The 57,671-nt window shown below is 61.4% G+C and carries 47 protein-coding genes and 1 riboswitch (1 of these 48 running past the window's edge); of the genes, 21 read left to right on the top strand and 26 right to left on the bottom strand.

Annotated elements, in window-relative coordinates; genetic code table 11:
* Together leuC and leuD are read left to right on the top strand one after the other, a co-directional pair.
* A protein-coding gene (gene leuC / locus ACF8MC_RS19085; RefSeq protein WP_033649190.1) for a 3-isopropylmalate dehydratase large subunit crosses the window boundary here: on the top strand, positions 1-1,096 show its 3' portion. Its footprint begins 305 nt before the window's first position; the window shows 1,096 of its 1,401 coding nt (coding positions 306-1,401); the start codon falls outside the window, past its left edge; it ends in the stop codon at positions 1,094-1,096.
* Between the two features lie 9 nt (positions 1,097-1,105).
* Positions 1,106-1,708, top strand: a complete 603-nt coding sequence (leuD, locus tag ACF8MC_RS19080; protein WP_025159634.1) for a 3-isopropylmalate dehydratase small subunit — start codon at positions 1,106-1,108, stop codon at positions 1,706-1,708.
* A 38-nt stretch (positions 1,709-1,746) separates the two neighbouring features.
* Here leuD and ACF8MC_RS19075 read toward each other — a convergent pair whose 3' ends face one another.
* From ACF8MC_RS19075 to sgrT, 3 genes are all read right to left on the bottom strand, one after another.
* Positions 1,747-3,219, bottom strand: a complete 1,473-nt coding sequence (locus ACF8MC_RS19075) for a DASS family sodium-coupled anion symporter (protein WP_033649188.1) — start codon at positions 3,217-3,219, stop codon at positions 1,747-1,749.
* Between the two features lie 144 nt (positions 3,220-3,363).
* Positions 3,364-4,560, bottom strand: coding sequence for a sugar efflux transporter (locus ACF8MC_RS19070; protein ID WP_033652907.1), 1,197 nt, complete (start codon positions 4,558-4,560; stop codon positions 3,364-3,366).
* A gap of 154 nt (positions 4,561-4,714) precedes the next feature.
* Entirely contained in the window at positions 4,715-4,891 is a 177-nt protein-coding gene (gene sgrT / locus ACF8MC_RS19065; protein WP_170310358.1) for a glucose uptake inhibitor SgrT, read from the bottom strand.
* An 88-nt stretch (positions 4,892-4,979) separates the two neighbouring features.
* Here sgrT and sgrR point away from each other — a divergent pair, with 88 nt between their 5' ends.
* The 7 genes from sgrR to ilvN all read left to right on the top strand — a co-directional run bounded on the left by sgrR (position 4,980) and on the right by ilvN (position 12,420).
* Positions 4,980-6,641, top strand: coding sequence for an HTH-type transcriptional regulator SgrR (sgrR, locus tag ACF8MC_RS19060; RefSeq protein WP_047569343.1), 1,662 nt, complete (start codon positions 4,980-4,982; stop codon positions 6,639-6,641).
* Positions 6,642-6,678: 37 nt separating this feature from the next.
* Positions 6,679-6,797, top strand: a riboswitch (TPP riboswitch).
* 57 nt (positions 6,798-6,854) lie between these two features.
* Complete coding sequence (gene thiB, locus ACF8MC_RS19055) at positions 6,855-7,841, top strand: thiamine ABC transporter substrate binding subunit (RefSeq protein WP_164105378.1); 987 nt, start codon at positions 6,855-6,857, stop codon at positions 7,839-7,841.
* A complete protein-coding gene (gene thiP, locus ACF8MC_RS19050) occupies positions 7,817-9,424 on the top strand; it encodes a thiamine/thiamine pyrophosphate ABC transporter permease ThiP (RefSeq protein ID WP_047569346.1) in 1,608 nt (535 codons plus the stop codon). Before thiB ends, thiP begins: the two co-directional genes overlap by 25 nt.
* Positions 9,411-10,115: a thiamine ABC transporter ATP-binding protein ThiQ gene (gene thiQ / locus ACF8MC_RS19045; protein WP_025301552.1), complete on the top strand. Its 705-nt coding sequence runs from the start codon at positions 9,411-9,413 to the stop codon at positions 10,113-10,115. The genes thiP and thiQ overlap by 14 nt, the downstream gene beginning before the upstream one ends.
* An 88-nt stretch (positions 10,116-10,203) precedes the next feature.
* On the top strand, positions 10,204-10,317 hold the full coding sequence (gene ivbL / locus ACF8MC_RS19040) for an ilvB operon leader peptide IvbL (RefSeq protein WP_154747116.1): 114 nt from the start codon (positions 10,204-10,206) through the stop codon (positions 10,315-10,317).
* Between the two features lie 111 nt (positions 10,318-10,428).
* Positions 10,429-12,123, top strand: coding sequence for an acetolactate synthase large subunit (ilvB, locus tag ACF8MC_RS19035; protein WP_047569348.1), 1,695 nt, complete (start codon positions 10,429-10,431; stop codon positions 12,121-12,123).
* 3 nt (positions 12,124-12,126) lie between these two features.
* Complete coding sequence (ilvN, locus tag ACF8MC_RS19030; RefSeq protein WP_016929110.1) at positions 12,127-12,420, top strand: acetolactate synthase small subunit; 294 nt, start codon at positions 12,127-12,129, stop codon at positions 12,418-12,420.
* Between the two features lie 26 nt (positions 12,421-12,446).
* On the opposite strand, the gene ACF8MC_RS19025 is transcribed toward ilvN, so the two are convergent.
* Positions 12,447-13,217 (bottom strand): DedA family protein, encoded by a 771-nt coding sequence (locus ACF8MC_RS19025; RefSeq protein ID WP_033637083.1) that lies wholly within the window; start codon positions 13,215-13,217, stop codon positions 12,447-12,449.
* Between the two features lie 214 nt (positions 13,218-13,431).
* Between ACF8MC_RS19025 and ACF8MC_RS19020 the strand changes: the two genes are divergently transcribed.
* From ACF8MC_RS19020 to rluA, 3 genes are all read left to right on the top strand, one after another.
* Complete coding sequence (locus ACF8MC_RS19020; protein WP_164105380.1) at positions 13,432-15,798, top strand: DNA polymerase II; 2,367 nt, start codon at positions 13,432-13,434, stop codon at positions 15,796-15,798.
* Between the two features lie 246 nt (positions 15,799-16,044).
* Positions 16,045-18,951 (top strand): RNA polymerase-associated protein RapA, encoded by a 2,907-nt coding sequence (rapA, locus tag ACF8MC_RS19015; RefSeq protein ID WP_033637081.1) that lies wholly within the window; start codon positions 16,045-16,047, stop codon positions 18,949-18,951.
* 57 nt (positions 18,952-19,008) lie between these two features.
* Positions 19,009-19,659: a bifunctional tRNA pseudouridine(32) synthase/23S rRNA pseudouridine(746) synthase RluA gene (gene rluA, locus ACF8MC_RS19010; RefSeq protein ID WP_063991427.1), complete on the top strand. Its 651-nt coding sequence runs from the start codon at positions 19,009-19,011 to the stop codon at positions 19,657-19,659.
* A gap of 143 nt (positions 19,660-19,802) precedes the next feature.
* Here rluA and djlA read toward each other — a convergent pair whose 3' ends face one another.
* Complete coding sequence (djlA, locus tag ACF8MC_RS19005; protein WP_015376627.1) at positions 19,803-20,624, bottom strand: co-chaperone DjlA; 822 nt, start codon at positions 20,622-20,624, stop codon at positions 19,803-19,805.
* Positions 20,625-20,851: 227 nt separating this feature from the next.
* Between djlA and lptD the strand changes: the two genes are divergently transcribed.
* The 6 genes from lptD (at position 20,852) to apaH (ending at position 27,607) form a co-directional block, all read left to right on the top strand.
* Positions 20,852-23,206, top strand: a complete 2,355-nt coding sequence (gene lptD, locus ACF8MC_RS19000) for an LPS assembly protein LptD (RefSeq protein WP_060426340.1) — start codon at positions 20,852-20,854, stop codon at positions 23,204-23,206.
* A gap of 65 nt (positions 23,207-23,271) precedes the next feature.
* Positions 23,272-24,573 (top strand): peptidylprolyl isomerase SurA, encoded by a 1,302-nt coding sequence (gene surA / locus ACF8MC_RS18995; protein WP_033637077.1) that lies wholly within the window; start codon positions 23,272-23,274, stop codon positions 24,571-24,573.
* Positions 24,560-25,552 (top strand): 4-hydroxythreonine-4-phosphate dehydrogenase PdxA, encoded by a 993-nt coding sequence (gene pdxA / locus ACF8MC_RS18990; RefSeq protein ID WP_033649277.1) that lies wholly within the window; start codon positions 24,560-24,562, stop codon positions 25,550-25,552. Before surA ends, pdxA begins: the two co-directional genes overlap by 14 nt.
* Positions 25,545-26,363 carry a 16S rRNA (adenine(1518)-N(6)/adenine(1519)-N(6))-dimethyltransferase RsmA gene (gene rsmA / locus ACF8MC_RS18985; protein ID WP_033637076.1) on the top strand — a complete coding sequence of 273 codons (819 nt, stop codon included), beginning with the start codon at positions 25,545-25,547 and terminating at the stop codon, positions 26,361-26,363. The genes pdxA and rsmA overlap by 8 nt, the downstream gene beginning before the upstream one ends.
* Positions 26,364-26,375: 12 nt before the next feature.
* On the top strand, positions 26,376-26,753 hold the full coding sequence (gene apaG, locus ACF8MC_RS18980) for a Co2+/Mg2+ efflux protein ApaG (RefSeq protein WP_016929119.1): 378 nt from the start codon (positions 26,376-26,378) through the stop codon (positions 26,751-26,753).
* A gap of 2 nt (positions 26,754-26,755) precedes the next feature.
* Positions 26,756-27,607: a bis(5'-nucleosyl)-tetraphosphatase (symmetrical) ApaH gene (apaH, locus tag ACF8MC_RS18975; RefSeq protein ID WP_060457180.1), complete on the top strand. Its 852-nt coding sequence runs from the start codon at positions 26,756-26,758 to the stop codon at positions 27,605-27,607.
* Positions 27,608-27,651: 44 nt separating this feature from the next.
* Here the strand turns inward: apaH and ACF8MC_RS18970 are convergent, their stop codons facing one another.
* The 4 genes from ACF8MC_RS18970 to ACF8MC_RS18955 form a co-directional block, all read right to left on the bottom strand.
* Positions 27,652-29,541, bottom strand: coding sequence for a PhoX family phosphatase (locus tag ACF8MC_RS18970; RefSeq protein ID WP_103774062.1), 1,890 nt, complete (start codon positions 29,539-29,541; stop codon positions 27,652-27,654).
* 180 nt (positions 29,542-29,721) lie between these two features.
* The gene (folA, locus tag ACF8MC_RS18965; protein ID WP_033637073.1) at positions 29,722-30,204 is read right to left on the bottom strand and encodes a type 3 dihydrofolate reductase; all 483 of its coding nucleotides are present in this window, start codon (positions 30,202-30,204) and stop codon (positions 29,722-29,724) included.
* Positions 30,205-30,347: 143 nt separating this feature from the next.
* Positions 30,348-30,812, bottom strand: a complete 465-nt coding sequence (locus tag ACF8MC_RS18960) for a threonine/serine exporter (protein WP_033637072.1) — start codon at positions 30,810-30,812, stop codon at positions 30,348-30,350.
* On the bottom strand, positions 30,809-31,609 hold the full coding sequence (locus ACF8MC_RS18955) for a threonine/serine exporter ThrE family protein (RefSeq protein ID WP_041033215.1): 801 nt from the start codon (positions 31,607-31,609) through the stop codon (positions 30,809-30,811). The genes ACF8MC_RS18960 and ACF8MC_RS18955 overlap by 4 nt, the downstream gene beginning before the upstream one ends.
* Positions 31,610-31,736: 127 nt before the next feature.
* On the opposite strand from ACF8MC_RS18955, the gene ACF8MC_RS18950 reads away from it, so the two are divergent.
* Positions 31,737-32,351, top strand: a complete 615-nt coding sequence (locus ACF8MC_RS18950) for a LysE family translocator (RefSeq protein ID WP_015376619.1) — start codon at positions 31,737-31,739, stop codon at positions 32,349-32,351.
* A 35-nt stretch (positions 32,352-32,386) separates the two neighbouring features.
* On the opposite strand, the gene kefC is transcribed toward ACF8MC_RS18950, so the two are convergent.
* From kefC to pvcA, 8 genes are all read right to left on the bottom strand, one after another.
* Positions 32,387-34,240, bottom strand: a complete 1,854-nt coding sequence (kefC, locus tag ACF8MC_RS18945; RefSeq protein ID WP_033637070.1) for a glutathione-regulated potassium-efflux system protein KefC — start codon at positions 34,238-34,240, stop codon at positions 32,387-32,389.
* On the bottom strand, positions 34,233-34,790 hold the full coding sequence (gene kefF, locus ACF8MC_RS18940; RefSeq protein WP_033637069.1) for a glutathione-regulated potassium-efflux system oxidoreductase KefF: 558 nt from the start codon (positions 34,788-34,790) through the stop codon (positions 34,233-34,235). Before kefF ends, kefC begins: the two co-directional genes overlap by 8 nt.
* A gap of 176 nt (positions 34,791-34,966) precedes the next feature.
* Positions 34,967-38,191: a carbamoyl-phosphate synthase large subunit gene (gene carB / locus ACF8MC_RS18935; protein WP_038873387.1), complete on the bottom strand. Its 3,225-nt coding sequence runs from the start codon at positions 38,189-38,191 to the stop codon at positions 34,967-34,969.
* A 17-nt stretch (positions 38,192-38,208) separates the two neighbouring features.
* A complete protein-coding gene (carA, locus tag ACF8MC_RS18930) occupies positions 38,209-39,357 on the bottom strand; it encodes a glutamine-hydrolyzing carbamoyl-phosphate synthase small subunit (protein WP_071998166.1) in 1,149 nt (382 codons plus the stop codon).
* Positions 39,358-39,827: 470 nt separating this feature from the next.
* Positions 39,828-40,649 carry a 4-hydroxy-tetrahydrodipicolinate reductase gene (gene dapB / locus ACF8MC_RS18925; RefSeq protein WP_033649157.1) on the bottom strand — a complete coding sequence of 274 codons (822 nt, stop codon included), beginning with the start codon at positions 40,647-40,649 and terminating at the stop codon, positions 39,828-39,830.
* Between the two features lie 263 nt (positions 40,650-40,912).
* Entirely contained in the window at positions 40,913-42,172 is a 1,260-nt protein-coding gene (locus tag ACF8MC_RS18920; RefSeq protein ID WP_060419492.1) for a glycosyltransferase, read from the bottom strand.
* 24 nt (positions 42,173-42,196) lie between these two features.
* Positions 42,197-43,060 carry a TauD/TfdA family dioxygenase gene (locus tag ACF8MC_RS18915; RefSeq protein WP_033649154.1) on the bottom strand — a complete coding sequence of 288 codons (864 nt, stop codon included), beginning with the start codon at positions 43,058-43,060 and terminating at the stop codon, positions 42,197-42,199.
* A 96-nt stretch (positions 43,061-43,156) separates the two neighbouring features.
* The gene (gene pvcA / locus ACF8MC_RS18910) at positions 43,157-44,122 is read right to left on the bottom strand and encodes an L-tyrosine isonitrile synthase (RefSeq protein WP_033649152.1); all 966 of its coding nucleotides are present in this window, start codon (positions 44,120-44,122) and stop codon (positions 43,157-43,159) included.
* A 190-nt stretch (positions 44,123-44,312) separates the two neighbouring features.
* Between pvcA and ACF8MC_RS18905 the strand changes: the two genes are divergently transcribed.
* Entirely contained in the window at positions 44,313-45,239 is a 927-nt protein-coding gene (locus ACF8MC_RS18905; protein ID WP_103772801.1) for a LysR family transcriptional regulator, read from the top strand.
* Between the two features lie 274 nt (positions 45,240-45,513).
* Here the strand turns inward: ACF8MC_RS18905 and ispH are convergent, their stop codons facing one another.
* Genes ispH through ribF form a run of 5 tightly spaced genes read right to left on the bottom strand, consistent with a single transcriptional unit; the run spans position 45,514 to position 51,230 of the window.
* Positions 45,514-46,467: a 4-hydroxy-3-methylbut-2-enyl diphosphate reductase gene (gene ispH, locus ACF8MC_RS18900; protein ID WP_033637058.1), complete on the bottom strand. Its 954-nt coding sequence runs from the start codon at positions 46,465-46,467 to the stop codon at positions 45,514-45,516.
* Positions 46,448-46,918 carry an FKBP-type peptidyl-prolyl cis-trans isomerase gene (gene fkpB / locus ACF8MC_RS18895; RefSeq protein ID WP_033637057.1) on the bottom strand — a complete coding sequence of 157 codons (471 nt, stop codon included), beginning with the start codon at positions 46,916-46,918 and terminating at the stop codon, positions 46,448-46,450. Before fkpB ends, ispH begins: the two co-directional genes overlap by 20 nt.
* A 1-nt stretch (position 46,919) precedes the next feature.
* Positions 46,920-47,429 carry a signal peptidase II gene (gene lspA, locus ACF8MC_RS18890; RefSeq protein WP_033637056.1) on the bottom strand — a complete coding sequence of 170 codons (510 nt, stop codon included), beginning with the start codon at positions 47,427-47,429 and terminating at the stop codon, positions 46,920-46,922.
* Between the two features lie 13 nt (positions 47,430-47,442).
* Entirely contained in the window at positions 47,443-50,259 is a 2,817-nt protein-coding gene (ileS, locus tag ACF8MC_RS18885; RefSeq protein WP_164105382.1) for an isoleucine--tRNA ligase, read from the bottom strand.
* Positions 50,260-50,291: 32 nt separating this feature from the next.
* On the bottom strand, positions 50,292-51,230 hold the full coding sequence (ribF, locus tag ACF8MC_RS18880) for a bifunctional riboflavin kinase/FAD synthetase (RefSeq protein WP_033649147.1): 939 nt from the start codon (positions 51,228-51,230) through the stop codon (positions 50,292-50,294).
* A 390-nt stretch (positions 51,231-51,620) separates the two neighbouring features.
* On the opposite strand from ribF, the gene rpsT reads away from it, so the two are divergent.
* Entirely contained in the window at positions 51,621-51,884 is a 264-nt protein-coding gene (rpsT, locus tag ACF8MC_RS18875) for a 30S ribosomal protein S20 (protein WP_004932960.1), read from the top strand.
* Between the two features lie 71 nt (positions 51,885-51,955).
* On the opposite strand, the gene nhaR is transcribed toward rpsT, so the two are convergent.
* The 4 genes from nhaR to dnaK form a co-directional block, all read right to left on the bottom strand.
* The gene (gene nhaR / locus ACF8MC_RS18870; RefSeq protein WP_004932962.1) at positions 51,956-52,855 is read right to left on the bottom strand and encodes a transcriptional activator NhaR; all 900 of its coding nucleotides are present in this window, start codon (positions 52,853-52,855) and stop codon (positions 51,956-51,958) included.
* 192 nt (positions 52,856-53,047) lie between these two features.
* The gene (nhaA, locus tag ACF8MC_RS18865; RefSeq protein ID WP_033649145.1) at positions 53,048-54,214 is read right to left on the bottom strand and encodes a Na+/H+ antiporter NhaA; all 1,167 of its coding nucleotides are present in this window, start codon (positions 54,212-54,214) and stop codon (positions 53,048-53,050) included.
* A gap of 236 nt (positions 54,215-54,450) precedes the next feature.
* Positions 54,451-55,575, bottom strand: a complete 1,125-nt coding sequence (gene dnaJ, locus ACF8MC_RS18860) for a molecular chaperone DnaJ (protein WP_033637051.1) — start codon at positions 55,573-55,575, stop codon at positions 54,451-54,453.
* A 106-nt stretch (positions 55,576-55,681) separates the two neighbouring features.
* Positions 55,682-57,595 carry a molecular chaperone DnaK gene (dnaK, locus tag ACF8MC_RS18855; RefSeq protein WP_004932972.1) on the bottom strand — a complete coding sequence of 638 codons (1,914 nt, stop codon included), beginning with the start codon at positions 57,593-57,595 and terminating at the stop codon, positions 55,682-55,684.
* Positions 57,596-57,671: the final 76 nt, after the last annotated feature.

The following is a 57,671-nucleotide window of genomic DNA, read 5'->3' as shown; positions in this document are numbered from 1 at the left end:
CCCGTTCCAGGGCATCGTGCACGTGATCGGGCCTGAGCAAGGCATGACGCTGCCGGGCATGACCATCGTCTGCGGCGACTCGCACACCGCCACCCACGGCGCTTTCGGCTCGCTGGCGTTCGGCATCGGCACCTCCGAAGTGGAACACGTGCTGGCGACCCAGACCCTGAAGCAGAGCCGCGCCAAGACCATGAAGATTGAAGTCACCGGCGACGCCGCCGAGGGTATTACCGCCAAAGACATCGTGCTGGCGGTGATCGGCAAAACCGGCAGCGCCGGCGGCACCGGCCACGTGGTGGAGTTCTGCGGCAAGGCGATCGAAGCGTTGAGCATGGAAGGCCGCATGACCCTGTGCAACATGGCGATCGAAATGGGCGCCAAAGCCGGGTTGGTCGCGCCGGACGACACCACCTTCGCCTACCTGAAGGGGCGTCAGTTCGCGCCAACCGGAGAAAACTGGGAGCAGGCGGTCGCCTATTGGCGCACGCTGAAGTCCGATGCCGAAGCCCAATTCGATACCGTGGTGACGCTGCGCGCCGAAGAGATCGCGCCGCAGGTCACCTGGGGCACCAACCCCGGCCAGGTGATCGCCGTCAATCAGGCGATCCCGGCGCCGGAATCGTTCAGCGATCCGGTCGAGCGCGCCTCCGCGGAAAAAGCCTTGGCCTACATGGACTTGAAACCGGGCATCAAATTGACCGACGTGCCGATCGACAAAGTGTTCATCGGCTCCTGCACCAACTCGCGCATCGAAGATCTGCGCGCGGCGGCGGCGATCGCCAAGGGGCGCAAGGTCGCCAGCGGCGTGCAGGCCATCGTGGTGCCGGGCTCCGGCCCGGTGAAGGCCCAGGCGGAAGCCGAAGGGTTGGACAAAATCTTTATCGAAGCCGGTTTCGAATGGCGTTTGCCGGGCTGCTCGATGTGTCTGGCGATGAACAACGATCGCCTGAATCCGGGCGAGCGCTGCGCATCCACCAGCAACCGTAACTTCGAAGGGCGTCAGGGCCGCGGTGGGCGCACCCACCTGGTCAGCCCGGCGATGGCCGCCGCGGCCGCCGTTGCCGGTCACTTCGCCGACATCCGTGATATTCACTAAGGGGCTAACGTGGCTAAATTTACTCAACATACCGGCTTAGTGGTGCCTTTGGATGCGGCCAACGTCGACACCGACGCCATTATTCCCAAGCAGTTTTTACAGAAGGTCACCCGCACCGGCTTCGGCCAGCACCTGTTCAACGACTGGCGCTTCCTCGACGACGCCGGCCAGCAGCCGAACCCGGAATTCGTGCTGAACAAACCGCGCTATAAAGGCGCCAGCATCCTGTTGGCGCGCGAGAACTTCGGCTGCGGCTCCTCGCGCGAACACGCGCCCTGGGCGCTGACCGATTACGGATTCAAAGTGGTGATCGCGCCGAGCTTCGCCGATATCTTTTACGGCAACTCGTTCAACAACCAGCTGTTGCCGGTGACGCTGAGCGAGCAGCAGGTGGATGAGCTGTTCAAGCTGGTGGACGCCAACGAGGGAACGGAGTTCGTGGTGGATCTGGAGAACCAGACGGTCAACGCCGGCGGCAAAAGCTATCCGTTCGAAATCGACAGCTTCCGCCGCCACTGCATGATCAACGGGCTGGACAGCATCGGCCTGACGCTGCAGCACGAAGCGGACATCTCCCGCTACGAAGCGCAGCAGCCGGCGTTTTTGAATTAATCCCCTTCACCCGCCGCCCGGCGGGTGAGTTTTTTTCCTCACCAGTAGCCCAGCAGCTTCCACCATGCTCCGCCGATCACTATCCAGATCAGCAAGTTAACCACGCTCATCACCCATCCCGCTTTCCACCATTCCCCCAGCGTCACGTAGCCGGAGCCGAAGACGATCGGCGCGGTGCCGGTGCCGTAATGCGTCAGCGACATCATCAGCGAGGAAGAGAACGCCAGGATCAGGCCCAGCAGCGCCGGTGGCGCGCCGAGCGCGATGCCGGCGGCGAAGAAAGCGGCGAACATCGCCGTCACGTGCGCGGTGGTGCTGGCGAAGAAATAGTGCGAATACAAATAGATGAGGGTCAGCAAGATCGTGCCGCCCACCCAGCTCATGCCCATATGGTCGATGCCGTTGCCCACGGTTTGCGACAGCCAGCCGATCAGCCCCAGCTTGCCGAGGAAGCTGGCCATCATCACCAGCGCCGAGAACCACACCACGGTGTCCCACGCGCCTTTATGCTTGAGCACATCCTCCCAGCTCAGCACCCCGGTGGCCAGCAGCACCGCCAGGCCGATCAGCGCCGCGGTGGTGGGATTGACCGCCAGCGCCGGGCCGAAGATCATCGCCGGAATGCCGGCCCACAGCACCAGCAACAGCGCGAACACCCCGAGGGTGATTTTCTCCGGCAGCGTTACCGGCCCCAGCGCCTGCAGTTTTTCGCGCGCGAAGCGCGGCGCGTCCGGGGTACTTTTCACCTCCGGCGGATACAGCAGATAGATGACCAGCGGCATCACGATCAGCGAGCACAGCCCCGGCACCAGCGCGGCGACTGCCCACATCGACCAGGACAGCTCGAAGCTGCCGTGTGTGCCTTTGGCGATCAGGCTGACAATCAGCGGGTTAGGCGCGGTAGCGGTGATAAACATCGCCGAGGTGACCGGGTTGATGTTGTAGTTCACCAGCGACAGGTAGCGGCCGATTTTGCCGGAGGTATTGAGCTCGGGTTTGGAGCCGAAGCTGTCGGCGATCGACTTCATGATCGGGTGAATGATACCGCCGCCGCGCGCGGTGTTGCTCGGCGTCACCGGCGCCAGCGTGGTTTCCGCCAGCGTCAGCGCATAGGCGATGCCCAGCGTTTTTTTGCCGAACAGCGAAATAAAGTAATAGCCGATGCGCGCGCCCAGCCCGGTTTTATTCAGGCTGAGGGAGATCATGATCGAAAAGCCGATCAGCCAGATCAGCTGGTTGGAAAAGCCGCTGAGCGCGTCGTCCAGCGCGGCGCCCGGCTTGCCGGGATTGGTGACGCCGGTCACCGCCACCAGGGCGATGGCGATCACCGAGACTGCGCCGATCGGCATCGCCTTGCCGATGATGGCGATGATGGTGCCGATAAACAGCGCCAGCAGCTGCCAGGCATTAGGCGCGACGCCCTCCGGCACGGGAATGAGGAACCAGATAATCAGCGTGGCGGCAAGGGCGCACAGGGAAGGAAGCGGTTTGAGCGGTGTGAGTTTATCCATAACGTTCCCACTGTTCTAAACGACAAGGCGGCATCTCAATAGCGAGATGGGCGTGGGCGCAACGATCGCGCGCCATATGTCTTCAGCTTGGGCGTCCGGTTCAGCCTTCTCAATGACTTGCATCAAGAATGCCGTCGTTTGACCTCACACTTCACGCACTTTGGCGCTCATCCCGAGCGCCGCCAGCGCCAACAGCGCCGCCATCCAATACACCGAGCCATGACCGAAATTCTCCACCAGCGCGCCCTGCAGCACCCCGGCCAGGATCACCCCGGTAGATATGCTGTTGGTGAACAGCGTGGTGGCGGCGCCCGGCCGGCCCGGCATCAAATCCTGAAAATAGAGCATGCCGATACCGGCGACGATGCCGATAAACACCGCGTTGAGCAACTGCAGCGCGATCAGGGCCGGCTTGCTCTCCAACACCGTCAGCCCGAGATAAAACAGCACGCCCGCCGCCACCGCCAGCAGCATCATGTTGCGTTTGCCGAAGCGTTGGACGTAATAACCGGCCAACAGCATCGCCGGGATCTCCAACCCGGCGGCGGTGCCCATCAGCACCCCGGCCAGCCCTTCCGGCAGGCCGAGATCGGCGGTGATATACAGCGGCATATCGATGATGTACAAGGTATTGCAGGTCCACATCAGCATCGAGGCGATGAACAGCAGCCGCACATCGCGATTGCGCCAGGCGCTGGCGGGCGCAATCGGCGCGGAAGCGCCTTCCCGCAACCCTTCGCCATCCGCCGCGCGCGGCACCGAAGGCAGCATGAATCCTACCAGCAGCACGCAGACCGCGAAGGTGGCGGCGGCGATCAGGAACATCACGGTGAACCCGTAGCTGAGCGCCAGCGCAAACGACAGCGGCGGGCCGATCACCCACGCCAGCGAAAGCTGGGCGCGCATCACCGAGCTGAACATCACCACTTCACGCGCCTCGCTGTCGGCGTATTCCCGCGCCAGCGCGAAAATCTGCGGCATGGCGGTGTTGGCAACGGCGGACATCAGCACCCCGGCGGTGATTAGCGTCAGGTAGTCGCGGTTAAAGGCAAACAGCAGACAGTTGCCGACCGCCATCAGGCAGCACAGCAGGATCAGCCTGCGCCGATCGCCGCGGGTATCGGAGCGTTTGGCCAGCAGAAAACTGACGACGATGCCGGCCACCGCGTTGGCGGTGTAAAACAGCCCGACCCACAGCGGCCGCACCTTGACCTCGGTGGTCAGAAACAGGCTGAGCGTCGGCGTCAGCAACGCGCCAGCGATGCCAGAAAGAAAAGCAATCAGCAGGAATGCGGCAAAGATGGGATTGATGCGCTGTGACAACCGGCTCAGGCGTTGCATATCGTCTTCCCTGACCTCAAAGCAGAAAAAAGAACCTTAGGCCACGGCGAGAAAAATGCAAGCGCATTGCCATGACCACGCATAAAAAAACCAGTGGGTCGCCCCACTGGCTGGTGAAACAGCACCATTACTCAGAAATTGGTTGCCGGAGCCCCTACAGGTGCTCGCGATACTGCTTATCGGTCATCTCTTTGATGTCCCATTGCGTCAGGTGCGCCAGCATCGCCAGCCGCGCCTGCTCGGGCACCACGCTCAGCCAGTCTGCGCGCTGGCGGCGCACCGCGCTGAAATAGCGCTGGTAGAACTGTCTGGATAAGAAAGCTTTCATCATTACGCCCTCCCCCTTTCATTGATGAAAATTATCGGCGTAATATAGGGAAAGAAAAATTGACGAGTTGAGGCAGGAGCGTTCCTCTTTTATGTCCACGTCCCGATTGCAGCAGCAGTTCATCCGCCTGTGGCAGCGCTGCCACGGTGAAACCACCGACACCACGCTGCAGGATCTGGCGGAGGTGCTGAGCTGCTCGCGGCGCCACGTGCGCTCCCTGCTGAGCGCCATGCAGCGAGAGGGCTGGCTCACCTGGCAGGCGGAGTCGGGGCGCGGCAAACGTTCGCGGCTAACCTTCCACTACACCGGCCTGGCGCTGCAGCAACAGCGGGCCGAGGAGCTGTTGGAACAGGACCGCATCGATCAGTTGGTGCAGCTGGTGGGCGACAAAAACGTGGTGCGCCAGATGCTGCTGTCGCAGCTGGGGCGCAGTTTCCGCCAGGGGAAACATATCCTGCGGGTGCTCTACTACCGGCAGCTGTACAACCTGCTGCCCGGCTCGGCGCTGCGGCGTTCGGAGACCCATTTGGCGCGCCAGATCTTCAACGGCCTGACGCGCATAAATGAGGAAAACGGGGAACTCGAGTCCGATCTGTCCCACCATTGGCAGGCGCTGACGCCGCTGCACTGGCGGTTTTACCTGCGCCCGGCGATCCATTTTCATCACGGCCGCGAGCTGGAGATGGCGGACGTCATCACTTCCCTCTCGCGTCTGACCTCGCAACCGCTGTTCTCGCATATCGAGAGCGTCACCTCGCCGACGCCGTTCGTGATCGACGTGCAGCTGCGCAGCCCCGACCACTGGCTGCCCTGGCTGCTGGGCAGCGTGCAGGCCATGATCCTGCCGCGCGAATGGCGCGAACTGCCTGATTTCGCCCGCCATCCGGTCGGCACCGGCCCCTACCGCATGGTGCGCAACCATCCCAGCCAGATGAAGATCCACGCCTTCGACGACTATTTCGGCTATCGGGCGCTGATCGACGAGGTGAACATCTGGGTGCTGCCGGAGTTTTCCGAAGAGCTGGTGCACTCCGGCGTACAGCTGCAGGGCGATGAAACCGGCAACAGCGAGCTGGAAAGCCGGCTGGAAGAGGGCTGCTATTTCCTGCTGTTCGATCAGCGCTCCCCGCTGGCCGCCGATCCCGCCATTCGCAGTTGGCTGTGCGAATTGATCAACCCCATTTCGCTGCTGAGCCACGCCGGGCCGCTCTACCAGCGCTATTGGTCGCCGGCGTACGGCCTGCTGCCGCGCTGGCACCACAACCGCACGCTGGCGCAGCAGCCCAAGCCCGCGGGCCTGACCGAACTGACGATGACCCACTTCAATGAGCATTCGGAGTTTCACGCCATTCGCCAGGCGATCGAACCGCTGCTGGCGCAGCACGGCATCCGCCTGATTGTGCAAAGCGTGGATTACGCCACCTGGCACCAGGGCGACGCGCGCAGCGATCTGTGGCTCGGCAGCGCCAACTTCTATCTGCCGCTGGAGTTTTCGCTGTTCGCCACGCTGTACGAACTGCCGCTGGTGCAGCACTGCATGAACGAAGATCTGGCGCAGGACGCGGCGCTGTGGCGCGCCAACCGCTTGCCGCTGGCGGAGTTCTGCCAGCGTCTGGTCAGCAACCACCAGCTGCATCCGCTGTTCCATCACTGGCTGCAGTTGCACGGCCAGCGCAGCATGCGCGGCGTGCGGATGAACACCCTCGGCTGGTTCGACTTCAAGTCCGCCTGGTTTGCCCCGCCGGAGGCATAAGCGCCTTTCGCCCGGGTCGGTTAATCTTTACAATAGCGCCGTCTCAACGGGGTGCGGTAAGTCGGGCCGCATGATAAGCCCGATTTTCCGCTGAGAGCACACCCGTCGAACCTGATCCGGTCAATACCGGCGGAGGGATTTGAGCCCAGCGAACCGGCGACGCCGCCTCGCCCCCTCAGATGCCCTTGCCCCCTTATTTTTCAGGAGTGCAACGTGGTCAAAACATATCTGCCCTGCTTATTGCTGCTGTGCGCCGCGCCGGTGTTCGCCAAGCCGACGCTGACGGTTTACACCTACGATTCCTTCGCCGCCGACTGGGGCCCCGGCCCGGCGGTGAAAAAAGCCTTCGAAGCCGAGTGCGACTGTGAATTGAAGTTCGTCGCGCTGGAAGACGGCGTCTCGCTGCTGAACCGCCTGCGCATGGAAGGCAAGAACAGCGCCGCCGACGTGGTGCTGGGGCTGGACAACAACCTGTTGCAGGCGGCGCAGCAAACCGGCCTGTTCGCGCCGAGCGGCGTCGACACCGCCAAACTGACGGTGCCGGGCGGCTGGCAGGACGCGACCTTCGTGCCTTACGACTACGGTTACTTCGCCTTCGTCTACAACAAAGAAAAGCTGAAGAACCAGCCGAAAAGCCTGCAGGAGCTGGTCAGCAGCGATCGCAACTGGAAAGTGATCTACGAAGATCCGCGTACCAGCACGCCGGGCCTCGGCCTGCTGCTGTGGATGCAAAAAGTGTATGGCGACAAGGCGCCGGCCGCCTGGCAGCAGTTGGCGAAGAAGACCGTCACCGTCACCAAAGGCTGGAGCGAAGCCTACGGCCTGTTCCTGAAAGGCGAAGGCGATCTGGTGCTCAGCTACACCACCTCTCCCGCCTATCACCTGATCGAAGAGAAAAAAGATCTCTACGCCGCCGCCACGTTCAGCGAAGGCCACTACCTGCAGGTGGAAGTGGCGGGCAAGCTGAAGGCCGCCAAACAGCCTGAGCTGGCGGAGCGCTTCATGCAGTTCATGGTGACGCCGGCGTTCCAGAACACCATCCCGACCGGCAACTGGATGTACCCGGTGATCAACACCCCACTGCCCGTCGGCTTTGAGCAGATGAACGTGCCGCAGACCGCACTGCAATACAGCGCCGAAGAGGTGGCCAAACAACGCGGCGGCTGGATCCGGGCATGGCAAACCGCCGTCAGCCGCTGATCCCCCGCTGGCTCTGGCCGGGGCTGCTGGCCGCCGGCGTGATCCTGCTGGTCGCCGCGCTGGCGATGGGCTCGCTGTGGCGTCACGCGCCGGGCAGCGACTGGCGCGGCCTGTGGCAGGACAGCTACCTGTGGCACGTGGTGCGCTTCACCTTTTGGCAGGCGCTGCTGTCGGCGCTGATTTCGGTGCTGCCCGCCGTTCTGCTGGCACGCGCGCTCTATCGCCGCCGTTTCCCCGGCCGGCAGCTGCTGCTGCGGCTGTGCGCCATGACGCTGGTGCTGCCGGTGCTGGTGGCGGTGTTCGGCCTGCTCAGCGTCTATGGGCGTCAGGGCTGGCTGGCAGCGCTGTGCGGCTGGCTGGGCGTCGAGTATGGCTTCTCGCCCTACGGCCTGCAGGGCATTCTGCTGGCGCACCTGTTCTTTAACCTGCCGCTGGCCACCCGCCTGTTGCTGCAGGCGCTGGAGAACATTCCGGTGGAGCAGCGCCAGCTGGCCGCCCAGTTGGGCATGAACGGCTGGCAGCAGTTCCGTTTCGTCGAATGGCCGGCGCTGCGTCGCCAGATCCTGCCGAGCGGCGCGTTGATCTTCATGCTGTGCTTCGCCAGCTTCGCCACCGTGCTGTCGCTGGGCGGCGGGCCGCAGGCCACCACCATCGAACTGGCGATCTACCAGGCGCTGAGTTACGACTACGATCTGGGCCGCGCCGCCATGCTGGCGCTGATCCAGTTAAGCTGTTGTCTGGGGCTGGTGTTGATCAGCCAGCGGCTGAGCCAGGCGCTGCCGGTGGGCCATACCCACGCCCAGCGCTGGCGCAACCCGGAAGACAGCCTGTGGCGGCGCGTCGGCGATTTTCTGCTGATCGCCGCCGCGCTGTTGCTGTTATTGCCGCCTCTGCTGGCGGTGATCGCCGACGGCGCCAATCAGGCTATCGTCAGCGTGCTGCGCCAGCCGGTGCTGTGGCAGGCGCTGTTCACGTCGCTGCGCATCGCCCTCGGCGCCGGGCTGCTGTGCGTGGCGCTCACGATGATGCTGCTGTGGAGCAGCCGCGAGCTGAAGCTGCGGCAGCATCTGCGCGGCGGCCAGGCGCTGGAGCTGAGCGGCATGGTGATCCTGGCGATGCCGGGTATCGTGCTGGCCACCGGCTTCTTCCTGCTGCTGAGCGATACGATCGGGCTGCCGCAGTCGCCCTATGCGCTGGTGATCCTCACCAATGCGCTGATGGCGGTGCCCTATGCGCTGAAGGTGTTGGAGAACCCGATGCGCGACCTCGCCGAACGCTACAACCCACTGTGCCTGTCGCTGGATATCCACGGCTGGCAACGGCTGCGGCTGATCGAACTGCGCGCGCTGCGCCGCCCGCTGGCGCAGGCGCTGGCCTTCGCCTGCGTGCTGTCGATCGGCGATTTCGGCGTAGTCGCCTTGTTTGGCAACGAGCATTTCCGTACCCTGCCTTTTTACCTGTATCAGCAGATTGGCGCCTACCGCAGCAACGACGGGGCGGTGACCGCGCTGCTGTTGCTGCTGTTGTGCTTCCTGTTGTTTACCCTGATCGAACGCTTACCGGGGCGCCATGCTGACGCTTGAAAAACTGACCTATCTGTATGAACACCTGCCGATGCGCTTTGATCTGCGCATCCAGCCGGGCGAGCGCGTCGCGGTGCTCGGCCCCAGCGGCGCCGGTAAAAGCACCCTGCTGAGCCTGATCGCCGGTTTTCTGCCGGCGGCCAGCGGCCGGCTGCTGCTGAACGGCGAAGACCACACCGCCACACCGCCGGCCAAACGGCCGGTGTCGATGCTGTTTCAGGAGAACAACCTGTTCGCGCACCTGACGGTAGCGCAGAACATCGGGCTGGGGTTGGATCCCGGTCTGCGCTTGACTGAGCAGCAGCGCCAACAGCGGGCGCATATCGCTCGTCAGGTCGGCCTGGAAGAGCACCTGGAGCGCCTGCCGTCGCAGCTTTCCGGCGGCCAGCGTCAGCGCGCCGCGCTGGCGCGCTGTTTGATTCGCCAACGGCCGATCCTGCTGCTCGACGAGCCCTTCTCGGCGCTCGATCCGGCGCTGCGCAACGAGATGCTGCAGCTGCTGCAGACGGTGTGCGAACAGCGCAACCTGACGCTGCTGATGGTGTCGCACAACCTCGACGACGCCGCGCGCATCGCCCCGCGCACGCTGCTGGTGGTAGACGGCCGCATCTATTACGACGGCCCGACGCAGGCGCTGCTGGACGGCAGCGCGCCCGAAGCGCGCGTGCTGGGCATTTCGGGTAAAGCGTGATCTGACGCGCGTTTTTTATGCTGCGCCAATAAACCTGTTGTGCGAATTTTGCGCCTGTGTTTTTATAAAAACCTGACTCTTTTTACTGATGATAAGGTTCCCTGTGATCGCATCCTCGCTGACTTCGACCCTACTAGTTACCGCGCTACCAGCCGCGGTGGTCGTCGTGCGTGTGGTGGTGGTCGTCGGCAATGCGCCGTAGGGTCCGAATCAACGCATCGATTCCCAAACCCCGCCGGCGCAAACCGGGCGGGGTTTCTTGTTTTAGCACCCTGCCCAGCAAAGCTCACCGGCCTTGAGAAAGGACAGGAACATGGCAACTTCGGGCACGCCTCAACCGGGCACCAGCTTCACCGGCGCACAATTGATCGTTCATCTGCTGGAGCGGCAGGGTATCACCACCGTCGCCGGCATCCCCGGCGGCGCCGCGCTGCCGCTGTATGACGCGCTGAGCCAAAGCACCCGCATTCACCACGTGCTGGCGCGCCACGAACAGGGCGCGGGCTTTATGGCGCAGGGCATGGCGCGCGCCAACGGCAAAGCGGCGGTGTGCATCGCCTCCAGCGGGCCGGGCGCCACCAACCTGGTCACCGCCATCGCCGACGCCAAGCTCGACTCCATTCCGCTGGTGTGCATCACCGGTCAGGTGCCCTCCTCAATGATCGGCACCGACGCCTTCCAGGAGGTGGACACCTACGGCATTTCCATTCCGATCACTAAGCACAACCATCTGGTGCGCGATATCCGCGAGCTGCCGCAGGTGATCGGCGACGCGTTCCGCATCGCCGAATCCGGCCGCCCCGGCCCAGTCTGGATCGATGTGCCGAAAGATGTGCAAACCGCCACCATCACCCTGGAAGAGCTGCCGCCGATCGCCGTGCCGGACGCCGCCCCAACCTTCGATCCGGCGCTAGTTGCGCAGGCCGCCGCGATGATCAACCAGGCGAAACGCCCGATCCTCTACCTGGGCGGCGGTATCATCTGCGCCGACGCTCACCGGCAGGCGCTGGAACTGGCCGAGCGCGCCGGTCTGCCCACCACCATGACGCTGATGGCGCTGGGGGCGATGCCGGTGGAACACCCGCTGTCGCTGGGCATGTTGGGCATGCACGCGGCGCGCAGCACCAACTTCATTCTGCAGGAGGCCGATCTGCTGATCGTGCTGGGCGCGCGCTTCGACGATCGGGCAATCGGCAAAACCGAGCAGTTCTGCCCTAACGCCGCCATCATTCACGTGGATATCGATCGCGCCGAGCTGGGCAAGGTCAAACAGGCCAACGTGGCGATCCATGCCGACGTCGGCCAGGTACTGCAACAGCTGCTGCCGCAGATCGACACGCAGCCGCGCAGCGCGTGGCTGAGCACCGTCAACGACCTGAAGCGCGAGTTCCCGTTCAACATGCCGAACGCCGACGATCCGCTGAGCCATTACGGCCTGGTGCTGGCCGCCGCGCGCTGCGTGGACGACAGCGCCATTATCACCACCGACGTGGGCCAGCATCAGATGTGGGTGGCGCAGGCCTATCCGCTGAGTCGGCCGCGCCAGTGGCTGACGTCGGGCGGCCTGGGCACCATGGGCTTCGGTCTGCCGGCGGCGATCGGCGCGGCGCTGGCGGAGCCCGAGCGTAAAGTGCTGTGCTTCTCCGGCGACGGCAGCCTGATGATGAACATTCAGGAAATGGCCACCGCCGTCGAACACGATCTGGACGTGAAAATCATTTTGATGAACAACCAGGCGCTGGGGCTGGTGCACCAGCAGCAAACCCTGTTCTACCAGCAGCGCATCTTCGCCGCCGCCTATCCGAAGCGCACCGACTTCCTGAAGATCGCCGCCGGATTCGGGCTGGATACCTGCGATTTGAACGCCGCGGAAGATCCGCAGGCGGCGCTGGCCGAAGCGATCCAACGCCCGGGGCCCTGCCTGATTCACGCGCTGATCGATATCAACGAAAAAGTGTTCCCGATGGTGCCGCCAGGCGCCGCCAACATCGACATGATTGGAGAATAAGCCATGCTGCAACCACAAGATAAACCCCAGGTGATCCTGGAGCTGGCCGTGCGCAACCATCCCGGCGTCATGTCGCACGTTTGCGGGCTGTTCGCTCGCCGCGCGTTCAACGTCGAAGGCATTCTGTGTCTGCCGCTGAAGGACGGCCAGCAGAGCCGCATTTGGCTATTGGTCGCCGACGATCAGCGGCTGGAGCAAATGATCAGCCAGGTGGAAAAGCTGGAAGACGTGCTGCAGGTGAAGCGCCACAGCGAAGACGTGCGGGTATTTGAACAGCTGGAAGCGTTCTTTCAGTAATACGAAGGGGGCTTACGCCCCCGCAATCATTGCCCGGACAGCACCTGCCACAGCAGGTGCCGATACACCGGCATCAAGGGCTGCTGGCTCAGCAGATAACCGACCGCCAGCGCCGCCAGCCAGCTCAATCCGCAAACCACGCGCAGCCGCAGCGGCGTCAGCCAACGGCTCAGCCGATCGGCGCTGCGCTTATCCTCACGCCACCAGCGCCAGCTCAGCCACACAGCCAGCCAGATCGTGAGTGCCGCGGCGAGCAGCAGCCACTTGAACATCGCGCTGTTGGCGCCGGCGGGAATGTCGATCGCCACGCCCGCCAGGATGCCAGGGAAGAAATAGACCGGCGGCCAGGTCAGGCAACCGATGATGTTCGGCAAGGCAAACTTGTACGGCGGCAGATCGAGCATGCCGGCCACCATCGGCACCAGCGGGCGCGTCGGGCCAACGAAGCGGCCGATCAGAATGGTCGCCATGCTGTGCTGGTGCAAGGCGTGCTCGGTTTTGTCGAGCAGCGCTTTGTTCTTCTTCAGGAACGACCAGCGGTGCAAGGGCCCCTTGAAGGCGCGGCCGACGAAATAAGAGATCCAGTCGCCGAGCAGGCAGCCGACGATCCCCGCCGCCCAGGCGTAGTAGAAGTCCACCTTGCCGCTGCCGATCAGCGCGCCGATGCTGGCCATCATCACCGTGCCGGGCAGCAGCAGCCCCACCAGCGCCAGCGACTCGAGAAAAGCGACCAGCAGGACGACCATCAGGGTGAAAGCCAGCGACTGGGTGATCAAATCTTGTAAATAGGCTTCCATTACACCTCTGCGGATTATTCGGCCAAACGGGGCCGAGGATTTTCCAGCGCCGCCGCTGGCGAGTCAATCGATGAATTGTATGCGTATTTGGCAGCGCCGAACGCCGATGGACAATGACTGTATAAAAACACATACTATAATTTATCTATATTAGCGCCAAAACCGACATCTCGCTGAATGTCGCGCACGCCGCCCGGCGGAAGACGAAGGGGTTATGACAGCACTGCAACAGGGTTTCCTGCTCACTCGCCACTGGCGCGACACGCCCGCCGGCACCGAGGTCGAATTTTGGCTGGCGACCGACGCGGGCCCGCGTCAGCTGCGCTTGCCGCCGCAAATCTCGGTGGCGTTTATCCCCGCCGAACAAAAGCCGCGCGCGGAACTGCTGTTGCGCGAAGAACGGCAGGTGGAACTGAAACCGCTGGCACTGACGGATTTTCATCACCGCCCGATGCTGGGGCTGTACTGCCGCCAGCACCGTCAGCTCATCAAGCTGGAAAAACTGCTGCGGGAAGGCGGCGTTACGGTCTACGAGGCCGACATTCGCCCGCCCGAACGCTATCTGATGGAGCGCTTCATCACCGCGCCGGTGTGGTTCAACGGCCAGGCCAACGGCGGCGGGCCGCTGCTCAATGGCCAGATGAAGCCGGCGCCGGACTACCGCCCGACGCTCAGGCTGGTGTCGCTGGATATCGAAACCACCGCCCACGGCGAGCTTTACTCCATCGCGCTGGAAGGCTGCGGCCAGCGGCAGGTGTACATGCTGGGGCCGGCCAACGGCGGCGATGCGCCGCTGGATTTCGATCTGGAATACTGCGCCAGCCGCCCCCAACTGCTGGAACGACTCAACGCGTGGCTGGAGCGCCACGATCCCGACGCCATCATCGGCTGGAACCTGGTGCAGTTCGATCTGCGGGTGCTGCAAAAGCACGCCGAACGCTACCAAATCCCGCTGCGGCTGGGGCGCGGCGGCAACCTGCTGGAGTGGCGCGAGCACGGCTTCAAGCAGAACCACTTTTTCGCCGCCGCCGCCGGCCGCCTGATCATCGACGGCATCGAAGCGCTGAAGTCCGCCACCTGGAATTTTCCCTCCTTCAGCCTGGAATACGTTTCGCAGGAACTGCTGGGTGAAGGCAAGGCGATCGACAACCCTTATCAACGCATGGCGGAGATCGACCGGCGCTTCGCCGAAGACAAGCCGGCGCTGGCCCGCTACAACCTGAAGGACTGCGAGCTGGTGACGCGCATCTTCGCCAAGGCCGATCTGCTCAACTTCCTGCTGGAACGCGCCACCGTCACCGGGCTGGCGGCCGATCGCAGCGGCGGATCGGTGGCGGCCTTCAGCCACCTTTATATGCCGCGCATGCACCGCCTGGGCTTTGTCGCCCCCAACCTCGGCGAACAGCCGGAGGAACACAGCCCCGGCGGCTTCGTGATGGACTCCCGGCCCGGCCTGTACGATTCGGTGCTGGTGCTGGACTATAAAAGCCTGTACCCGTCGATCATCCGCACCTTCCTGATCGATCCGGTCGGACTGGTGGAAGGCATGCGCCACCCAAACGACGCCGATTCCGTGCCCGGCTTTCGCAACGCCCGCTTCTCGCGCAGCAAACACTGCCTGCCGGCGATCGTCGAGCAGATCTGGCAGGGGCGCGAGGCCGCCAAGCGCCAACACAACAAGCCCCTGTCGCAGGCGCTGAAGATCATCATGAACGCGCTGTACGGCGTGCTGGGATCGAGCGGCTGCCGCTTCTTCGATCCGCGGCTGGCGTCGTCGATCACCCTGCGCGGCCACGAGATCATGCGTCAAACCCGCGAGCTGATCGAAGCCGAAGGTTATCAGGTGATTTACGGCGATACCGACTCCACCTTCGTGTGGCTGAAACAGCCGCATAACGAGCAGCAGGCGGCGCAGATCGGCCGGGCGCTGGTGCTGCGGGTCAATGCCTGGTGGCAGCAGCATCTGCAGCAGCGGTTCGGGCTGGAGAACGCGCTGGAGCTGGAGTTCGAAACCCACTATTCCCGCTTCCTGATGCCGACCATTCGCGGCGCCGAACAGGGCAGCAAGAAGCGCTACGCCGGCCTGATCGCACGCGGCGGCGGCGAGGAAGAGATGGTGTACAAAGGCCTGGAAACGGTGCGCACCGACTGGACGCCGCTGGCGCAGCAGTTCCAGCAGCAGCTCTATCAGCGCATCTTCAAACGGCAGCCCTACCAGGACTATGTGCGCGACTACGTCGGCAAAACCCTGAACGGCGACTTCGACGATCAGCTGGTGTACCGCAAGCGCCTGCGCAGGAAACTCGACGACTATCAGCGCAACGTGCCGCCGCACGCCCGCGCCGCGCGCATCGCCGACGACTACAACCGCAGCCAGGGGCGGCCGCTGCAGTATCAGAACGGCGGCTGGATCAGCTACGTGATGACCGTCGCCGGGCCGGAACCGCTGGAAACGCGCCATTCGCCCATCGACTATCAGCATTACCTCGAACGCCAGCTGCAACCGGTGGCAGACGCTATACTCCCTTTCTTGCACGACGATTTCACCACGTTGGTCACCGGGCAGATGGGGCTGTTTTGAGATTGCGCCAGGTTAAGAAAAATCATCCGGTTTTGCAGGTGACGAACGCGCCGCCTTCCATTACCATAGCGCCCTTCCCAAAACTGAACCACGCTTAGCCCTGCCGTCTCGCGACGTCTGCATGGCGTGAACGGCTATTGCCCGTCAAATTTAAAACAAACCGGGATAGCAGACGTTCAGTACAGGTGCCGCGGCCCTTCCCGCCCGGTAACAAGACTTACTTACAAAGAATCGAGCCGACAATATATGCCTTTTACTCTTGGTCAACGCTGGATCAGCGACACGGAAAGCGAATTAGGACTGGGCACCGTCGTGGCGCTGGACGCGCGCATGATTACCCTGCTTTTCCCCGCCACCGGTGAAAACCGCCTCTATGCCAGAAACGATTCGCCGATCACCCGCGTGATGTTCAACCCGGGCGATACCGTCAGCAGCCACGAAGGATGGCAGCTGCAGGTGGAAGAGGTGAAAGAGGAAAACGGTCTGTTGACCTATATCGGCACCCGCCAGGACACCCAGGAGAGCGGCGTGGCGATGCGCGAAGTCCTGCTGGACAGTAAGCTGACCTTCAGCAAGCCGCAGGATCGCCTGTTCGCCGGCCAAATTGACCGCATGGACCGCTTCGCGCTGCGTTTTCGCGCGCGCAAGTACCAGAGCGAGCAGTATCGCCTGCCGTTCGCCGGCCTGCGCGGCATGCGCGCCAGCCTGATCCCGCACCAGCTGCACATCGCCCATGAAGTCGGCCAGCGCCATGCGCCGCGCGTGCTGCTGGCGGACGAAGTCGGCCTCGGCAAAACCATCGAAGCCGGCATGATCATCCACCAGCAGCTGCTGGCGGGCCGCGCCGAGCGCGTGCTGATCGTGGTGCCGGAAACGTTGCAGCACCAGTGGCTGGTGGAGATGATGCGCCGCTTCAACCTCTACTTCTCGCTGTTCGACGACAGCCGCTACGCCGAAGCCAAGCTCGACAGCAGCAACCCGTTCGAAACCGAACAGCTGGTGATCTGCTCGCTGGACTTCGTGCGCCGCAACAAGCAGCGCCTGGAAGAGCTGGCGGACGCCCAGTGGGATCTGCTGGTGGTCGACGAAGCGCACCACCTGGCCTGGAGCGAAGAAGCGCCGAGCCGCGAATATCAGGTGATCGAGCAGTTGGCCGAGCATATCCCCGGCGTGCTGCTGCTGACCGCCACCCCGGAACAGCTGGGCCAACAGAGCCACTTCGCGCGCCTGCGCCTGCTCGATCCAAACCGTTTCCACGACTACGGCGAGTTCGTCGCCGAGCAGCAGAAATACCGCCCGGTGGCCGACGCCGTCACCCTGCTGCTGAGCGGTAAACGCCTGGCCGACGACAAATTGAATCTGCTGGGCGAGCTGATCGACGAGCAGGACATCGAACCGCTGCTCAAAGCCGCCAACAGCGAAGGCGACAACGCCGAGCAGGCGCGCCAGGAGCTGGTTTCCATGCTGATGGATCGCCACGGCACCAGCCGCGTGCTGTTCCGCAACACCCGTAACGGCGTGAAGGGCTTCCCGCACCGCAACCTGCACCAGATCAAGCTGCCGTTGCCGACCCAGTATCAGACCGCGATCAAAGTGTCCGGTATCATGGGCGCCAAGAAGTCCGTCGAAGCGCGCGCGCGCGACATGCTGTACCCGGAGCAGATCTACCAGGAATTCGAGGGCGAAAACGCCACCTGGTGGAACTTCGACCCACGCGTCGAGTGGCTGCTGGACTACCTGCTGGCCAACCGCAACGAAAAAGTGCTGGTGATCTGCGCCAAGGCCGACACCGCGCTGCAGCTGGAGCAGGTGCTGCGCGAGCGTGAAGCGATCCGCGCCGCAGTGTTCCACGAAGGGCTGTCGATTATCGAGCGCGACCGCGCCGCCGCCTACTTCGCCTCCGAAGAGGAAGGCGCGCAGGTGCTGCTGTGTTCCGAGATCGGCTCCGAAGGCCGCAACTTCCAGTTCGCCAGCCAGCTGGTGATGTTCGATCTGCCGTTCAACCCGGACCTGCTGGAACAGCGTATCGGCCGTCTGGACCGTATCGGCCAGATGCACGATATCCAAATCATGGTGCCTTACCTGGAGCACACCGCGCAGGCGGTGCTGGGCCGCTGGTTCCACGAGGGGCTGGACGCCTTCGAACACACCTGCCCGACCGGCCGCACCATCTACGACAGCTGCTACGAGCAGTTGATCGGTTATCTGGCCGCGCCGACCGAACAGGAAGGCTTCGACGAATTCATCCACGCCTGCCGCCAGCAGCACGATCAGTTGAAAGCGCAGCTGGAACAGGGCCGCGACCGCCTGCTGGAGATGCACTCCAACGGCGGCGACAAAGCCCAGGCGCTGGCTGCCGCCATCGCCGAGCAGGATAACGACGTCAATCTGGTGGGCTTCGCGCTCAACCTGTTCGACATCGTCGGCATCAATCAGGAAGACCGCAGCGACAACTTGATCGTGCTGACGCCGTCCGATCATATGCTGGTGCCGGACTTCCCGGGCCTGCCGCAGGACGGCTGCACCGTCACCTTCGACCGCGATCGGGCGCTGTCGCGCGAAGACGCGCAGTTCGTCAGCTGGGAGCACCCGATCATCCGCAACGGCCTGGATCTGATCCTGTCCGGCGATACCGGCAGCTGCGCGGTGTCCCTGTTGAAAAACAAAGCGTTGCCGGTCGGCACCCTGTTGGTTGAGCTGGTGTACGTGGTGGAGGCTCAGGCGCCGAAGCACCTGCAGCTGACCCGCTTCCTGCCGCCGACGCCGATCCGCATGCTGATGGATCGCAAGGGCACCAATCTGGCGGCGCAGGTCGAGTTCGAAAGCTTCAACCGCCAGCTGAACGCGGTCAACCGCCACACCTCCAGCAAGCTGGTCAACGCCGTGCAGCAAGACGTGCACGCCATGCTGCAGCAGGCGGAAAGCCTGGTGGAAGCGCAGGCGCGCACGCTTATCGAACAGGCGAAGCAAGAGGCGGACGACAAGCTGAGCGCCGAGCTGGCGCGTCTGGAAGCGCTGAAGGCGGTCAACCCGAACATCCGCGACGACGAAGTCGAAGCGCTGGAGTTCAACCGCCGTCAGGTGCTGGCCAACCTTAATGAAGCCGGCTGGCGTCTCGACGCCATTCGTCTGGTGGTGGTCACCCACCAGTAACCGGCGCGACGCGGGGCGGCAACCGCCTCCCCGTTCGGCCCTTTTCGCGGAGCCAAGATGGAACCCTACAATCCCCCGCAGGACCCGCTGCACATCCTGTATCAGGATGAACACATCATGGTGGTCAACAAGCCCAGCGGCTTGCTGTCGGTGCCCGGCCGCGCGCCGGAAAACAAAGACAGCCTGATGACCCGCATTCAGGCCGATCATCCGGCCGCCGAATCGGTGCACCGGCTGGACATGGCCACCAGCGGGGTGATCGTGGTGGCGCTCAACAAGGCCGCCGAGCGCGAGCTGAAGCGTCAGTTCCGCGAACGCGAACCGAAGAAATCCTATATCGCCCGCGTTTGGGGGCATATGGCGCATGACGAAGGGTTGGTGGATTTGCCGCTGATCTGCGACTGGCCGAACCGGCCGCTGCAAAAGGTGTGTTTTGACACCGGCAAAGCGGCGCAAACGGAGTATCGGGTGCTGTCGCGCGACGCCGACGGCAGCACCCGCGTGATGCTGACGCCGATCACCGGCCGCTCGCACCAGCTGCGGGTGCACATGCTGGCGCTGGGGCACCCAATCCTCGGCGACGGTTTCTACGCCCCGCCGGAGGCTAAGGCGATGGCGCCGCGGCTGCAGCTGCATGCGCAAGAGCTGCGCATCACCCATCCCGCCTTCCAGACGCCGATGCACTTTCGCGCCGAGCCGGATTTCTAAGCGCATCACCCAGGGATACCCTAAATAATTCGAGTTGCAGGAAGGCGGCAACTAAGCGCAGCCCCGGGAGCGTACAAAAAGTACGTGACCGGGGTAAGCGCGGGCAGCCAACACACCTGCAGCTCGAAGTATGACGGGTATCGTTATTTGAAGCCTTTCTCGCGTTTGATCAGGTCGTACGCCGCCTGAATCTCCTGCGCTTTCTGCTTGGCCATTTCCATCATCTGCGGCGGCAAGCCTTTCGCCACCAGCTTATCCGGATGATGTTCGCTCATCAGCTTACGGTAGGCGCGTTTGATGGTGGCGGCATCGTCGCTGCTGCGCACGCCGAGCACCTTGCACGCATCGTCGAGCGTCGGGCCGCGCTGAGCCTGCTGATAACCGCCCTGCGAATACCCACCCTGCTGACCACCGCCGAACTGACGCCCGCCCTCCATCATGCTGAGGAACTGGTCGAACTGCGCGCGCGAAATGCCCAGCTCTTCGGCGATGACGTACAGCACCTGACGTTCGTTCGGGTGCAACGAGCCGTCGGCGAACGCCGCCTGAATCTGAATTTCCAGAAACATCCGAATCAGATCGAAGCGGCCAAAACAGATGCTGCGGAACTGCTGCAGCGTCTCACGCAGCGGGAACTGGCTCTGTTTGCCCTCGCGAAACGCCTGCTGCGCCGCGGTGCGCGCTTCGCCGTGCAGCTGCAGACGATCCATGAACAGGCTGGCGATCTGGATATCCGCCTCGGTAACGCGTCCTTTGGATTTGGTCAGGTGGCCCATCACCTGAAAAGTGGTGCGGAAAAACAGCGTTTGCCGCGTTTGCTGGTCGGTGAAGAACCCCCGGCTGCGCTTGTTGCTGCGCGCCGTATCGATCATATGACCGATAATCAGCCCCAGAACTACACCCCAGAATCCCGCGCCAGACCAAATGGCGACGATGACGCCGAGCAGTTTTCCCCAATACTGCATATACTCCTCAATTATCATGCCGAAAGCCGCCCGCCCCCTTCGCTTCAGGAAAGGGCGCAGGCGATTTTTCCCAGAATTTGGATTATCATACCTGTCATTTATCTTTGCGCCTAACGACGACGCAAGTAAACGGCTGGATTTAGCACTAGCGCAACGCAGATGAGTAATATAGTCTCTGACCGTTTGCCGGACATGACGCCTCTGATGACGGAACACCAAAACCGCGTATGAAAAAAAGTTTCCCAACACTGCTGGCCACGATGATTTGGACGGCACTCTACAGTCAGCACGCGCTGGCTGATCTGGCCGAGCAATGCATGCTTGGCGTTCCCGTTTACGACAAACCTTTGGTCAGCGGCGATCCAAACAGCCTGCCGGTCACCATCAATGCCGATGACTCGCGCGCCGACTATCCGAAAAGCGCCCTGTTCAGCGGCAACGTGCATATCGAGCAGGGCAACAGCACCCTGACCGCCAAAGAAGTCGAGCTGAACCAGACGCAAGACCCTGGCCAGGCGGAGCCGGTGCGCACCGTCACCGCCACCGGCGACGTGCACTACAGCGACAATCAGATCAAACTGAAAGGCCCGAAGGCCTGGTCGAACCTGAACACCAAAGATACCGACGTCTATGAAGGCGACTACCAAATGGTAGGCCGTCAGGGGCGTGGCGACGCCGACAAGATGAAAATGCGCGGCGCCAACCGTTACACCATTCTGGAAAACGGCACCTTTACCTCCTGTCTGCCGGGCGACGACAGCTGGAGCGTGGTCGGCTCCGAAGTGATCCACGATCGCGAAGAGCAGGTGGCGGAAGTGTGGAACGCCCGCTTCCGCATCGGCGGCGTGCCGGTGTTCTACAGCCCGTACCTGCAATTGCCGGTCGGCGACAAGCGCCGTTCCGGCTTCCTGATCCCGAACGCCAAGTACGGCAGCAACAACGGCTTCGAGTTCATGTTGCCGTACTACTGGAACATCGCGCCGAACTACGACGCCACCATCACGCCGCACTATATGTCCAAGCGCGGCCTGCAGTGGCAGACCGAGTTCCGCTATCTGGTGCAGCCGGGCCTCGGCCTGATGGAATTCGACTGGCTGCCGGACGACAAGGAATACGGCAAAGATCATGACGACAGCAAGCGCTGGCTGTTCTACTGGAACCACAACGGCGTCATGGATCAGGTGTGGCGCTTCAACGTCGACTACACCAAGGTCAGCGATTCCAAATACTTCACCGATCTGGACTCCAAGTACGGTTCCACCACCGACGGCTACGCCACGCAGAAATTCAGCCTCGGCTACGCCAATGAGAACTGGAACGCCACGCTGAGCTCCAAGCAGTTCCAGATTTACGACGATACCGATCGCTCACAGTCGGAATCGTATAAAGTTCAGCCGCAGCTGGATCTGAACTACTACAAAAACGACCTCGGCCCGTTCGATTTCCATATTTACGGCCAGGCGGCCAAGTTCACCAGCGTCAACCCGTACAGCCCGGACGCCACCCGTCTGCATATGGAGCCGACGCTCAACCTGCCGCTGACCAACGGCTGGGCCAGCCTGAACACCGAAGCCAAGGTGATGGCGACCCACTACCAGCAGGATATTCCTGACGGTTTCGCCGCCAACTACCAGAGCCGCAAAGGCGCCGTTGCACCGGAGCTTGATGATTCGGTCAACCGCGTATTGCCGCAGTTCAAGGTCGACGGCAAGCTGGTGTTCGAACGCCCGATGATCTGGGCCGAAGGCGCCACCCAGACGCTGGAGCCGCGCGTACAGTACCTGTACGTGCCCTACCGCGACCAGAGCAACATCTACACCTACGACACCACGCTGCTGCAGACCGACTACTCCGGCCTGTTCCGCGACCGCACCTACAGCGGCCTGGATCGCATCGCTTCGCAGAACCGCGTCTCCACCGGTTTGACCACCCGCATTTATGATGACGCGCTGGTTGAACGTTTTAACGCTTCCGTGGGTCAAATCTACTACTTCAGCCGTTCGCGCACCGGCGATCAGGTAACCGGGTACGACAACAACGACGATACCGGCAGCGTGGCCTGGGCCGGCGATACCTATTGGAAAATCGACGATCGTTGGGGCCTGCGCGGCGGCCTGCAGTACGACACCCGCCTGAACAGCGTCTCGCTGGGCAACGGCGTGGTGGAATACCGCCAGGATGCCGAGCGCGTGGTGCAGTTGAACTACCGTTACGCCACGCCGGAATACATCCAGACGGCGTTGAACACCAAAACGGTTCCGGCCTTCCAGGACGGCATATCGCAGGTGGGCATCACCGGCAGCTGGCCGATCGCCGATCGTTGGGCGGTGGTCGGGGCGTATTACTACGACACCCGCGCCAAACAATCCGCCGATCAGCTGGTGGGGCTGAAGTACAACACCTGCTGCTGGGCAGTGACCCTGGGCTATGAGCGCAAGATCACCGACTGGAACAACAGCAACAGCGTTTACGACAACAGAGTTTCGTTCAACGTCGAACTGCGCGGCCTGAGCAGCGATCATAGTCTCGGCTCCGCAGAAATGCTGCGCTCCGGCATTCTGCCGTATCAGCGCGCATTCTGACGCTTTGCAACACTTTGAAAACGAGAACTTTCACCCGCATTTGCGGATTACATAATGGGAAATGTATGAAGAACTGGAGAACGCTTATTCTCGGATTGGTGGTTTGCGCCAATGCCGCGTTCGCAGCACCCCAAGAAGTGGATAAAGTCGCCGCCGTCGTGGATAACGGCGTGGTACTCGAAAGCGACGTCAACGGTCTGTTGCAGTCAGTGAAGCTCAACGCCCAGCAGGCCGGCCAGCAATTGCCGGACGACAAGACGCTGCGCCATCAGATCATCGAACGCCTGATCATGGATAACATCCAGCTGCAGATGGCCAAGAAAATGGGCATCACCGTGTCCGACGCCGATCTGGACAAGGCGATCGCCAACATCGCCGCGCAAAACAAGATGAGCGTCGATCAGCTGCGCAGCCGCCTGTCGTACGAAGGGTTGAACTACAACACCTACCGTTCGCAGATCCGCAAAGAGATGCTGATCTCCGAAGTGCGTAACAACGAAGTGCGCCGTCGCGTCACCATCCTGCCGCAGGAAGTGGACGCGCTGGCGAAACAGGTGGGCGCGCAGAACGGCAGCGACACCGAAATGAACATCAGCCACATCCTGATCCCGCTGCCGGAGAATCCGTCGCAGCAGCAGGTCGACAAAGCCGAAGAGCTGGCCAAACGCCTGGTGGGTGAGATCAACAGCGGCGCCGACTTCGGCAAGCTGGCGATCACCTACTCCGCCGATTCTCAGGCGCTGAAAGGCGGCAACATGGGCTGGGGCAAGCTGCAAGAGATCCCGACCCTGTTCGCGGAACGTCTGGTGAGCGCCAAGAAAGGCGACGTCGTCGGCCCAATCCGTTCCGGCGTCGGCTTCCACATCCTGAAAGTGAACGACATCCGCGGCGCGAGCCAGTCGGTGTCGGTTACCGAAGTGCACGCCCGTCACATCCTGCTGAAACCTTCGGTGGTGCTGACCGACGATCAGGCGCGCGCCAAGCTGCAATCCGTGGCGGAAGCGATCAAGAGCGGCCGCGCCAAGTTTGCCGACGAAGCCAAACAGCTGTCGCAGGATCCGGGTTCTGCCATGCAGGGCGGCGATCTGGGCTGGGCTTCCCCGGACATCTACGATCCGGCCTTCCGCGATGCGTTACTGAAGCTGAGCAAGGGTGAAATCAGCGCGCCGGTCCACTCTTCCTTCGGCTGGCACCTGATTCAGCTGCTGGACACTCGTCAGGTGGATAAGACCGACGCCGCGCAGAAAGATCGCGCTTACCGCATGCTGTTCAACCGTAAATTCGCCGAAGAAGCGCAGACCTGGATGCAGGAACAGCGCGCCCAGGCTTACGTGAAGATCCTCGATGGCAGCGATGCACAGCAATAAACGCGTCGTCATTACCCCCGGCGAACCCGCCGGGGTAGGGCCGGATTTGGTAGCAGCGCTGGCGCAACAGGATTGGCCTGTTGAGCTGGTGGTGTGCGCCGATCCGGCCCTGCTGCTTGAACGCGCCAAGCGTTTGGGCCTGCCGCTGACGCTGCGCGACTACCAGCCGCAGCAACCGGCCGAAGCGCAACGCGCCGGCACGCTGACCGTGCTGCCGGTGCCGCTCGCTCACCCGGTCACCGCCGGGGAGCTGAACGTCGGCAACAGTGCCTACGTGGTGGAAACCCTGGCGCGCGCCTGCGACGGCTGCCTCAACGGCGAATTCGCTGCGCTGATCACCGGCCCGGTGAACAAGGGCGTGATCAACGACGCCGGCGTGCCGTTTATCGGCCATACCGAATTCTTTGCCGATCGCAGCCGCTGCGATCGCGTGGTGATGATGCTCGCGACCGAAGAGCTGCGCGTGGCGCTGGCGACCACCCACCTGCCGCTGCTGGCGGTGCCGGGCGCCATCACGCAACAGAGCCTGTTCGAAGTCATCCGCATCCTCGACCACGATCTGAAAACCAAATTTGGCATCGCCCGGCCGCACATTTACGTCTGCGGCCTGAACCCCCACGCCGGGGAAGGCGGCCATATGGGGCACGAAGAGATAGACACCATCATCCCTGCGCTCGACGCGCTGCGCGCTGAGGGCATCCATCTTGTCGGCCCGCTGCCGGCGGACACCCTGTTCCAGCCCAAATATCTGCAAGATGCCGATGCGGTGCTGGCGATGTATCACGATCAGGGGCTGCCGGTGCTAAAATACCAAGGGTTCGGCCGCGCGGTGAATATCACCCTCGGTTTGCCTTTCATACGCACCTCGGTCGACCACGGTACCGCTCTGGAACTGGCCGGCACCGGCACCGCCGATGTCGGCAGTTTCCAAACGGCCCTGAATCTCGCCATTAAAATGATAATTAATTGTAATGAATAACAGAGTCCACCAAGGGCACTTTGCCCGCAAACGCTTTGGACAAAACTTTTTAACCGATCAGTTTGTCATCGATAGCATTGTCTCCGCCATTCACCCGCAGCCGGGCGAAGCGGTGGTCGAGATCGGCCCCGGCCTCGGCGCCTTGACCGAGCCGGTCGGCGCGCGCATGGACCGCATGACGGTGATCGAACTGGACCGCGATCTGGCCACCCGGCTGGAAAACCACCCGCGGCTGAAAGACAAGCTGACCATCCACCAGCAGGACGCCATGACGGTGAATTTCGCCGAACTGGCCGAGGAAGCTGGCCAACCGCTGCGCGTATTTGGTAACCTGCCGTACAATATTTCGACGCCGCTGATGTTCCACCTTTTCAGCTATACTCAGGCAATCCGCGACATGCACTTTATGTTGCAAAAAGAGGTGGTCAACCGTCTGGTGGCCGGCCCGAACAGCAAGGCCTACGGGCGTTTGACCGTGATGGCGCAGTACTACTGCAACGTCATTCCGGTGCTGGAAGTGCCGCCGACCGCGTTCGCGCCGCCGCCGAAGGTCGATTCCGCCGTGGTGCGTCTGGTGCCGCACAGCGTGCTGCCGAATCCGGTGGGCGACGTGCGCATGCTGAGCCGCATCACCACGCAGGCGTTCAACCAGCGGCGGAAAACCATCCGCAACAGCCTGGGCGACCTGTTCACGCCGGAGCAGCTGACGGAGCTGGGCGTCGATCCTTCGCTCAGAGCAGAAAATATTTCTGTGGCGCAGTACTGCAAGCTGGCGAACTGGCTGTCAGCCAATCCGGCGCCGCAGCAATAAGGAGTTGTTGTCATGATTGATTCGCCCCGCGTGTGTATTCAGGTTCAGAGCATCTATGTGGAATCACAGTCGATCCCTGAAGAAGAGCGTTACGTCTTCGCCTATACCATCACCATCCGCAATCTGGGGCGGACCGACGTGCAACTGCTGGGCCGTTACTGGCTGATCACCAACAGCAACGGCCGCCAAACCGAAGTTCAGGGCGAAGGCGTGATCGGCGAACAGCCCGTCATTCCGCCCGGCGGAGAGTTTCAGTACACCAGCGGCGCCATTCTGGAAACGCCGCTGGGCACCATGGAAGGCCATTACGAAATGGTTGACCACCAGGGTCAGCCGTTCCGCACCGCTATTCCCGTGTTTCGCTTAGCCATTCCAACGCTGATCCATTAATTATGTCGACATACCTTATCGGCGACGTTCACGGCTGTTTCGATGAACTGAAGTCGCTGCTGGCTCAGGTTGCGTTCGATCCCGAGCGCGATCAACTGTGGCTGACCGGCGATCTGGTGGCGCGCGGCCCCGCCTCGCTGGACGTGCTGCGCTTTGTGCGCTCGCTCGGCCCGGCGGTGCGCATGGTGCTGGGCAACCACGATCTGCACCTGCTGGCGGTTTACGCCGGCATCAGCCGCAACAAACCCAAAGATCGCATCACCCCGCTGCTGGAGGCCCCGGACGCCGACGAGCTGATCAACTGGCTGCGCCGCCAACCGGTGCTGCAGGTGGATGATGAGCAAAAACTGGTGATGGCGCACGCCGGCATCACCCCGCAGTGGGATATCGACACCGCGAAAATGTGCGCGCGCGAAGTGGAAGCGGTATTAAGCAGCGACAGCTACCCGCTGTTCCTCGACGCCATGTACGGCGATATGCCGAACAACTGGACGCCGGAGCTGAGCGGCCTGGCGCGTCTGCGTTTCAGCACCAATGCGCTGACGCGCATGCGTTATTGCTTCCCCAACGGCCAGCTCGACATGATCTGCAAAGATGCGCCGGGCACCGCGCCCGCGCCGCTGAAACCGTGGTTCGATCTGCCACGCCTGGTGGATCCGGAATACACCATCGTCTTCGGCCACTGGGCCTCGCTGGAAGGCAAGGGCACGCCGGAAGGCGTGATCGGGCTGGACACAGGCTGCTGCTGGGGCGGCGATCTGACGATGCTGCGCTGGGAAGACCACCGTTACTTCACGCAGCCCGCTAATCGCGGCGAGGCGCCCGACCACGCCGGCAGGCTGGCCGCGTTCTGAAAACATCAAGGCGGCCCCAGGCCGCCTTTGCTCTCTTTAGCGCCTTACGCCCCAATCACCCCGCCATCTTCACGCGTGATCATCAACACCGATGAACGCGGGCGCGGGCTGTTGTTTGGGAAGTGCGAATCGCCCTCTTCTCCCGGATGCTGCACGTTGACGAACATCGTCTTGTAGTCCGGGGTGAAGGTGATGCCAGTCAGTTCGCAGGACTTCGGCCCCACCATGAAACGGCGAATTTCGCCGCTGATCGGATCGCCCACCAGCATCTGGTTGTTGCCCTGCCCGGCGTAATCGCCCTTGTTGCTGTACTTGCCGTCGGTGAGGATCCACAGGCGGCCGGCGCGATCGAAGCCCAGCCCATCAGGGCTGTTGAAGGTATTTTCCGACGTGATGTTCGGCGTGCCGCGGTTGACGCCTTCCGGGTGGGCGATCGGGTTGCCGCACAGCGCATAGATGTCCCAGGCGAAGGTGCCGGCGGTGGCGTCGCCGCCCTCGTCCCAGCGAATGATCTGGCCATAGATATTGTTCGGCCGCGGGTTGGCGGCGTTCAGCGGCATCCCTTCCTCGCCGCGCTTGCTGTTGTTGGTCAACGTGCAGTACGCGCGGCCGTCATGCGGGTTCACCGCGATCCACTCCGGGCGATCCATTTTGGTGGCGCCGACCTGCTGCGCCGCCTTGCGGGCGAAGATCAGCACTTCAGCCTCGTCGCGGAAACCGTTCTCCGGCGTCAGGCCGTTCTTGCCGAACTCGAGCGCAATCCAGCGCCCTTTGCCCTTCAGCGGCGTGCCGGCCTCATCGCCGTCGAACTGCGCCACGTACAGCGTCCCTTCGTCCAGCAGCGTGCGATTGTTGGCCGGATTGGCGGCGTCGACCACGCCTTTGGAAACGTACTTATAGATATGTTCGCCGCGTTCATCGTCACCCATGTACACCACCAAACGGCCATCTTTGGCCACGGTCACCGCCGCGTTCTCGTGCTTGAAGCGGCCCAGCGCGGTGTGCTTGATGGGCGTCGAGGTCGGATTCAGCGGGTCAATCTCGACGATCCAGCCGTGGCGGTTGAATTCGTTGGGGTTCTTCGCCACGTCGAAGCGCTCGTCATAGTCCGGCCAGTTGCGCTCCGGTTCGCTGGCCTTCAGCGTGTAGCGCTTCTGTTCCGGCGTGGTTTTGTAATCAGCCTGATGAGTGCCAAAGTAGGTATCGAAGTTTTCTTCGCAGGTCAGGTAGGTGCCCCACGGCGTCTTGCCGTTGGCGCAGTTGCCGAAAGTGCCCAGCACCTTGCGCCCGCTCGGATCGGCGGCGGTCTGAAGCAGCGGGTGCCCGGCGGCCGGGCCGCTGAACTGCATTTCGGTATTGGCGGTGATGCGGCGGTTATAGCGCGACGGGCGCTCCACCTCCCAGCGCTGGCCGTCGCCGACGCGCTTTACCGCCACGATGGAGACGCCGTGCGCCGCCTGCGATTTACGCACCTCTTCCAGGCTGGTGGCCTTGGCGCCGCCGTGAGCGAACAGGTACTGCTCGTTAACGTATTCGTTATTGATGGCCATCACGCCATGATTGTCATCGATCGGGAAGAAGCTCATGCCGTCGTTATTGTCGCCGAACTGTTTTTCCTGATCGGCGGCGCTGTTGTTGCCCTGCGGATCGAAGGCCGGCGCGCCGTCTACCAGCGGCTCGCCCCAGGAGATCAGTACCTCGGCGCGGTAGCCCGGCGCGATGGTCACCTCATCGGCGGTAGACGCGGCGATGCCCTGAAAGCCCAACAGCTTGTTCGGCGGCAGATCCTCGGCCAACGCCTCACTGGAGACCGACCAGATGCCGCCGCCGAGAAAACCGGCCAGGCCGACGGCGCCGGCGCTGCCGAGCAGCAGTTTGCGGCGAGTGGGATCGATCAGGCGGTCGGCGTCTAATTGCTCAATTTGCTTGGTCATAGCGTGGTTACCTTTTTAGTTATGGCGCCGCAGTCAAGATTCACCAGAGTTGCCGTGGCGCTCGGAGTTGGACTTCATACTAATCAGGTAATGTGACGGAAAGGTTACAAACGACGGGCGCAAAAAGGCCGGGGGCGCAATTGCTTGCGCCCCCGGGGAGAGTTGGCTAACACGCTTAAATCAGCGGCGCTGCAGGATTTCGAAGCAGTAGCTGTGCGAGTTCAGATCGTCGGCGTCGTGGAATTCGCTGAACGTGGTTTCCCACTCGTCCGGCTCGTAATCCGGGAAGTGGGTATCGCCACCGACTTCGGCGTCGATGTGCGTCAGGTACAGGCGATCGGCGCGCGGCAGCAGCTGGGTATAGATGCGCCCACCGCCGATCACCATCACTTCTTCCACCTCGCCCGCGGCGGCCAGCGCTTCATCCAGCGAGGTCACCCAGGTCACCCCGGCGGCATTGCCCGGGCGGCTGCTCAAAACGATATTGTGGCGGCCCGGCAGCGGGCGGCCGATGGACTCGAAGGTCTTGCGGCCCATAATAACCGGCTTATTCAACGTGTTGCGTTTAAACCACGCAAGGTCCGCCGGCAGGTGCCACGGCATGGCGTTTTCCATGCCAATAACGCGATCCGCCGCCAAGGCAGCGATCAGGCTGATAATCATTGTTTAACCCTGTGTAGGCAGCAAAATTGGTGACACTATACGTAAAGGCCTGAGTGCCGTCGATAGGCTAATCAAGCAAGATGAATATATAAGATAGCTCTTATCAGTATATCTAATAACCAACGATCTCCCGCCAGGTCATTTCACACGCCGGGGCGTTTACGGTACAGCCACAGGCCCGGCAACGACAGGCCGATCGACAATGCGCCAACGATAAAACTGGCCTTGAGGAAGTTGGTGATCATGGTCTCCATCAGGGCTTCGCTGTAGCCCAGATGCGAGATCTCCACCACCGTTATCATCGCGGTATAGGCGGAAATGCCGGGGAACATCGGGATCACCGCCGCCACGGTGAACACCTTCGGATGCGCCAGCAGCCAGCGCGACCAGTAGATACCGATGATACCGATCAGGATCGCCGCCAGCAGCGAGGCCCACTCAATGTTCATGCCGCCATGCATCATCAGCATGCGCGAGCCGCGCCCGATAGCCCCGAGCAACGCGCAATAGCGCAGCGCGCGCAGCGGCACGTTGAACACCATGGCGAAGCCCAGCGCCGGCACCGCCGCCAACAGCATCTCCTGCAACAAGGCCCACAGCAGACTCATGACCACCCCCGCAGATCCCACAGCGACATCGCCATCACCACCCCGATGCAGGTCGCCAGCGTCAGCAGGCTGGCCATCGCCCAACGCGCCAGCCCGGTATTGACGTGCCCCTTGAACATGTCTGCCACCGCGTTGATCAGCGGGAAGCCCGGCACCAGCAACAGCACGCTGGCGGCCATCGCCACGCTCGAGGTGTCTTTAAAAGCCGGCAGGCGCAGCAGCAGTCCGGAGATCGACGTAGCGACAAACGCCGTCAGGCAAAAATTGATCAGCGGATTCATATGGCGGGCGGTGAGGATTTGGCGCACCAGCATCGCCGCGCCGCTGGCGATAAAGGTCACCAGGAAAGCATCGCCGCCGCCGCCGTTGAGCATGCTGAAACACCCGCAGGACAACCCCACCATCAGCACCACCAGCCAGCGCGGGTAACGCAGCGGCCGGATCCTGTCAAAGCGGCGCGCCACGTCGTGCGCATCCGCCAGGTGGTGCTCGGCGAGGATCACGATATGCTGCACTTCGGTCACCACCTGCATATTGATGCCGCGATCGACGTTCTTGCGGGTGGTGGTCAGGCAGGCGCCGTGGCTGAGGGTGGTCAACACCACCGCATTGGCGGAGATCGAGCTTTCCACGCTGTCCATCCCCAGCGCCAGCCCCAGGCGGGTCGACAGCTGTTCCACCACCGTGCTCTCGGCGCCGTGCTGCAACAGCAGCAGCGCGCATTGAATGCACAGGCGGGTAATTTCACGCTGTTGCCGGTGCGGCTCCGGCCGGTCTGTGGCGTTAGTCTGCTGCATGGTGCTCCGTTGCTGGCGGTAGATGAATTATTATCATAGAGCCTAACAATACCTCATTGGGTTGATGCGCATCAGAGGAAGCGGCGTTATTATCGCCAGAACTCTGTCTTTTGCGCGAGACGCTCCCATGCTTGAAACTTCGCTGTTCGTCGCCGGCATTGCCGCCCTCGGCATGCTCTCCCCCGGCCCGGATTTTTTCCTGGTGATCAAAAACGCCGCCCGCTATCCGCGGCTGGCAGCCATGATGACCGCCTTCGGCGTGATCTGCGGCGTCGCCACCCACATGTCCTACTGCGTCGCCGGGCTGGCGGTGGTGATCACCACCACGCCGTGGCTGTTTAACCTGCTGAAATACGCCGGGGCGGTCTATCTGGTGTGGATCGGCATCCAGGCGCTGCTTTCGCGCGGCGGCGGCAAGATGAACGTCAGCAATCTGCCGCAGCAGCAGGTCAGCCTGAAGAGCGCCTTTGCGCAAGGCTACCTGTGCAACCTGCTGAACCCGAAGGCCACCCTGTTCTTCCTGGCGGTGTTCACCCAGGTGCTGCAGATCGATTCCGGTCTGGGCGACAAGCTGTGGTACGCGGGGATTATTCTCGGCCTGTCGGTTATCTGGTGGCCGCTGCTGGTGTTCCTGATCCAGAGCGGGCCGGTACGCCGCGGGTTGGAAAAGACCCAGAAGATCGTCGACAAGCTGCTGGGCGGCATGCTGATCGCCTTGGGCATCAAGGTCGCGCTGAGCTAAGCAAAAGAAGGGGCGCCAATCTGGCGCCCCTACTCTTATCCTTTGGCTTCCACCACCTCGTCCTCCGGCGCCTTGCCATCGATACTGCCGCGCCAGCCGGTCTGCTGCACCCGCGCCAGCCGATTCTGATCCTGCTCGATGGCCGCGCTGAGCATCTCCTTGGCCCGCTGCAGGCTGGCGATGCGGAACTCGGTGTCCTGATAATTCTCCAGCGTGTCTTCCAGCATCTTCAGGTTATAGCGGCGGAACGTGTCCGCCTTCTCGCGCGCCTCATAGGCGTCCAGCCCCAGCAGCTCCAGCGTTTCACGGCCGACGCGCAGCGAGCTTTCGAAGGTTTCGCGCTCCGGTTTTTCCACCCCCAACTGCCGCAGCTGATACCAGTGATCGACGTCGCGCGCCCGCGCCACCACCTTCAGATGCGGGAAGTGCTGCCTGGCCAGCTCGGTTAGCGCCAGACTGTCTTCCACGTCATCGATGGCGTTGATCAGCACCTTGGCGTGGGCGGCGCCAGCGGCCTCCAGCAGATCGGCGCGCGTGGCGTCGCCGTAGAACACCTTGGTGTCGAATTTGCGCAGCGTTTCGATATGGTCCGGATCGTGATCCAGCACCACGGTGTGTACGCCGTTGGCCAGCAGCAAGCGGCCGGCGATCTGGCCGAAACGGCCGAAGCCGGCGATGATCACGCTGGCATTTTCGTCGTCGATGACGTCCGCCGGGCGCTCCTCTTTCGGCGCATTTTTCTCCAGCTGCGCGGCGATCACCAACAGCAGCGGCGTGGCCGCCATCGACAGCGCCACCGCCAGCGTCAGCGATTTGGCCCATTCGACCGGCAGTACGCCGGCCAGCTGCGCGGCGCTGAAGATCACGAAGGCGAATTCACTGCCCTGCCCCAGCAGAATGGCAAACAGGCCGCGCTGGCGCTTCGGCACGCCGAGCAGCGGCCCAATCAGCCACAGCAGCGCCGCCTTGATCAGCATAAAGCCCAGCAACAGCGAGGCGATCAGCAGCGGGTGATGGAACAGCGTGCCGAAGTCGATCGACATGCCGACGCCGATAAAGAACAGCCCCAGCAGCAGCCCTTTGAACGGCTGAATATCGCTCTCCAGCGCGTGGCGGTATTCCGAGCTCGCCAGCAGCACCCCGGCGAGGAACGCCCCCATCGCCATCGACAGCCCGGCCATCTCCAGCAGGATGCCGAAACCGAACACCAGGAACAGCGCCACGGCGCTGAACACTTCGCGCATGCCCGAACGGGCGACGAAGTGCAGCAGCGGGCGGGTGACGTAGCGGCCGAGCAGCACCACCATCGTCAACGCGCCCACCACCTTGGCCGCCGACAGCACGAAAGCGCCCAGCGTGGTGGTGGCGCCGCTGCTGGCCAGCAGCGGGATCATCGCCACCAGCGGGATCGCCGCGATATCCTGGAACAGCAGCACCGCAAACGCGCTGCGGCCGATCGGCGACGGCGTCAAATTGCGTTCGCTCATCGCCTGCATGGCAATGGCGGTGGATGAGAGGGCCAGCGTCAGGCCGATCAGCAGCGCCACCTTCCAGTTGAGGCCGAGGAAGTAACAGAAGGCGCTCAACGCCAGGCCGCAGCCCACCATCTGAATGCTGCCGCCGCCGAACACCGAGGCGCGCAGCGTCCACAGCCGCTTGGGATCCAGCTCCAGGCCGATGATAAACAGCATCAGCACCACGCCGATCTCGGCGAAGGTCAGGATCGACTCGGCGTCCGACACCAGCTTCAGCCCCCAGGGGCCAATGATGCAGCCGGCGATCAGGTAGCCGAGCACCGAGCCCAGCCCCAGACGCACCGCGATCGGCACGAACAGCGCGGCGGAGCCGAGGTAGATCAGCCCCTCGATCATCATGTGGTGATTATCCATGGCTGGCCTCCCGAGTTTCCGCTTCGGCATGTTCCATCAGATAGTCGACCAACCGCTGCCGGTAGGCTTCGCCGGCGGCGAGCAGCGCCGGTTCGTTGCAGGTAAAAGTATTATGTACGGCAAAATAGGGTTGCCAGTTCATGCCGCAGTAGATCGCCGTGGCCTGCAGCGGCTGCGCCAGCGCAGCGAAGTTGGGAAAGTCGCCCAGCTCGAAGTGGTGCTCGTCGCCGCCGCTGGTCACCGCCCACAGGCAGTCTTTACCCACCAGCGCGTTGCCGTCGTGGCCGTAGGCCCAGCCGTGCTCCAGCACTTTGTCGATCCACAGCTTCAACAGCGGCGGGAAGCTGTACCACTGCATCGGATGCTGCAGCACCACCAGGTCGGCGCGCTCCAGCGCCCGCTGCTCGGCGTTGATATCGATATTGAAATCGGGGTACAGCTCATACAGCGAGCGCACCTCTACCTCGGGGAGATCCCTCACCGCCTGCAGCAGGCGCTGATTGGCATGCGAATGCCGGGGATACGGGTGAGCGTAAATTATCAGAATCATTGTTATCGTCGTTCCTTCGTTCCTTGCCAATACACCAAGCATATACCAATCACACAGGGTGACAGTTTGGCCACTGATTGATAGCGGAAATTTTTAACGCCTGCCGACAAATTCGCTGAATAAAAAAAGGGCGCTGCATTGAACTGCAGCGCCCCTGGCGTAGCGTTATCGCGCGGTTACTTGCCGATGCGCGCGTGCATTTCCTGCACCGACGTCACCTGCTCGGTCGGATCCGCTTTCAGCGCCATCGCAGTGGCGAAGCCGCCGTTCAACGTGGTGTCGTAGTGCACCTTGTACTGCAGGGCGCTGCGGCGAATCAGCTTGGAGTCCTCAATCGCCTGACGGCCGGCCGTGGTGTTGACGATGTAGGTGTACTCACCGTTCTTGATACGATCCTGAATGTGTGGACGCCCTTCGTGCACCTTGTTGACCAGGCGCGGGTTGATGCCCGCTTCGCCCAGCACCACCGCGGTGCCGTGGGTAGCGTCCAGCTCAAAGCCTTGCTTCAGTAGGCTGGCAGCCAAATCGACCACGCGAGCCTTGTCGCCTTCACGCACCGACAGCAGCGCGCGGCCCTGTTTCTTCATGCCCGAGTTGCTGCCCAGCATCGCTTTGGAGAAGGCTTCCGCAAAGGTGCGGCCCACGCCCATCACTTCCCCGGTAGAGCGCATTTCCGGCCCCAGAATCGGGTCGACGCCCGGGAATTTGTTGAACGGCAGCACCACTTCTTTCACCGAGTAGTACGGAGGGATAATTTCTTCGGTCACGCCCTGCTCGACCAGCGTTTTGCCCGCCATCACGCGCGCGGCCACCTTGGCCAACGGCACGCCGGTCGCTTTGGAGACGAACGGCACGGTGCGCGCGGCACGCGGGTTGACTTCAATCAGATAGACTTCGTTGTCTTTCACCGCGAACTGCACGTTCATCAGGCCGCGTACCTGCAGCTCGAACGCCAGTTTTTCCACCTGACGACGCATCACGTCCTGAATTTCCTGGCTCAGGGTGTATGCCGGCAGCGAACACGCGGAGTCGCCGGAGTGCACGCCCGCCTGCTCGATGTGCTCCATGATGCCGCCAATCAGCACGCGCTCGCCGTCGCAGATGGCGTCGACGTCCACTTCCACCGCGTCGTCCAGGAAGCGGTCCAGCAGCACCGGCGCATCGTTGGACACGCTGACCGCAGTCTGGAAGTAACGGCGCAGGTCGGTTTCGTCATAGACGATTTCCATCGCCCGGCCGCCCAGCACGTAGGAAGGGCGCACCACCAGCGGATAGCCGATGCCCGCCGCCTTCTCCACCGCCTGCTCGATGGCGGTGACGGTGGCGTTGGCCGGCTGCTTCAGGCCCAGACGGTTAACCGCCTGCTGGAAGCGCTCGCGGTCTTCGGCGCGGTCGATGGCGTCCGGGCTGGTGCCGATGATCGGCACGCCCGCGGCTTCCAGCTCACGCGCCAGCTTCAGCGGGGTCTGGCCGCCGTACTGCACGATCACGCCCTTCGGCTTCTCGATGCGCACGATTTCCAGCACGTCTTCCAGCGTTACCGGCTCGAAATACAGACGGTCGGAGGTGTCGTAGTCGGTGGAGACGGTTTCCGGGTTGCAGTTGACCATGATGGTCTCGTAGCCGTCTTCGCGCAGCGCCAGCGAGGCGTGCACGCAGCAGTAGTCGAACTCGATGCCCTGGCCGATACGGTTCGGCCCGCCGCCCAGCACCATCACTTTCGGCCGGTCGTTGGTCGGGTTGGACTCGCACTCTTCTTCATAGGTGGAGTACATGTAGGCGGTGTCGGTGGCGAATTCCGCCGCGCAGGTATCCACGCGCTTGTACACCGGATGCAGGCCGTGGCTGTGGCGCAGCTTGCGAATTTCGCTTTCGGCGACGCCGGCCAGCTTGGCCAGACGCGCATCGGCGAAGCCCTTGCGCTTCAGGGTGCGCAGGAACGCTTTGTTCAGGCCGTTGATGCCCGCTTCGGCCACCTGCTCTTCCAGGCGCACCAGCTCTTCAATCTGCACCAGGAACCAGCGGTCGACGTTGGTCAGGTTGAAGACGCCGTCAACCGACAGACCGGCGCGGAAGGCGTCGGCGATGTACCAGATGCGGTCAGAGCCGGCGTCTTTCAGCTCGCGGCGGATTTTGGTCAGCGCTTCCGGATCGTCCAGGCTCACTTTCGGGTCGAAGCCGGTGGCGCCCACTTCCAGGCCGCGCAGCGCTTTTTGCAGCGACTCCTGCTGGGTGCGGCCGATGGCCATCACTTCGCCGACCGATTTCATCTGGGTGGTCAGGCGGTCGTTGGCGCCGGCGAATTTCTCGAAGTTGAAGCGCGGGATCTTGGTCACGACGTAGTCGATGGACGGTTCGAACGATGCCGGGGTGCGGCCGCCGGTGATGTCGTTCATCAGCTCATCGAGGGTGTAGCCCACCGCCAGCTTGGCGGCGATCTTGGCGATAGGGAAGCCGGTGGCTTTCGACGCCAGCGCCGAAGAGCGCGACACGCGCGGGTTCATTTCGATAACGATCAGGCGGCCGGTTTTCGGGTTGACCGAGAACTGCACGTTGGAGCCGCCGGTTTCCACGCCGATCTCACGCAGCACCGCCATCGAGGCGTTGCGCATGATTTGGTATTCCTTGTCGGTCAGGGTCTGGGCCGGTGCGACGGTGATCGAGTCGCCGGTGTGGATGCCCATGGCGTCGAAGTTTTCGATGGAGCAGACGATGATGCAGTTGTCGTTCTTATCGCGCACTACCTCCATCTCGTACTCTTTCCAACCGATCAGCGATTCATCGATCAGCAGCTCGTTGGTCGGCGACAGATCCAGGCCACGTTCGCAGATCTCTTCGAACTCTTCGCGGTTGTAGGCGATGCCGCCGCCGGTGCCGCCCATGGTAAAGGAAGGGCGGATGATGCACGGGAAGCCGACGTCAGCGGCGACCGCCAGCGCTTCTTCCATGGTGTGCGCAATGCCGGAACGCGCGGTATCCAGACCGATTTTCTTCATCGCCACGTCGAAACGGCGACGGTCTTCGGCCTTGTCGATCGCATCGGCGGTGGCGCCGATCATGGTCACGCCGAACTCGGCCAGCACGCCCTGACGCTCCAGCTCCAGCGCGCAGTTCAGCGCCGTCTGGCCGCCCATGGTCGGCAGCACCGCATCCGGGCGCTCTTTTTCGATGATCTTGCGCACCACTTCCCAGTGGATCGGCTCGATGTAGGTCGCGTCGGCCATTTCCGGGTCGGTCATGATGGTCGCCGGGTTGGAGTTGACCAGAATGACGCGGTAACCCTCTTCGCGCAGCGCTTTACACGCCTGGGCACCCGAGTAGTCGAACTCACACGCCTGGCCGATAACGATCGGGCCAGCGCCGAGGATCAGGATGCTTTTTATGTCTGTACGTTTTGGCATTTTTTTACTGCTCCTGATTATTTGGCGTTAGAACGGTAAGTCTCAATCAGTTCGATAAAGTGATCGAACAGCGGCGCGGCATCGTGCGGGCCTGGGCTGGCTTCCGGGTGACCCTGGAAGCTGAACGCCGCCTTGTCGGTGCGGTGAATGCCCTGCACCGTGTGGTCGAACAGCGATTTGTGCGTGACGCGCAGGTTCGCCGGCAGGTTGTTTTCATCGACGGCGAAGCCGTGGTTCTGCGCGGTGATCATCACGGTGTTGTTGTCCAGATCCTTCACCGGGTGGTTGCCGCCGTGGTGGCCGAGCTTCATCTTCATGGTTTTCGCCCCGCTGGCCAGCGCCAGCAGCTGGTGGCCCAGGCAGATGCCGAACACCGGGATGTCGGTTTCCAGGAACTGTTTGATGGCGGCGATGGCGTAGTCGCACGGCTCCGGGTCGCCCGGGCCGTTGGACAGGAAGATGCCGTCCGGATTCATTTTCAGCACGTCCTCGGCCGGGGTCTGCGCCGGCACCACGGTCAGGCGGCAGCCGCGATCCACCAGCATGCGCAGGATGTTGCGCTTGGCGCCGTAGTCGTAAGCCACCACGTGGAACGGCAGCTCCGCGGCGGTTTTGGCTTCGGGCAGGTCGCCTTCAAGCGTCCAGCTACCTTGCTGCCAGCTGTAAGCCTCTTGGGTGGTGACCTCTTTCGCCAGATCCATGCCCTTCAACCCCGGGAAACCTTGCGCCTTGGCCAGGGCCAGCGCGGCGTCCGGCGAGTCGGCGGCGATGATGCAGCCGTTCTGGGCGCCCTTCTCGCGCAGCAGGCGGGTTAATTTACGGGTATCGATATCGGCGATCGCCACGATGTTGTGACGCTTGAGGTAGTCGGACAGGCTTTCTTCGTTGCGGTAGTTGCTGGCGATCAGCGGGAGGTCACGAATGACGAGGCCTTGGGCGTGTACTGCGGAGGATTCTTCGTCGGAAGCATTGGTGCCGACATTGCCGATATGAGGATAAGTAAGAGTAACGATCTGGCGGGAATAGGAAGGATCAGTGAGGATTTCTTGATAACCGGTCATCGACGTATTGAAGACCACTTCCCCCACTGCCGTTCCCTCTGCCCCGATGGCCCGACCGTGGAATTGGGTTCCGTCTTCCAGAACCAATAGCGCTGACTTTATCAAAACATCCTCCGAGGAATAATCAATCACAATATTTGCATATTAATTCAGATATCGCGATCTAAATCAATGCAAAAACCGTCCGCGAGGCCAATTTTTGGCAAATTGGGCGCATTTTAATGATGAGTGCCCGGCTTGTCTACCCAAACTGCCGTTTTTTGTTTTATTTTTGCAGTCCTCGGCGCTCATGCGGCTTGAGCGTCGATAAAAACACAGAAAACCGAGGCTGGAAAACGGTTGCGAAGCTGAATGACGGAAAATGGCGCCAGAATGGGCTTAAAAAGACGCTGAAATGGGATCTGGTGGATGAAAACGGGGTGATTAGCGAGATAATCATCGATAAATAACAATCACGACAACAAAATCAAACCAACACTTTATTTTTCATGTTAAAAAAAAGGACAATAAATTTATTGTCCTATTATCATAGTGTTATGATCAATACAACCACATCACGATGGTATGCAAATCAATTATAATTGGTCCAAATTCAACACGTCGCGCATATCAAACAGACCTTTATCACGGTTATGTAACCAGGAAGCCGCGCGCACCGCGCCGCTGGCAAAAGTCATACGGCTAGAGGCTTTATGGGTGATTTCCACCCGTTCACCGATGTCGGCGAACATCGCGGTGTGCTCGCCGACGATGTCGCCGGCGCGAATGGTGGCAAAGCCGATGCTTTTCGGATCGCGCTCGCCGGTATGGCCTTCGCGCGCATAGACCGCGCAGCTTTTCAGATCGCGCCCCAGCGCGCCGGCGATCGCTTCGCCCATGGCCAACGCCGTGCCCGACGGCGCATCCACTTTGTGGCGGTGGTGTGCCTCAACGATTTCGATATCGGTATAGTCGCCCATCACCTGCGCGGCCTTCTCCAGCAGTTTCAGCACCAGGTTGACGCCGACGCTGAAGTTGGCGGCGAACACGATGCCGATATGCTGCGCCGCATCGCGGATCGCCTGCTTGCCGGCGTCATCGAAGCCGGTAGTGCCAATCACCATCGCCTTGTGGTGCGCCACGCAAAAATCCAGGTAGCCCCGGGTGCTTTCCGGGCGGGTGAAGTCGATCAAAATATCGAACTCGTTCGCCACCTTCTCCAGACTGTCGCTCACCTTGACGCCCAGCGCGCCAATGCCCGCCAGCTCACCGGCGTCGACGCCGATCAGGCTGGAACCCGGGCGCGACAGCGCCGCCCCCAATACCACGCCTTCCGCCTGCTGCACCGCCTGGATCAACTGACGGCCCATCCGGCCGCCGGCGCCCGCAATCGCAATGCGGATTTGTGTATCACTCATGCTTGCTCTCTTCTTGATTTGACGCCTATCCCATTAGGCTATCGATTCAGGGTAACCGCCCCGCTTCAGCGTCGCCAGAGGATTCATTTCATAATTAGAAAATTATGATATTCCCCCGCTTTCATCAGCGGCGCTGTCGTGAGATTAACATTCAACCGATTTGGCGGCCTGCGACGATTGTACATAATCATGCAGTTTCCATCGCAAAAGAATGCAGAAAAAAGGCGCCGAAAACGGCGCCTGGGGAAGGAAGAACGGCGAGGTCAGGCGGTAATGGCGGCCACTTCGTTGGCGATCGCCGTCAGCGCGTCGTGGCGGGCATAGTCCTCACGCACCAGCGCCGCACGTTGCCGATAGATCGGCTGCTGCAGAATGCGCGTCGCCGCCGCCAGGATCTGTTCGGCGCTTGGCGTGCTGGTGTGCAGGCTGATGCCGCAGCCAGCGGCCACCACGCGCGCGGCCGCCTCCAGCTTGTCCTCGCCGGTGCCGGCGACGATCAGCGGCACGCCGCTGTCCAGCGCATAGTTGATCGAGCCGTAACCGCCGTTGGTGATCAGCAGCGCCGTCTCCGGCAGCCAGCGTTCGAAGGAGATAAACTCCCGCACTCTGGCATTGCCCGGCAGCGCGTCCATCAGCCCTTCCGTCGCCCGTCCGCCGGTGGTGGCCAGCACCCGCACCGGCAGATGCGCCAGCGCTTGCAGCGTCGGCACGATCAGCTGATGCAGATCGACATTGGCCAGCGTGCCCTGAGACACGATCACCAGCGGCCGACGATCGTCCGCCTCCCACAGCGTCTCTTCCGCCGCTGGCTGGCCGCCGCTGCGCAGCGGGCCGACGAATCGCACGCCGCTCGGCAGATCGTCACGCTCATATTCCAGCGCCGTGGTAGCCAGCTGCAGGAAACGCTCGCAGCCGCCGATCAGCGCGTCGGTGAACGGGCGATCCAGCGCCCGCCCGCCCGCCTGCAGCAGCGCCGCATCGAAGCTCTGCTGCACGTCATCGATCAGCACGCGCGTTTCCTCATCCACCAGTTGCTCACGGGTCAACGCCTGCGGCAGCAGCGCCGGCGGGATACGCGGGCCATAAAAAATAGCGTCGCGCGAAGAATACGACAGCGGCGTAACGCCGATACCGAAGACCGGCGGCCGCTCGGCGGACTGCAGCAGCGGCAGCACGCCGTAGAAGCAGTTCTCCACCATCAGCAGATCGGTCTTTTCGGCGGCGATGGCCGCACGCAGCTGCCGATCCAGCAACGGGATCGGCGCGGCGAAGAAGTCCTTCAGCGCCAGCGCCATCTGCGCATTGCCCGGCGGCAGCGCGGCGCGCTCGGGGAAGTGCTCTTCCAGGTGGCGGTAATCGAAATCCACCTGCGCGTCGAACGGCACGAAGCTCGCGCCCGCCGCCTCGGCGCGTTCGCGAAACAGCGCGCCGGTCATCACCCGCACCTGATGCCCTTGGGCAATCAGGTGGCGAGCGATGGCTAACATCGGGTAGACGTGCCCCGGAGTGGCGACCGCCGCCATCAGTATCCTTGCCATAATGCTCCTTTACGCTTCTGCGTTGGCCGGCTTCAGCGCCAGATTGGCGCACACCGGGTTGCTCTGAATATGCACGCGCTGCAAATGACGCGCGGAACGGGCGGTAAAGCCCTCACGGCCGTGCAGCAGCGAGAAGTTGTCCGCCACCACCACGTCGCCCTGTTGCCATTGGTGGGCATAATAGTGACGCGGATCGTACAGGTGCTGCTGCAGAGTGTGGTGGAACTGTTCCTGCTGGTGTTCCGGCACGCCGTGGTATTCCAGCGCATGTTGATTGAGGAATTTTTTTCCTTCCGTCGGCGGTTCATTGTAGCGCATGATCAAGCCCCTGCCGTTCGGGTGCTGCACCACCAGCGGCGAACAGACTTCGCCGCCGTAATGCACCACCTGCTTGATGCGGTAGGTGATCGAGACCGACAGCCACTGATCCAGCAGCGCTTCGTCCGCATTGGCCAACAGCCGCGTAGTGTCGACGAAGGTGGTGCATCCGCCTTCGTCCGGCGACGGCGCCGCCACGCAGTGGAACAGCTGGAACTCGGGGATGGTCGGCTTATACATGCCATCCCAGTGCAGCGGGACGTAGCTGCTGTCGAAGATATGATCCTTGGCGTCCGGATGCTCCTTCACGTCCAGCACCGCGCCGAACGGCCACATCATGATCTCGCCCCACTGCTCAGCGTAGCGAGTCAGAACTTCCGCCTCGCTGAAACCCGAGTCGAATCCGCGCAGCACCAGCAAGTGGTGTTCCTGCGCCAGCGCCCGCAGCGCCGCCACCGGCAGCTCGCCGATCTTTTGCCCCGGATGCTGCGGCGTCAGGATCGCGCCAAACGGGGTATTCGGTTGAATATGACAATTAAGCGGTTGGTTGTTCATCGGTGATTCTCCTTGCATCGAATGTGCTGCTCACACGGCAACGTGCCGTCAAAAACGCGCCCGCCAGGATTTCGGGCGCAAAAGCCCGCCACGGCCTCAGGCCATCTGCGGTTGTTCGATCAGGTAATGGCTCGGCGTGCCGCGGATCTCCACCAGTTCGCCGTCCAGGCTCTGCGCGTCTTTACGCTTCATCAGCACGAACTGGCCGTTCACGTTGGCCGCCACGCCGTGCCACGGCGTCAGCCAGTCGTCTTTGGTCGGCATCATGTGGATGCCCATTTTCAGGCTGTCGGCCGGCTGCGGGTGAATCGACAGGCGGATCGCCGCCGGGAAATGCTGCGCCAGCAGGTTGCCCCAGGCCCAGCTGCGCTGGATCACGCCGCAGGCGCGCTGTTTGGCATCTTTCTGCAGCGCGGCGTTGGAACCGCTGTAGCCCGGCAGCTGGCTGTCTTCATACAGGAAGCGCGTGATGGCGCGGTACAGCAAGAGGCCCTGTTCGTCCTGCATCAGCTGTTGCTTGATCGCCTCTTCCGTTTCGGCATAGCCCTCCACCAACAGCCGGCGCAGCAGATCGTAATCATCGGTATGCTCCGCCAGGCCTTTGACGTCGCCGAGGTTGAACACGCTCAGGTGCGTCGCACCCACTTCATGCAGCAGACTTTCAATCTCACGCTGATAGTGGTTGATCGCTTCATCGCTGACGCGGATCAGATCGCCGAACACGTGGCCGTCGGAGCAGATAACGATATGCGCCCCCGGCGGGTAATAGAGTTGAATGCGCTGGCACAGCGAGTTGAGGAAGATCAGCGACAGCCGCTCCGCCATGTCCGGCACCGCGCCGATCACCTTGTTGGTGTTGGGCGACTTGGTGGGAAAGGCCGGCAGTACGAATTCGATACGTTGCTCGTTTTCAATGAATGCCCGAATGCGCGGCAATTGCACCTGAGTGACCCGCCGTTCTTCTTCGGCAATCGAGGTATCGTCGCCGGGGAAGCGGCGGCGGTATTGCAATAATTCACGTAGGATTTTTAACGATATTTCTTCTTTCTGAGCGCTGTCCACAATGAGCTCCTGTTGCGATGTGGCGCGGGTGCATTATTGATAAGCGCAATAAGATTTATCAAAAAGAGAAAAAACTCTGCGAAATAATAATCAGCCCGGCGTTTATATGCTTCAGGCAATATAGAAGAGATAGTGCTATATTATTAGCCCGTATAATTCACAATCTTGGTTAAGTTGTGCTTAACAAACTATGAGCAATATTTTAAAACGCATGGCCATTTTCTCAAAAGTGGTCGATTGCGGCGCATTCAGCATGGCGGCAAAAGAATTGGGCATGACGACCTCCGCCGTCAGCCAGCATATTCGCCAGTTGGAAGAACATCTGGGCATTCAATTACTGCTGCGCTCGACGCGCTCATTGAGTCTGACCGAAGCCGGACTGTGCTTTTATGAAGATTGCCTGCTGATGATCCACGCCGCCGAACGTGGCCAACAACGGATCGCCGCGCTGCGCGGCGAACTGGTCGGTGAGCTGCGCGTCGCCACCTCCACCGAATTCGCCACCCACTATCTGGTGCCGGCGCTGCAAAGTTTTCTCGACGAACATCCCCGTCTCACGCTGCGGCTGGAAATCCACGATGAGAAGATAGATCTCATCACGCAGCGCATCGATCTGGCGATACGCGGCGGCGTGCTGGCCGACTCCAGCTACGTTTCCACGCGGCTGGCGCGCTGCCGCGAAGTGCTGTGCGCCTCGCCGGCTTACCTGGCGCATCACGGCGTGCCGGATTCGCCACAGGCGCTGACGCACCACCAATGGGTCACCTTTACGCCGCTCGGCAACCCGCAGTTTGTCCGTCTGATCCATCGTAACGGCGGTGAACACCGCATGCGTATGACCGGGCGCTTGTTCACCAACAGCGGTATGGCGATGAAGGAGTTGGCGCTGACCGGCAAGGGTATCATTCGCAATTTCTTCGCCAACGTTGAACGTGAATTGCGCAGCGGCGAGCTGATTGAAATATTGCCCGATTGGCGGTTACCGGAAATTAATTGCTACGCCATTATGCCGCGCAGGGAGAGCCAGCCATTAAAAGTCAGACGATTGCTGGAGCATATGAAACTCTATTTGCAGGAGAAGGGATTAAGCGCCGTAGAACATATCCGTCAGGAATAAAATAAGAAACATCTGCAATATCTATTATTGTAATTATTGTAATCACCTTACCAACACCGGGTCCTATTTAGATTGCAGCCTAATGATATCTTTATTAATAACTTTTCACCAGCCTATATAATTAATCACACCGACGTTATTTCAAATACTCAGAATAAATTTGGCTTTAGTTAGCAGAAAATTTGAATATGCATGGAATATTATTTTTTACGCGGCGCGCTTTCCAAAAAAAAACGGGAAGCCTAAGCTCCCCGTTGTCACCCGCCGGCGCATGTCAATCGATCTGACGAACGTCCACGCGCAGCTCTTTAGGCACTTCAAACACGATGTTCTCTTCACGCCCGCTGATTTCATGCACGTCCAGGCCACCCAGCGCTTTCAGGCGAGAGATCACCTCCTGCACCAGCACGTCCGGTGCCGAGGCGCCGGCGGTAACGCCGATATTGCGCGCTTCGCTCAGCCAGCTTTCCTGAATATCCGCCGCCGAGTCGATCAGATAAGCCGGTTTGCCGACGCGCTGCGCCAGTTCCGCCAGACGGTTGGAGTTGGAGGAGTTCTTCGACCCCACCACCAGCACCACGTCCGCATCGCCGGCCAGGTTGCGCACCGCTTCCTGACGGTTGGTAGTGGCGTAGCAGATATCATCCTTACGTGGCCCGATAATTTTCGGGAAACGCTGACGCAAGGCGTCGATCACGTCCGAGGTATCATCCACCGACAGCGTGGTCTGCGTCATGAAGCACAGGTTGTTTTCGTCTTTCACCTGCAGCTTCCACACGTCTTCCGGCGATTCGACCAGGTACATGCCACCCTGCGGGTTGCTGTACTGGCCCATGGTGCCTTCCACCTCCGGGTGCCCGGCGTGGCCGATCAGGATCGCTTCGGTGCCGCGGCGGCTGGCGCGCGCTACTTCCATATGCACCTTGGTCACCAGCGGGCAAGTGGCGTCGAACAGCATGGTCAGATCGCGCGCCTTGGCTTCGGCGCGCACCGCCTGAGAAACGCCGTGCGCCGAGAAGATCAGGATAGAGCCGTCCGGCACTTCCGCGATCTCTTCGATAAACACCGCGCCGCGCTCACGCAGGCTGTCGACCACGTAGCGGTTGTGCACCACTTCATGCCGCACGTAGATCGGCGCGCCATACAGTTCCAGCGCGCGTTCCACGATGCTGATCGCACGATCAACCCCGGCGCAGAAGCCGCGCGGGTTAGCCAGCAATATTTGCATGCATCTCCTCCTGCTGCGGATCGATCTCCAGCACTTCGATATCAAAGGTCACCGGATGGCCCGCCAGCGGATGGTTGAAATCGACGGTGATTGAATCCTCCGCCACCGCGCGCACCACGCCCGGCATTTCACTGCCGTCGATGGCGGTAAACAGCATGATGGTGCCCACGTCCGGCACGCCGGTTTCCGCGAAGTCGCGGCGCGAGAAGAACTGAACCAGATCCGGGTTCTCCGCGCCGAACGCCGCTTCCGGCTGCAGGGTAAAGGCGCATTTGTCGCCCGCGCGCAGGCCGAGCAGCTGCGCCTCCAGCGGCGCCGACAGGCTGCCGTCACCCAGGCGGAACAGCGCCGGCTTGCCGCTGCTGCGGGTGGATTCGGCGGTCGAACCGTCTTCCAGTTTCAGCGTAAAGTGAACCAGCACCGCGCTGTCACTGATAACCTGAGCCGTCATATTACTCACCTTTACTCTTTGCGCTTTTGTTCGCCGGCGACAGGAAACCTTCCAGCACGATCATCGCCGCGCCCACGCAGATAAAGCTGTCCGCCAGATTGAAGGTCGGGTAGTGCCAGTCACCGACGTAGAAGTCGATGAAATCGACCACGAAACCGTGCCACAGGCGGTCGAACAGATTGCCCAACGCCCCGCCGATGATAAAGGCGTAGGCGATGTTGTTCAGCTTCTGCTGCGCGGTGCTGCGGTACATCATCACCAGCAGCACCGCAACGATGGCGATGGCGATGCCGGCGAAGAACCAGCGCTGCCAGCCGCCATGGTCGGCCAAGAAGCTAAACGCAGCGCCGTAGTTGCGCGCGTAAAACAGGTTGAACGACGGGATCAACGGCTGGGACTGGCCCAGCGTAAAGTTAGCGAGGATCCACTGCTTGCTGCCGAAATCCAGCGCCAGCACCGCCACCACAACCCACAGCCAACGCAGGCCGGTCGAACAAATTGATTTACTCATCAGGCGCGAGTTCTCAGGCAAAGTTACGCTTCTCGCCGTCACCGGCGACGTTGCTTACACAGCGGCCGCAGATGTCTGCATGCTCCGCCACCAGGCCGATATCGGTGGTGTAATGCCAGCAGCGCGGGCACTTCTTACCCGGTGCCGTGCTGAAGGCGATCTTCAGCCCTTTCAGCAGCTCGGAAGCCTGCGCGTCGGCCGGCGCCTCCGCCAATGGCGCAACGCTTGCCGCAGAGGTCAGCAGCACGAAGCGCAGCTCATCCTGCAGGCTGTTCAGGCGCGCCGCCAGCTCGCTGTCGGCATACAGCGTCACCGCCGCTTCCAGCGAACCGCCGAGGCGTTTGTCGGCGCGCGCCTGCTCCAGCACCTTGTTCACTTCGCCGCGCACTTTCAGCAGCTCGGCCCAGAAAGCGTCGTTCATCGGCTCGCCTTCCGCCAGCCCGAACAGGCCGTCGTACCACTCTTCGGTGAACACGTACTGCGCGCGTTTGCCCGGCATGAAGCCCCAGATCTCGTCCGCAGTGAACGACATGATCGGCGCCATCCAGCGCACCAGCGCTTCCACGATGTGATACAGCGCGGTCTGGCAGCTGCGGCGGGCGACGCTGTCGCTCTTCGCGGTGTACTGACGATCCTTGATGATATCCAGGTAGAAGGAGCCCATCTCGACCGAGCAGAACTGCATCAGACGCTGCACCACTTCATGGAAATCGTAGTTGGCGTAAGCCTGCTCGATATCCTGCTGCGCCGCCAGCGCACGGCCGACCGCCCAGCGATCCAGCACCACCATGTCTTCCGGCGCCACGCAATCGGTGCTCGGCTCGAACCCGTTCAGGTTGGCCAGCAGGAAGCGCGCGGTGTTGCGGATGCGGCGATAAGAGTCGGCGGAACGCTTGAGGATCTCATCGGACACCGCGATTTCGCCGGTGTAATCGGTCGACGCCACCCACAGGCGCAGAATGTCGCCGCCCAGCTTGTTCATCACGTCCTGCGGGCTGACGGTGTTGCCGATCGACTTGGACATCTTGCGGCCCTGGCCGTCGACGGTGAAGCCGTGGGTCAGCACTTCTTTATAAGGCGCCTTGCCTTTCATCGCGGTGGAGATCATCAGCGATGACATAAACCAGCCGCGGTGTTGGTCGGAGCCTTCCAGATACATGTCGGCGCTGTGGCCGTGGAACTCAGGACGCACGTCGACCACCGAAGCGTGGGTGGAACCGGAGTCGAACCACACGTCCAGCGTATCCGGCACTTTCACGTAGTCGGCGGCGTCCGCGCCGAGGATGTCGGCGGCGTCCAGATCCCACCAGGCCTGAATGCCGTCTTGCTCGACGCGCTTGGCCACTTCTTCCATCAGCTCAACGCTGCGCGGGTGCAGCTGCTCGGTTTCTTTATGCACGAACAGCGACATCGGCACGCCCCAGGTGCGCTGACGCGAGATGCACCAGTCCGGGCGGTTGGCCACCATCATTTCGATGCGCGCCTGGCCCCAATCCGGGATCCACTGCACGCCTTTGATCTCTTCCAGCGACTGCTGACGCAGGCCTTTCTGATCCATGCTGATGAACCATTGCGGCGTGGCGCGGAAGATGATCGGCGTCTTGTGGCGCCAGCAGCACGGGTAGCTGTGCAGGAACTTCTCGACGTGCAGCAGCGCGCCTTTCTCACGCAGCAGATCGACGATCAGATCGTTGGCCTTGAAGACGAACTTGCCGTCCAGCAGCGGATGGGTACCGGTCAGGTAGCAGCCGTTCGGCCCTACCGGGTTGGCGATCTCCAGACCGTATTTTTGGCTGATGACGAAGTCATCCGGACCGTGGCCACCTGCGGTATGCACCGCACCGGTACCGGCGTCCAGCGTCACGTGCTCGCCCATAATGGCCGGCACGTCGAAGCCCATAAACGGGTGTTTGAAGCGCAGCAGCTCCAGATCGGCGCCTTTGCAGCTGCCCAGCACCGCCCATTCGGTGATGCCGGCGCGTTTCATCACGCTTTCCACCAGCTCGGCCGCCAGGATCAGGCACTGGCCGTCAACCTGCACCAGCTGATAGGTGAAGTCCGGGTGCAGCGAGATCGCGCGGTTGGCCGGCAGGGTCCACGGGGTGGTGGTCCAGATAACCAGGGAGATGGCGCCGCTGAAGTTGCTCACGCCGAACTTGGCCGCCACGGCAGCCGCGTCGGCCGCATGGAAAGTCACGTCGATCGACGGCGAAGTCTTGTCGTAATACTCCACTTCCGCTTCCGCCAGCGACGATCCGCAGTCGGTGCACCAGTGAACCGGCTTGGCACCTTTCAGCAGGTGGCCGTTGCTGATGATCTTGCCCAGCGCGCGGATGATGTTGGCTTCGGTTTTGAAGTCCATGGTCAGGTACGGACGATCCCAGTCGCCCAGCACGCCCAGGCGGATGAAGTCCTTTTTCTGGCCTTCAACCTGCTCGGCCGCGTACTCGCGGCACTTCTGGCGGAACTCGGCCGCCGTCAGCTTCTCGCCCGGTTTGCCGTACAGCTGTTCAACCTTCAGTTCGATAGGCAGGCCGTGGCAGTCCCAACCCGGCACATAAGGCGAGTCGAAGCCGGCCATCCCTTTCGACTTGATGATAATGTCTTTGAGAATCTTGTTAACCGAGTGACCAATGTGAATGCTGCCGTTCGCATACGGAGGGCCGTCATGCAAAATGAAGGTTTTTTTGCCCTTTTTGGCAGTACGAATAATCCCGTACAGATCCTGTTCATACCAACGTTGCAGCATGCCAGGTTCGCGCTTGGCGAGATCGCCGCGCATCGGGAACCCTGTTTCCGGCAAGTTCAGGGTATTCTTGTAGTCACTCATTAGATTCTCGGTTCCGTTTTCGGCTATAGAGATTAAACCGGTGTCTGTAGCCCGAAGAACTTCCGGGCCGTCACCACATCATTGGCGATTTGCTGCTTCAGGGCATCGAGCGAAGCAAACCGCTGTTCATTGCGCAATTTTGCGCGGAGCACCACCTCAATATGGCGCCCGTAAAGATCCATTGTGACATCCAGCAGATGCACTTCCAGCTGCTGGCGCACGCCGGCGACGGTCGGGCGCGTACCGATATTGGCCACGCCCGGCAGCGGCTGCGGCCCCAGGCCGTACACTTCCACCGCATACACCCCTTTCACCGGCGCCACCAGGCGCTTGAGCGGCAGGTTGGCGGTCGGGAAGCCGATGGTGCGGCCCAGCTCGTCGCCATGCACCACGCGCCCGGAGATGCTGTACGGGTGGCCCAGCAGGGTCTCCGCCAGCGGCAGATCGTCCTCACTCAGCGCGGTGCGGATCGCGGTGCTGCTGATGCGCCGATCGCCTTCGCGGAAGGTCGGGGTGCTGACCACCTCGAAGCCGTACTCTTTTCCGGCCTGCTGCAATAGCGGAAAATCGCCCTGGCGCCCGGCGCCAAAGCGAAAATCATCCCCCACCATCAGGAATTTGACGCCCAGTTTTTCCACCAGCAGCTCGGCGACGAACGCCTGCGCGGTGTTGGCGGCAAAACGCGGATCGAACTTGACGCAGAGCAGGTAGTCGACGCCCGCCTGCGCCAGGTAGTTGGCCTTGTCGCGCAGGCGCGTCAAGCGGGCCGGCGCCTTGTCTGCGGCGAACATCTCCAGCGGCTGCGGCTCAAAGATCATGACCATCACCGGCAGCCCGAGGCGTTGCCCTTGTTGCTTCAACTGCTCCAGCAACGCCTGATGACCGCGATGCACGCCGTCAAAGTTGCCGATGGTGAGCACGCAACCATGGTGGCGCGCCCGGATATTGTGAATGCCGCGAATTAGCTCCATAGCTGGCTCAAAACAGTGGAAATCGGCGGATTATACCTTGTACAGCCGGTAAGGTTAACCCGCGATTGGTGCCTTTATGTAATAGACACACCATACCGGAGATAATCTGCGCGTGAAACGGCTTCGCCGCAGTTTATCCGGCGCCGCCGGGCCGATTCTCGACCGCAGCCAACGGCTTGCGCCCGCCGCGGCAAAACATTGGCGAATTTTCTCGCGAAACACTGTATTCCCAAGAGCGAAGCTGGTAAAATCCTGCGCCATCACAACGTAGCGAGTGCCGCCTGTACAAACGGCGCTTATTTGCACAAATCCATTGACAAACGAAGGCTAAAAGGGCATATTCCTCGGCCTTTGAATTGTCCTCAATAGAATATATTTGGGAGTTGGACCTTGGCTAATATCAAATCAGCTAAGAAACGCGCCGTACAGTCTGAGAAACGCCGCAAGCATAACGCAAGCCGTCGCTCAATGGTGCGTACCTTCATCAAGAAGGTAGACGCAGCTATCGCAGCTGGCGACAAAGAAGCAGCACAAAATGCATTCCTGGTAATGCAGCCACTGGTGGACCGTCAGGCAGCTAAAGGCCTGATCCACAAAAACAAAGCAGCGCGTCATAAGTCAAACCTGACTGCACGCATCAACGCAATGCAATAAGCATTTCGTTATCTGCTTGATAAAAAAACCGGCTCAGGCCGGTTTTTTTACGTCCTGCGTTCAGTGAACCGCTAGCAGGAAAACAGCGCAGAAAAATCTTTGTTGCACACGCGCTGCACCGCCGGATGCTGGATCATGCGCTCGGCGAAGATGATGTAATACTCCTCCTGCACGCTGTCGATGCGCCCAATCTCCACCACGTTGTCATCGTTGTAGGTATCCTGCGCATACAGCGTCGGCGCCACGAAAATCGCATTGTGATACATGCCGAAGGCCTTCATCAGCGCCGCATCGTCGAACTCGCCCAGGATCTCCACCTGAATGCCCTGCGTATTGAACCAGTTGAGCAGCTTGCGCCCCAGCATCGAGCGGCGGCCGGGGATCAGCAGTTTGCGCTGCTCCAGACAAGCCGGGAACGGCAGCTCCGGCGCCGGCTGGCGGCAGAAGAAACTGATGCCGCACTCGCCCAGCTTCAGCGAGAACAGCCCTTCCTGCTGGCTGGAGTCCACCGGACAATCCGACAGGATCATATCCAGCTTGTGCTGGCTGAGCTGCTCCAGCAGCATCTCGTGCGTCGATTCAAAGCAACGCAGGTGGATCTGTTCGTTGTCTACCACCACCGCCGTTTCCAATACCTGGCTGACCAGGCGCTTCGACAGCGCATCGGCCACGCCGACGTCGAACAGCAGATTCGACTCTTTTCGGTAGTTGACGATATCCAGCATTTCCTGGCTGAGCATAAACATCTTGTCGGCATAACGAAACACCAGTTGCCCCAGCTCCGAAGGCACCAACCCGCGCCCCTGACGTTTGAACAGCTTGCCGTCCAACCGCTCTTCCAGCGCTTTGATCTGGCCGGTGATGGTCTGCGGCGTCAGAAACAACGCTTCGGCGGCACCGACCACGGAACCGGCCTTGCAGACCTGCCAGAAATAGTAAAGGTGATTAAAGTTGATATGCGACATCCTCACGAGCGGCTCTCCTTAACAACGTTTCGCAGCGGCAAACGGTGTGCCGTGACGAGCGACAAACTTCCTTTCCCTGCTTCAGACAACGTATAGCCCCATTAGTCCCAACGAACAACGGCCGAAGCTGCACATATTTTATACCGTGCAGCTCCGACCAGCCATTTTATTATGTGCCCTTACCGGGCACATTCAGGATTAACGTACGCGCGGCAACGCCAGACGCAGCAATCCATACCCTACCACCGCCGCAGCGGTGGAGCCCAACAAGATCCCCAGGCGGGAATAGGTGCTGAGCGCCGCATCCGCATCGCCGAACGCCAGCGAGGCGATAAAAATCGACATGGTGAAACCAATGCCGCAGAGCACCGAAACGGCAAACACCTGTTTGAAGCCGATGCCTTCAGGCAAACGGGCGATGCCCATTTTCACCGCCAGCAGGCTGAAGAGGAAAATCCCCAGCGGCTTACCGATAAACAGGCCGGCCGCAATCCCAACCGGCAGCAGCGACGTCAATCCTTCCAGCGATACGCCCTGCAAAGAAACCCCGGCGTTGGCGAAAGCGAACAGCGGCAGGATCATAAACGCAACCCAGGGGTGCAGCTCATGTTCCAGCGTTTCCGACGGCGACGGCCCCTTCTTGACGTTCAGCGGGATCATAAAGCCGACGATCACCCCGGCCAGCGTCGCGTGCACCCCGGACTTGAGGATCGCGACCCACAACACCAGGCCGACCATCATATACAGCGAGGTTTTACCCACGCCGCGCCAGTTCATCACCGCCAGCAGCACCGTCGCCGCCGCCGCCACGCCCAGCGCCACCATCGACACTTCGTGGGTGTAGAACAGCGCGATGATGATAATCACGCCCAGGTCATCGATGATCGCCAACGCCAACAGGAACACTTTCAGGCTGGTCGGCACGCGGTTGCCCAGCAGCGCCATTACGCCCAGCGCGAAGGCGATATCGGTCGCGGCCGGGATCGCCCAGCCCTGGCGGGTGACTTCATCCGCGCCGTTGAACAGCAGGTAAATCAGCGCCGGCGCCAGCATGCCCCCCAGCGCGGCGATCGCCGGAAACACCGCCTTGTCGCGCCCGGACAGCGAGCCTTGCATCAACTCGCGCTTGACCTCCAGCCCCACCACCAGGAAGAAGATGGCCATCAGGCCGTCGTTGATCCACAGCAGCAGCGGTTTGGCGATCTCCAGCGAAGCAATCTTCACCATCACCGGCAGGTTAAGGAATGCCTGATAGATCCCCTGCGCCGGGGTGTTGGCCATGATCAGGGCGACGATTGCCGCCGCGATCAGAATGATGCCGCCCGCAGCTTCCTGACGTAAAAATTGACGAATGATATTGGTCACAGTACGTCTCTCCAAATCTGTGCAGGGCGTAACGCCCTGCAAACCACAGTCATGAAGTGAGTATAGAGGGCGTTTTAGTTCGAAAAAATAAGTTTATAAATGCTAAATAACTCGATAAAACCGATCGAAAGCACGAATAAGTCACATTATTTATAGGGGATTAGGGGTATGGCGTGCAAATAAAAACCCCGGGACAAACGCCCGGGGTTAGAACATAAACCAACAGAAACAGCAGGTTAGCGAGTCAGATCGTCAAAGAACTTTTTCACCCCGTCGAAGAAGCTCTTCGAACGCGGGCTGTTCTTGTCACCGGACGGGCCACCCAGGCTCTCTTCCAGCTCACGCAGCAGCTGCTTCTGCTTGTCGTTCAGATTGACCGGGGTTTCCACCACCACGCGGCACAGCAGGTCGCCCTGGCTGCCGCCACGCACCGATTTCACACCCTTGCCGCGCATGCGGAACAGCTTGCCGGTTTGGGTCTCCGAAGGCACCTTCAGTTTCACCCGGCCGTCCAGCGTCGGCACTTCAATCTCGCCGCCCAGCGCCGCCATGGCGAAGTTGATCGGCACTTCACAGTACAGGTTATTGCCTTCACGCTCGAAGATCGGGTGCGCCTTCACCTGCACCTGAACGTACAGATCGCCCGCCGGTGCGCCGTGCTCGCCGGCTTCGCCTTCACCCGCCAGGCGGATGCGGTCGCCGGTATCGACGCCGGCCGGAATTTTCACCGACAGCGTTTTGGATTTCTCTACCCGGCCGTGGCCGTGGCACTTGTTGCATGGATCTTTGATGATCTGACCGCGGCCATGGCAGTGCGGACACGCCTGCTGCACGGTGAAGAAGCCCTGGCGCATCTGCACCTGGCCCTGGCCGTGACAGGTTGGGCAGGTCACCGGCGAGCTGCCCGGCTTGGCGCCGCTGCCGTGGCAGACGTCGCACTCTTCCAGCGTCGGGATGCGGATCTCTTTGGTGACGCCACGTACCGCTTCCTCGAGGGTCAGCTCCATGTTATAGCGCAGATCGGAACCGCGGCTGGCGCGCTGACGGCGGCCTCCGCCGAAGATGTCGCCAAACACGTCGCCAAAGATATCGCTGAAGTCGGCACCGCCGCCAAAGCCGCCGCCGCCCATGCCGCCCTGTTCAAAGGCCGCGTGCCCATACTGGTCGTAGGCCGCGCGTTTCTGGTCGTCGGTCAGGACTTCGTAAGCTTCTTTAACTTCTTTAAACTTGATTTCGGCGTCTTGTTCCTGGTTGCGGTCAGGATGGTATTTCATCGCCAGGCGTTTGTACGCCTTTTTGATCTCACGTTCATCCGCCGTCTTGCTGACGCCGAGAATCTCGTAATAGTCTTTCTTCGCCATTCTTTTGCTTACCCTTAACATGCGTGCACGGGCGCAGAGTTGCCTCGACGCCCGTGCTGGTTTCCGGGAACGGCACCTCGGCCGCCCCGTGCCCGCTTAAGGGCGATTATTTTTTGTCTTTAACTTCTTCGAACTCAGCGTCAACCACGTCGTCGTCTTTCTGCGCCGCGTTGTCCGCGCCGGCGTCAGCACCCTGCTGAGCCTGCTGCGCCTGAGCCATTTCCAGCAGTTTGCCGGAAACCTGCACCAGAGCCTGAGTCTTCGCTTCGATCTCGGCTTTGTCTTCGCCTTTCACCGCCGCTTCCAGATCTTTCAGCGCCGCTTCGATCGCCGTTTTGTCTTCCGCCGGCAGTTTGTCGCCCGCTTCTTCCAGCTGCTTGCGCGTGCCGTGGATCAGGTGATCCGCCTGGTTACGCGTCTGCACCAGCTCTTCGAACTTGCGGTCGGCTTCAGCGTTCAGCTCGGCGTCGCGCACCATTTTCTGGATTTCGTCTTCGTTCAGGCCAGAAGATGCCTTGATGGTGATCTTCTGCTCACGGCCGGTGTTCTTGTCTTTGGCAGACACGTGCAGGATGCCGTCGGCATCGATATCGAAGGTCACTTCGATCTGCGCCATGCCGCGCGGTGCCGCCTGGATGCCGTCCAGGTTGAACTGGCCCAGAGATTTGTTATCGCTGGCGCGCTTACGCTCACCCTGCAGCACGTGGATGGTTACCGCAGACTGGTTGTCTTCAGCGGTAGAGAACACCTGGCTGTGCTTGGTCGGGATCGTGGTGTTTTTGGTGATCAGCGGCGTCATCACGCTGCCCATGGTTTCGATACCCAGCGACAGCGGGGTCACGTCCAGCAGCAGAACGTCCTTCACATCACCGGCCAACACGCCGCCCTGTACCGCCGCGCCCACGGCAACCGCTTCGTCCGGGTTCACGTCTTTACGCGGTTCTTTGCCGAAGAAGTCTGCGACTTTCTTCTGCACCATTGGCATACGGGTCTGGCCGCCCACCAGGATCACGTCCTGAATGTCGGAAACCGACAGGCCTGCGTCTTTCAGCGCCACTTTCAGCGGCTCGATAGAGCGCGCAACCAGATCTTCAACCAGCGACTCGAGTTTGGCGCGAGTCACTTTGATGTTCATGTGTTTTGGACCGGTCGCGTCTGCAGTGATGTACGGCAGGTTAACGTCGGTCTGCTGAGCGGAAGACAGTTCGATCTTCGCTTTCTCAGCGGCTTCTTTCAGGCGTTGCATCGCCAGCGGATCGTTGCGCAGATCGATACCCTGATCTTTCTTGAACTCTTCCACCAGGTAGTTGATCAGACGGCTGTCGAAGTCTTCGCCACCCAGGTGGGTGTCACCGTTGGTCGCCAGCACTTCGAAGGTTTTTTCGCCGTCAACGTCGTCGATTTCGATGATGGAGATATCGAAAGTACCGCCGCCCAGGTCATAAACCGCGATGGTGCGGTTGCCGACTTCTTTGTCCAAGCCGTAGGCCAGGGCCGCAGCGGTCGGTTCGTTGATGATGCGTTTTACTTCCAGACCCGCGATGCGGCCGGCGTCTTTGGTCGCCTGACGCTGGGCGTCGTTGAAGTAAGCCGGTACGGTGATAACCGCTTCAGTTACCGGTTCGCCCAGGTAATCTTCCGCCGTTTTCTTCATTTTTTTCAGCACTTCCGCAGAGATCTGCGGCGGAGCCATTTTCTGGCCTTTCACTTCCAGCCAGGCGTCGCCGTTGTCGGCTTCGACGATTTTGTACGGCATGATCGCTTTGTCGCGCTGCGCTTCTTCATCTTGGAAGCGGCGACCGATCAGGCGCTTGATGGCGAACAGGGTGTTTTCAGGGTTGGTCACTGCCTGACGCTTAGCCGGCTGGCCAACCAGAGTTTCACCGTCCTGGGTATATGCGATAATAGAAGGAGTGGTGCGGTCGCCCTCGGCGTTTTCCAGCACGCGTGCCTTGGCACCATCCATAATTGCTACGCAAGAGTTGGTAGTACCCAGGTCGATACCAATAATTTTGCCCATCTAAACGTCTCCACTAAAAAATTCATAATCAGTCAGGTTGCTAACCTATATGCGGGCGATTTTTTGCTTTTCAACT

The sequence above is a fragment of the Serratia sp. LACPHL-BACT-2024-00286 genome (genome assembly GCF_043109535.1).
GTDB classification, from domain to species: Bacteria; Pseudomonadota; Gammaproteobacteria; order Enterobacterales; family Enterobacteriaceae; genus Serratia; species Serratia sarumanii.
This window is presented reverse-complemented; position numbering and strand designations above follow the sequence as displayed.

What these genes read in the sequence shown, in the direction of transcription:
- ileS (WP_164105382.1), bottom strand. Translation starts at nt 50,259, where the DNA reads ATGAGTGACTACAAGAATACCCTGAACTTGCCGGAAACAGGGTTCCCG.
- ilvB (WP_047569348.1), top strand. Translation starts at nt 10,429, where the DNA reads ATGGCAACTTCGGGCACGCCTCAACCGGGCACCAGCTTCACCGGCGCA.
- ACF8MC_RS19025 (WP_033637083.1), bottom strand. Translation starts at nt 13,217, where the DNA reads ATGGAAGCCTATTTACAAGATTTGATCACCCAGTCGCTGGCTTTCACC.
- djlA (WP_015376627.1), bottom strand. Translation starts at nt 20,624, where the DNA reads ATGCAGTATTGGGGAAAACTGCTCGGCGTCATCGTCGCCATTTGGTCT.
- rsmA (WP_033637076.1), top strand. Translation starts at nt 25,545, where the DNA reads ATGAATAACAGAGTCCACCAAGGGCACTTTGCCCGCAAACGCTTTGGA.
- sgrT (WP_170310358.1), bottom strand. Translation starts at nt 4,891, where the DNA reads ATGATGAAAGCTTTCTTATCCAGACAGTTCTACCAGCGCTATTTCAGC.
- ACF8MC_RS18950 (WP_015376619.1), top strand. Translation starts at nt 31,737, where the DNA reads ATGCTTGAAACTTCGCTGTTCGTCGCCGGCATTGCCGCCCTCGGCATG.
- ACF8MC_RS18955 (WP_041033215.1), bottom strand. Translation starts at nt 31,609, where the DNA reads ATGCAGCAGACTAACGCCACAGACCGGCCGGAGCCGCACCGGCAACAG.
- thiP (WP_047569346.1), top strand. Translation starts at nt 7,817, where the DNA reads ATGGCAAACCGCCGTCAGCCGCTGATCCCCCGCTGGCTCTGGCCGGGG.
- surA (WP_033637077.1), top strand. Translation starts at nt 23,272, where the DNA reads ATGAAGAACTGGAGAACGCTTATTCTCGGATTGGTGGTTTGCGCCAAT.
- ACF8MC_RS18905 (WP_103772801.1), top strand. Translation starts at nt 44,313, where the DNA reads ATGAGCAATATTTTAAAACGCATGGCCATTTTCTCAAAAGTGGTCGAT.
- ribF (WP_033649147.1), bottom strand. Translation starts at nt 51,230, where the DNA reads ATGGAGCTAATTCGCGGCATTCACAATATCCGGGCGCGCCACCATGGT.
- fkpB (WP_033637057.1), bottom strand. Translation starts at nt 46,918, where the DNA reads ATGACGGCTCAGGTTATCAGTGACAGCGCGGTGCTGGTTCACTTTACG.
- kefC (WP_033637070.1), bottom strand. Translation starts at nt 34,240, where the DNA reads ATGGATAATCACCACATGATGATCGAGGGGCTGATCTACCTCGGCTCC.
- pdxA (WP_033649277.1), top strand. Translation starts at nt 24,560, where the DNA reads ATGCACAGCAATAAACGCGTCGTCATTACCCCCGGCGAACCCGCCGGG.
- ACF8MC_RS18970 (WP_103774062.1), bottom strand. Translation starts at nt 29,541, where the DNA reads ATGACCAAGCAAATTGAGCAATTAGACGCCGACCGCCTGATCGATCCC.
- apaH (WP_060457180.1), top strand. Translation starts at nt 26,756, where the DNA reads ATGTCGACATACCTTATCGGCGACGTTCACGGCTGTTTCGATGAACTG.
- sgrR (WP_047569343.1), top strand. Translation starts at nt 4,980, where the DNA reads ATGTCCACGTCCCGATTGCAGCAGCAGTTCATCCGCCTGTGGCAGCGC.
- dnaJ (WP_033637051.1), bottom strand. Translation starts at nt 55,575, where the DNA reads ATGGCGAAGAAAGACTATTACGAGATTCTCGGCGTCAGCAAGACGGCG.
- kefF (WP_033637069.1), bottom strand. Translation starts at nt 34,790, where the DNA reads ATGATTCTGATAATTTACGCTCACCCGTATCCCCGGCATTCGCATGCC.
- ACF8MC_RS19020 (WP_164105380.1), top strand. Translation starts at nt 13,432, where the DNA reads ATGACAGCACTGCAACAGGGTTTCCTGCTCACTCGCCACTGGCGCGAC.
- ACF8MC_RS19075 (WP_033649188.1), bottom strand. Translation starts at nt 3,219, where the DNA reads ATGGATAAACTCACACCGCTCAAACCGCTTCCTTCCCTGTGCGCCCTT.
- carB (WP_038873387.1), bottom strand. Translation starts at nt 38,191, where the DNA reads ATGCCAAAACGTACAGACATAAAAAGCATCCTGATCCTCGGCGCTGGC.
- folA (WP_033637073.1), bottom strand. Translation starts at nt 30,204, where the DNA reads ATGATTATCAGCCTGATCGCTGCCTTGGCGGCGGATCGCGTTATTGGC.
- apaG (WP_016929119.1), top strand. Translation starts at nt 26,376, where the DNA reads ATGATTGATTCGCCCCGCGTGTGTATTCAGGTTCAGAGCATCTATGTG.
- ACF8MC_RS18915 (WP_033649154.1), bottom strand. Translation starts at nt 43,060, where the DNA reads ATGAACAACCAACCGCTTAATTGTCATATTCAACCGAATACCCCGTTT.
- rapA (WP_033637081.1), top strand. Translation starts at nt 16,045, where the DNA reads ATGCCTTTTACTCTTGGTCAACGCTGGATCAGCGACACGGAAAGCGAA.
- ACF8MC_RS19070 (WP_033652907.1), bottom strand. Translation starts at nt 4,560, where the DNA reads ATGCAACGCCTGAGCCGGTTGTCACAGCGCATCAATCCCATCTTTGCC.
- ACF8MC_RS18960 (WP_033637072.1), bottom strand. Translation starts at nt 30,812, where the DNA reads ATGAGTCTGCTGTGGGCCTTGTTGCAGGAGATGCTGTTGGCGGCGGTG.
- ilvN (WP_016929110.1), top strand. Translation starts at nt 12,127, where the DNA reads ATGCTGCAACCACAAGATAAACCCCAGGTGATCCTGGAGCTGGCCGTG.
- ivbL (WP_154747116.1), top strand. Translation starts at nt 10,204, where the DNA reads ATGATAAGGTTCCCTGTGATCGCATCCTCGCTGACTTCGACCCTACTA.
- lspA (WP_033637056.1), bottom strand. Translation starts at nt 47,429, where the DNA reads ATGAGTAAATCAATTTGTTCGACCGGCCTGCGTTGGCTGTGGGTTGTG.
- lptD (WP_060426340.1), top strand. Translation starts at nt 20,852, where the DNA reads ATGAAAAAAAGTTTCCCAACACTGCTGGCCACGATGATTTGGACGGCA.
- ispH (WP_033637058.1), bottom strand. Translation starts at nt 46,467, where the DNA reads ATGCAAATATTGCTGGCTAACCCGCGCGGCTTCTGCGCCGGGGTTGAT.
- dnaK (WP_004932972.1), bottom strand. Translation starts at nt 57,595, where the DNA reads ATGGGCAAAATTATTGGTATCGACCTGGGTACTACCAACTCTTGCGTA.
- thiQ (WP_025301552.1), top strand. Translation starts at nt 9,411, where the DNA reads ATGCTGACGCTTGAAAAACTGACCTATCTGTATGAACACCTGCCGATG.
- rluA (WP_063991427.1), top strand. Translation starts at nt 19,009, where the DNA reads ATGGAACCCTACAATCCCCCGCAGGACCCGCTGCACATCCTGTATCAG.
- dapB (WP_033649157.1), bottom strand. Translation starts at nt 40,649, where the DNA reads ATGAGTGATACACAAATCCGCATTGCGATTGCGGGCGCCGGCGGCCGG.
- ACF8MC_RS18920 (WP_060419492.1), bottom strand. Translation starts at nt 42,172, where the DNA reads ATGGCGGCGGTCGCCACTCCGGGGCACGTCTACCCGATGTTAGCCATC.